Raw genomic sequence first — 57264 nt, 5'->3', positions numbered from 1 at the left:
CGTCGATCAGGGCGACGTGCTCGGCGACGAGCTTTGCCGGATCGTGACCCTTCAGATTGGACACGCTGACGCGGACCAGCCGGTCGGCCTGGCCGATCAGGTCGCACAGCGCCGTCGCCATGCGGCGATTGCCAGACGCGTGAGCCAGCGCGGAATGGAAGCCGCGGTTGTAGGCGATGAAGTCTTCGTGGTTGCCGGAGAAGCGGCGAAATTCATCGAGCGATTTCAGGACGCTGTCGGGAGCGCTCTCGATCGCCTCGGCGACGCAGGCCGGCTCCAGAGCAAGACGGAAGCGGAGGAGGTCGCGGGCGTCCGACAGCGAGATCGGCGTGACCCGGTAGCCCTGGCGCGGCTGCACCGTCACCAGGTGCTCGCGCTGCAGCCTCAAAAGCGCATCCCGAACCGGTTGGCGGCTCACCGAATAGCGTTCGGCCAGATCCTGCTCCCGCATTTCATCGCCCGGAGCGAAGCGGCAGGCTAAAATATCAGATCTGAGAAGATCGTAGATGTTTTCGCGCAAAAGCATGATTGTCAGGGACCTTGTTGGCCATAATCTGACAAGTCTGATATTTCACGTCAAGCGCCAAATGCTTGAATTCCCTGACAGTTGATTTATCAATCGGGGGCCTCCACGGCACGCGAACGGGTGTGATCCCGCCGACGAAGTTAAGGAAAGACCGGATATGGACAGGCTTCTTGCCAACGGGACCGTCAACGCCGCGCAATCGGGCGATGGGCCGGCGCTGCTTCTCTTCCACTCGCTGTTGTCGGACCGTGCGAGCTTCGATGCGATCGTGCCCGAGCTTGAGGGATCGTTTCGCACCATCGTGCCGGAGTTGCCGGGGTTCGGCCGCTCACGTGCGGTCGAGGGCGGGCTCGTCGTTGTCGCAGACAGAATGGCGGAGGCCGTGAAGGAGGCTGCGGGCGGTGCGCCGGCGATCGTGCTCGGCAACGGCTATGGCGGCTTCGTCGCCTTGCAGATGGCGATCCGGCACCCGGAGATCGCCAGCAAGCTCGTCCTCGCCGATTGCGGCGCGGCGTTCTCGGAGCCCGGCCGCGAGGCGTTTCGCAACATGGCGAGGGTCTCTCGGGAGAAGGGCCTCGAGGCGATTACTGACGTTGCGATGCGACGCTTGTTTGCGCCCGAATTTCAGGAGCGGCATCCCGAACTGATGCGGGATCGTCGTGAAGCTTTTCTGCAGACGGATCCCGATGTGTTTCGCAGCGCATGCGACGCGTTGGCAAGCCTCGATCTCCGCGCCGAACTTGCCGCGGTGAAAGTTCCTGTCCTCGTTCTGGTCGGTGAGCACGACGAAGCGACGCCTCCGCCAATGTCGCACGAGCTGGCTGCCGGTTTGCCGCGCGCCGAACTCAAGGTCATTCCGGGCTGCGCGCACGTGCCGCAGCTTCAGTCGCCGCGGCAGTTTCTCGGAGCTCTCAAGGGTTTCCTGCTTTGATCTGCGCCTTGCCGATGCCGACCCTGCGCTCGAAACGGCGATGCCTTCCGAACGGTTAATGGCGTCTGTGCGGCGGGAATTCACAAGCGGGGATAGTGCAGTCCTGCGCCTGTGTTGCCCGACGTGTCAAACGTCCTCGGGGGCTAGGATCGCGCCATGCCGGCGCGAAATTCTTCAATGATTTGTACTGTGCATGGGGTTGTTTTCGCATTTTTTATTGGAGCAGCCCCAGGCAGCGAGGACCAGAGCATGAGCCGCCCGCATTGAAGCGGGCCTCCTAAGAGTTTTTATACACAGTTCTGGCACGCTCCGCGCGTCAATATCCGCAACCTGCATCGTCGCCTCTTATTGCGCGCACGAAAAGACGGGACCCGCGGGCATCGAGGGGGCGTGAGCCATGACTGCAGTTGCTTCGGACGCTGGTCGCGCGAAGGGCGGGATCGTGCCGATCCTGCTATGCGTGGTGCCGTTCAGCCAGATTCCGCTCGATGCCTATACGCCGGGCCTGCCGCAGATGGTGGTGGACCTCGCAACCGATTCCGCGTCGATGCAGAACACCGTCACCGCCTACATGCTCGGCATGAGTCTGGCGCTGGTGCCCGTCGGCGTTGCCTCCGACACGCTCGGCCGCCGTAACGTTCTGCTTGCGGGGCTATCGGTTCTCATCGCGATAAGCATCGCCTGTGCGCTCGCCACCAGCGCATCGCTGCTGCTCGCGCTGCGCTTCCTGCAGGGCGTCGGCGGCTGCACCTGCCTCGTCGTCGCCTATGCGGTCGCGGCCGACTGCTTTCGCGGCCGCGAGCTCACGGCGATCTCGGGACTGCTTGGCGCCGCCTGGGGGCTTGCACCCGTGCTCGCACCGGCGGCCGGCGGCTTCATCGTCGAGCTGACGTCCTGGCGCGGGGTCTTCGTCATCATCGCCATCGCTGCGGCCATCGTCGCTGCGATCGTCGTGCTGCTTCTGCCCGAGACGCTGCCGGCCGAGCGACGCGCGCCGTTCGATCCGCGCCGCACGGCGAGCATTCTCCGCGAAGCGCTCGTCCGTCCGGGTTTCCTGGCCTTCGTGCTGGTGTTCGCCGCCGCGGCCAGCGCGCAACTGGCGTTCGGCGTCGTCGCGCCGTTTTTCTATCAGACCGGCCTCGGTTATTCCGCGGCCATCTACGGCCTCGTCGCGCTCGGTCTTGGCGGCGTCAATCTCGCCGGTGAGCTCGGCTGTGCGCATTTCGCGCGCTTCGTGCCGGCCCGCGTGATGGGCTTTGGCGCCTTCGCGCTGTTTCTCGCCGGCGCTGTAGTCTTGACCGCGACCGGCTTGGCCGTCGGTCTCGATTTCATGTCGATCACGATCGGCGGTGCACTGGTGCTCGGCGGTTGCGGCGTGCTGTGCCCGATGATGTACGGCATGGCGCTCGGCCTGTTCGAGCGCGACCACGGCCTGATCGGCGGCCTCATCAGCGCGCTCTGCTATCTCGCGGTCAGCGGCGCCATGGCGATCGCGGCGGTGTTGCCCGAAGCGACCCAGGCGCCGATCGGCTGGCTTTATCTCGGCCTCTGCGCCGTCGCAGGGACGCTGCTTGCGATCTCGTTGCCTGCGGCACGCCACGCCACACAGACTTAAGGAAGGAACCAATTCATGACCACCGTCGGTATTCGCGGCACGTTCTTCGACTTCGTCGACGACCCCTGGAAGCACATCGGCAACGAGCAGGCTGCCGCGCGCTTTCACCAGGACGGCCTCATGGTCGTCACGGACGGCGTCATCAAGGCGTTCGGTCCCCATGACAAGATTGCCGCCGCGCATCCGGGCGTCGAGATCACCCATATCAAGGACCGCATCATCGTCCCGGGTTTCATCGACGGCCACATCCATCTGCCGCAGACCCGCGTGCTCGGTGCCTATGGCGAGCAGCTGCTGCCGTGGCTCCAGAAGTCGATCTACCCCGAGGAGATCAAGTACAAGGATCGCAACTACGCGCGCGACGGCGTGAAGCGTTTTCTCGACGCACTGCTCGCCGCCGGCACCACCACCTGCCAGGCCTTCACCAGCTCCTCGCCGGTCGCGACCGAAGAGCTGTTCGAGGAGGCGGCGCGCCGCAACATGCGCGTGATCGCGGGCCTCACCGGGATCGACCGCAACGCGCCGGCCGAGTTCATCGACACGCCCGAAAACTTCTATCGCGACAGCAAGCGGCTGATCGCGCAGTACCACAACAAGGGCCGCAACCTCTACGCCATCACGCCGCGCTTCGCCTTCGGCGCTTCGCCGGAGCTGCTCAAGGCATGTCAGCGCCTCAAGCACGAGCATCCGGACTGCTGGGTCAACACCCACATCTCAGAGAACCCGGCCGAATGCAGCGGCGTGCTGGTCGAGCATCCGGACTGCGAGGACTATCTCGGCGTCTACGAGAAGTTCGACCTGGTCGGGCCAAAGTTCTCCGGCGGCCACGGTGTCTATCTCTCGAACAACGAGTTCCGCCGCATGTCCAAGAAGGGCGCCGCGGTGGTGTTCTGCCCGTGCTCGAACCTGTTCCTCGGCAGCGGTCTGTTCCGCCTCGGCCGTGCCACCGATCCCGAGCATCGGGTCAAGATGTCGTTCGGCACCGACGTCGGCGGTGGCAACCGCTTCTCGATGATCTCCGTGCTCGACGACGCCTACAAGGTCGGCATGTGCAACAACACGATGCTCGACGGCAGCATCGATCCGGCGCGCAAGGATCTTGCGGAAGCCGAGCGCAACAAGCTCTCGCCCTATCGCGGTTTCTGGTCGGTCACGCTCGGCGGCGCCGAAGGCCTCTATATCGACGACAAGCTCGGCAATTTCGAACCCGGCAAGGAAGCCGATTTCGTCGCGCTCGATCCGAATGGTGGCCAGCTGGCGCAACCCTGGCACCAGTCGCTGATCGCCGACGGTGCTGGTCCGCGCACGGTCGACGACGCCGCGAACATGCTGTTCGCCGTCATGATGGTCGGCGACGACCGGTGCGTCGACGAGACCTGGGTGATGGGCAAGCGTCTCTACAAGCAGAGCTGAAGCGGACGGTCGCGATGAGCGCATCTCCGGATCCGGCGGCCCAGGCGGTCGCCCTCGTCATCCAGCGCCGCATTGCCGACGACGGCTTTGCCGCGTTCGCGCGGTGGAACGGCGAGGTCGGCGAGGCGCTGAAGGCGTGGCCCGGCTTCCTCAGTCAGGAGGTCGTGCCGCCGCAGCCGCCGGCGCATGTGGACTGGGTGACCATCCTGCGTTTCGCGAACCCGGCCGCTGCCCGCGCCTGGCTTCAGAGCGATGTGCGGGCGCGGCTGATCGCGGACGTGCAGCGCTTCTTCGTCGGGTCGGAGGACGTCCATATCCTTCCCGACACCGGCGTTCAGCGCGACAGCGCGGTCTCCGCCGTCATCTCGTTCAAGGTGCCGGATGGACTCGAGGATGCGTTCCTCAAATGGCAACAGCGCATCCAGGCCGCGGAGGCCGAGTTCAAGGGGTTCCTGCGCCACAAGATCGAGCGGCCTATCCCGGGCCTGCACGACGAGTGGATCGTCATCCTGTCGTTCGACAGCGATGCCAACCTCAATGCATGGCTGGACTCGCCCTTGCGGCAGACGCTGCTTGAGGAAGGCGCGCGCTTCAACGCCGGCATGAACGTGAAGCGGGCAAGCTACGGCTTCAATTTCTGGTTCCCGGCCGGCAAGACGCGGGCTCCGGAGCAAGGATCTGGCTTGATCTGGAAGAGCAACCTCATCGTCCTGCTGGTGCTCTATCCCGTAGTCTATCTCTGGGGCTATTTCATCAGCGGGCCGCTGATCGACAGCCACGGCGTGCCGGTCTGGCTGTCGCTGTTCGTCGGCAATCTCGTGAGCACCCAGTTGCTCGGCTGGTTTCTCGTGCCGGCCGCCTTCAGGGCGCTCGACTGGTGGATCAAGCCAAAGGCAGCGCTCGGCCGCCAGATCGCGGGATATGCACTGCTTGCCGCGCTCTATGCGGGCTCGATGGGCCTGTACGCGCTGCTGCTCGCATGGCATTGGGGACGGTGAGGCCATCCACCGTGCGGACCGTTGCGGTGCTGTCGGGGAGATGCCCGTCTCTGGACGCTGACGACCATGTTCGCCCTGACATTTCTCGGCACCTCGGCAAGCGTTCCCTCAGTGGAGCGCAACCATCCGGCCCTCCTGGTGGAGGCCGCGGGCAAGCGCATCCTGGTTGATTGCGGCGAGGGCACGCAGCGCCAGTTGCTGCGCAGCGGCGCCGGCTTTCGCCGGCTCGACCGCATCCTGCTGACGCACGGGCATCTTGATCACGTGCTCGGCATCCCCGGTCTCTTCTCGACGCTGGGGTTGCGGCAGACCTCCGATGTGATGACCGTTCATGCGGGCCCGGGCACGCTCGACATCGTCGTTCGCATGCTCGCGGGCTTGTGGGGCGCGGGCAGGGCGCCGATCCCTGTGGCGTTCGCGCCGCTGAGCGAGGGGCAAGTCATCGATGCCGGTGACTTCACCATCGACTGCTTTCCGGTTCGCCACCGCGACACCGACAGCTTTGGCTTCTCTTTCCAAAGCCCCGCGCGCCGCCACCTTCTGCCCGAGCGGCTTGCGTCGCTCAGTGTCCCGGACGGGCCGATGCGCGGAGAGCTGGCCGCCGGACGACCGGTCGTGATCGCCGGCCGAACCATCGATCCGGAGGACGTCCTGGGCCCGCCGGGCGGCGGTACGAAGCTCGTCGTGGTCGGCGACACTGAAACCACTGATGGTCTATCCCGACATGTCGTCGACGCCGACATGCTGGTGATCGAGGCGACGTTCCTCGATCGTGACGCCGCGACCGCGCGGGACTACGGCCATCTCACAGCCACCGAAGCCGCTTCGTTTGCCGCCGCCAACAACGTCAAGCAGCTCGTGCTGGTCCACATGTCGGGACGGTACGAGGATGAAGAGATCTTGGCGGAGGCGACAAGGGTGTTTCCGAATACGCGGATCGCCGCCGACTTCGATCACATCGTGATCTAATCGCCATCACCGCACTCAGCTCGTCAATCCAGACTTGATCGTGAGATCCTGGACTTGGGCCGTCGCCTGCATCAGCCGCGGCAACGCCTGGTCGCGGAAGGCCGCCATGTCCATGCGCATCGCATCGACCGTGACGCTCAGGCCGCCGATCACAAAACCCTGAGCGTCGAAGATCGGCGTTGCCAGCGTGCGCAGGCCATAGGCATTCTCGCCGTCGGAGACGGCATGGCCTTTTTTCTTCACCTGATCGAGCCGGGCGAGCAGTGCATCGAGATCGGTCAGCGTTCGCTCCGACAGTTTGACGCGAGGACGCAACTCGAGCCGCTCGATCTGCTGGTCGCGTGGCAGATGCGCCAGCATGACATGACCGAGCGCGGCGCTGTAGGCGGGGATGCGCGTGCCCGGCCGGCGGTCCATCTTGTGACGGTCGAGGCCGGCACCGACGCGCGCGAGATAGACCACGTCGCCGCCATCGAGAATGCCGAGCGAGGCCGCATCGCCGACCGCTGGGACGAGGTCGCGCAGCAGCGGCTCGACGATCGGCCGCAACGAGCCGCGCGACAGCACGGTGTAGCCGAGGTCGAGACAGGCGACGCCGAGACGGAACCGGCGACTTTGCGGAACGGCCTGGAGATAGCCGAGTTCGGTCAGGGTCTGGATCAGGCGGAACGCCGTCCCGCGATCGAGATCAGCCCGTGCGGCAATCTCACTCAGGGTCAGCTCGAAGGTTTCGCTGGTGAAACTCTTGAGCACGGCAAAGGCCTTGCCGACGGAGGCGACATAATTCTTGGGATTTTTGGCGCTAGTTTCCGATACGCGCTTCGCTGCCTTCCCTGCGACCTTGGCCATGCTCGAATGCCCCACCATGACAGCCATGCCCTTGACGTCGGGCCGGGCTGATTTTACGACTGCACCAGTAAATAACAAATGTTCGCATTCCGAACAACATCGTTCTGACGATCGGAGGAAGTTTTGTCGACATCATCGCTGCACCCTCATGGCGTGTTCTCCGCCGCGTTGACGCCGCTCGACGCTGAGCTTGCTCCCGATCATGCGCGCTTCGTGGACCATTGTCGCTATCTGCTCGACGAAGGCTGCAACGGCATCGCGATGCTGGGCACGACGGGTGAGGCGAACTCCTTTTCGGTGGCCGAACGCACGGCGCTGCTCGAGGCGGTGGTGGCCGCCGGCATCGCGCCGCGGCGGCTTTTGCCCGGCACCGGCGTTGCCGCGCTCAGCGACACCATCGCGCTGACTCGCCACGCGCTCTCGGTCGGCGTCGACACCGTGGTGATGCTGCCGCCGTTCTACTACAAGAACGTCACTGATGACGGAATCTTCGCCTCCTACAGCGAGGTGGTGCAGCGCATCGGTGATGCGCGTCTGAAAGTCGTCCTCTATCACTACCCGCAGATGTCGGCGCAGCCGATCTCGCATGCGCTGATCGAGCGGCTGCGCAAGGCCTATCCGGCCACGTTCACGGGCATCAAGGATTCGTCCGGCGACTTCGCCAACATGACGGCGATGGTCGAACGGTTTCCGGGCTTCGCTGTCCTCGGCGGCGCCGATCCATTGATGCTGCCGCTGCTGCGCAAGGGCGGCGCGGGCTGCATCACCGCGACCTCCAATGTCGTCGCGCGCAGTCTTGCCCATGTCTTCAAGCACTTTGGCGACAGCGACGACGATCCGGCGCTCAAGGCGGCGCAGGCGCGCATCGTGAAGGCGCGCGAGCTGGTCTCGCAATTTCCGCAGATGGCCTCGCTGAAGGCGCTTGCTGCCGATCGCACCAAGCATGCCGGATGGCAGCGCCTGCGGCCGCCGCTGGAGTCCTTGCAGCCGGACCAGCTGAAAACGCTGCTGGCGAATGCTGCGGCATTCGCAGCCTCTGCCTGAGCTCGGTGCGGACGACGAGGCGATCTGATGTCCGACTCCTTCCAGGATGCATTGGCCGGGCTCGCCGCGATCGTCGGCGACAAGCACGTCATCACGTCCGGAGCCGACCAGGAGCCTTATGTGGTGGACTGGCGCGGGCGCTATCGCGGCCGCGCGGTCGCGGTGGTGAAGCCCGGCTCGACCGCCGAGGTCGCCTCCGTCGTCAGATACTGCGCCGACAAGCGCCTTGCGATCGTGCCGCAAGGCGGCAACACCGGCATGTGCGGAGCCGCAACGCCGGACGATCACGATGGCAATGTCGTGATCCGGCTTGACCGCATGCGCACCGTTCGCGACGTCAGCCCGCTCGCCAACACGATCACGGTCGAGGCCGGCTGCATCCTCGCTGAGGTCCAGAATGCGGCGCGTAGCGTCGATCGCTACTTTCCCTTGAGCCTGGGTGCCGAGGGTTCCTGCCAGATCGGCGGCAACATCTCGACCAATGCCGGCGGCACGGCCGTGCTGCGCTACGGCCCGACGCGCGATCTCGTGCTCGGGCTCGAAGCCGTGCTGCCCGACGGGCGTATCTTCAACGGCCTGCGCGCGCTGCGCAAGGACAACACGGGTTACGCGCTCAAGCAGCTCTTCATCGGGGCGGAAGGCACGCTCGGCATCGTCACCGCGGCGGTGCTGAAACTGTTCTCGCCGCCGCGCAGCTCGGCGCTGGCACTGGTGAAATTGCAGGGTGTCGCGCAGGCACTCGAGATCACGGCGCGCCTGCGCGGTGTGGTCGGCGACCGGCTCGGCAGCCTCGAAATCATGTCGCGCTCGCAGATCGAGGCGATCGCGGAGACCGTGCCGCACGTCACGATCCCGTTCGAGCTGACGACGCCGTGGTACCTGATCGTTGAGTTGACTGATACGCTCGCGGGCGTCGATCTCGACGAGCCGCTCGCCACGGCGTTGGCGGATGCGATGGAGGCCGGCATCGCCGAAGACGTCATCCTGGCCTCCAACCTCGCGCAGGCGAAAGCGATCTGGGCCGTCAGGCACAGCGTGTCCGAAGGCAACAAGCGCAGCGGCTATGTCGTCTCGCACGACAGCGTTGTGCCGCTGGAGCGCCAGGCGGACTTCGTCACCAATGTCGAGACGCGAATTATGGCCGCGGTACCGCATGCCCGCGTGGTGATGCATGGCCATATCGGCGACGGCAACATCCACGTGATCGCCCTGATCGACCGTGCGCATTGTCAGGAGCCGGCGACGACCGCCGCCCTGGTGGCGCAAATCAATGAGATCGTCGACGATGAGACCGCAGCGCAGGGCGGGGCGATCAGTGCCGAGCACGGCATCGGGATCACCAATCGCGTCCGGCTGGCCCGTGTCGCCGATCCGCTCGATATCGAGCTGATGCGCGGCATCAAGCGCTTGCTCGATCCGAACGGCCTGATGAACCCCGGCAAGATCTTTGGCGCGGGAGCAGCATGACGATGACGGTCGTGCGCCTGCTTGCCGACGATCTCACCGGCGCGCTCGACACCGCGGCGGAGTTCGTCGGCCTGTGCGGACCGTTCGACGTTACCTGGGCGGATTCGCCCGCGGCTCCGGGCGCGCAAAGCCTCGCGATCGACAGCGGCACCCGCGAGCGGTCGAAAGCCGACAGCGTCGAGATCGTCGGACGGCTGGCGCCGCAGCTTCAGGGTGGGACGATCGCCTACAAGAAGGTCGACAGCCTGCTCCGCGGTGCCTGGGCGGCCGAGCTCGGTGCCTGCCTGCGCGGCGGCCCTTGGGCGTCTTGCGTGGTCGCACCGGCCTTCGACTATCAGGGACGCCGTACCGTCGGCGGCCAGCAATTCGCGCGCACTGTACAGGGGGACTGGCATCGCGTCGGCGACAACCTGCTGGACCAATTGAAACTGGAAGGTATCGAGGCGCGGCAGGGCGGCCCTGACAAGCTCGCGCAAGGCGGCGTTCAGGTGTTCGATGCCGAGAGCGACATCGATCTCGATCGCGTCGTCGAAATGGCACGGCAGATGCCGGGGCCAGTGCTCTGGTGCGGAAGCGGCGGGCTGGCCGGCGCGCTCGCCCGCGCCCATCGCGCCGATGCGCCGAGCCGGCTGAAGCGGCCGGTGCTTGGGCTGTTCGGTTCCGACCAGGCCGCCACCGCCTCGCAGCTCGCAGCATGTGGCGAAGCCACCATCACGTTGGCCGAAGGTGAGGGGGGCGCAGGCGTTCAACGCAAGCTGGCTGACGATGGCGTGGCGCTGGTGAAATTCGCGCTCGCGGATGGCCTTTCGCGCACCGAGGCCGCCCAGCGGATCGCGCGCGAGCTCGCGACGCTGATTTCGGCGCTCGATCCGCCCGGAACCCTGATCGTCGCTGGCGGCGAGACCTTGAAGGCCGTATGCGTTGCGCTCGGCGCGCATGCGCTCCAGGTGACGGGGCGTATCGTGCCGGGATTGCCGCGCTCGGTGCTGCAAGGCGGCCGTTGGGCCGGCGTCGACGTCATCTCGAAATCCGGCGCGTTCGGCACCAGCGAGCTGTGGCGCGATCTGCTCCGGGACAATCATTTGCTGAATATGGGGAGCCCGACATGACCTCTCGTCATCTTGCCATTACCATGGGCGATCCGGCCGGGATCGGCCCGGAGATCATCGTCAAGGCCTGCGTCGGGCTGAAGGACCGGATCGCGACAGGCGATCTGCGCATCCTGATCATCGGCAGCGGCGCCGCGCTCGAGGGTGCCAAGGCCGCGCTCGGCGCTGCCGTTGCGATTCCGGAGGTGGGTGCTGACGATGCTGACTGGCCGAACCTCTGCTTCCTCCAGGCGGATGTCGAGGGCACCCCGATCAAGCCCGGCGTCTTGAGCGCCGACGGCGGCCGCTTTGCCTACAAGGCGATCGAGCAGGGCGTGCGCCTGACGCAGGCCGGGCGGACCTCCGCGATTGTCACCGCGCCGCTCAACAAGGAAGCACTCAACAAGGCCGGCTATCATTTCCCTGGACATACCGAGATGCTGGCGCACCTCACTGGTGTGCGCGGATCGGTGATGCTGCTCGCCCACGGCAACATGCGCGTCAGCCATGTCTCGACCCACGTGGCGCTGGAAGACGTGCCGAAGCGCCTGACGCCGGAGCGTCTGCGCATGGTGATCGATCTCACCAACGAGGCCCTGCTGCGGCTCGGTATCGCCAAGCCGAAGATTGCGATCGCCGCGCTCAATCCGCATGCGGGCGAGGGCGGTCTGTTCGGCCGGCAGGATATCGACGTTTCGGCACCGACGATTGCCAAGGCCGTCGCCGATGGCCTCGACGTCGTCGGCCCGGTGCCCGGCGACACCATCTTCGTCAAGCTGCGCGCCGGCCAGTACGATGCTGCGGTCGCGATGTATCACGACCAGGGGCACATCCCGGTCAAACTGCTGGGCTTCCAGGTCGATCCCGCGACCGGGCGCTGGCAGGAGCTCTCCGGCGTCAACATCACGCTGGGCCTGCCGATCATCCGCACCTCCGTCGATCACGGCACCGCCTTCGACATTGCCGGCAAGGGCATTGCCAACGAGCACAGCCTGATCGAGGCCATCGACTATGCCGAGCGGCTCTCCGCCGGCGTCTCCGCCTCCAAGTCATGAGATCTAGCGCACGATGACCAACGCCTTCACGCCCATCGAAATCCAACGTCCCACCATCCTGGAATTCGGCAACGGCACCATCACGGCTGCTGCGCGCTTCGCCGAGCGGATCGGCGCCAGGCGGCCGCTGGTGATTTCCGATCCGTTCAATGCGCGCCGCGTCGATGCGCTGGCGCTGCCGGGTGCAGTGAAAGTGTTTGGCGACGTCAAGCCTGAACCGGACCTGCCTAATCTGGAGAAGGCGGTGGCGATGGCGAAAGAGGTCGCGCCTGATCTCGTCGTGGGCTTCGGCGGCGGCAGCGCGATGGATCTCGCCAAGCTGGTCGCGGTGCTCTGCACCAGCGACGTGGCCTTTGCCGATATCGTTGGGCCGGAAAAAGTCGCCGGCCGCAGCGTGCCGCTGATGCAGATCCCGACCACGTCGGGCACCGGCAGCGAGGCCGGCACCCGCGCGCTCGTCACCGATCCCGTCAGCCAGAACAAGCAGGCGGTGCAGAGCCGCTTCATGCTTGCTGATATCGCCATCGTCGATCCTGATCTCACAATGACCGTTCCGAAGGAGGTCACTGCGGCCACCGGCGTCGATGCGCTGGCGCATTGCGTCGAGGCCTACACCAGCCGCAAGGCGCATCCGATGATCGACCTTTATGCGCTCGAGGGCGCGCGGCTGGTCGGGCAATATCTCAAGCGGGCGGTCGCTGACGGCGGAGATCGCGAGGCACGCGCGGGTCTCTCCCTGGCCTCGCTCTATGGCGGCTATTGCCTTGGACCAGTGAACACCACCGCCGGGCATGCCGTCGCTTATCCGCTGGGCACGCGCCATCATGTCGCGCATGGGCTCGCCTGTGCCGTGATCTTCCCGCATACGCTGGCCTTCAACATGCCGGCAGTCGAGGCGAAGACGGTCGCGGTGCTGGCGGCGCTCGGCCTGCCGGCACGGAACGATGCGAAGCTCGCATTCGACGCCACTTACGAGTACTGCAAGGACCTCGGCATCGAGATGCGTCTGTCCGCGCTCGGCGTGCCCAAGGGCGATCTCGGCGTCATGGCCGACGAGGCGCACGCCATTCGCCGCCTGCTTGACAACAATCCGCGCGACCTCGGCCGGGATGCGATCCTGAACATGTACGAGGTCGCGTTCTAGTCACCTCCGCCGCGCGCGGCACCCAATCAACAAAACAGTAACAGTAGAGGAAACTTCGATGAGATCGATGTGGCTTGGTCTTGTGTCAGCCGTGTTGCTGGCGACGTCGCCGGCAAAGGCGCAGGACGGCTTATCCGGCCAAGCAGGTGACGGTGATCGTGCCCTTCGCCGCCGGCGGCACCGCCGACATCTTCGCGCGCATGGTATCGAACCAGCTGCAAGTGAAGCTGGGCAAGCCGTTCGTGGTCGAGAATGTCGGCGGTGCCGGCTCGATCCTCGGCGTGACGCGGCTGGCGAAATCGGCGCCTGACGGCATCACGCTCGGCCTTGCCAGCACCTCCGCGCTCGCGATCAACCCCACGCTCTACGGTCCGAAGCTCAGCTACCAGCCGGACAGGGACCTGGTGCCGGTCGCCCAGATCAGCGTCGTGCCGAATGTGCTCGTGGTGAATCCGAACAAGATCAAGGTGCGCACCGTGCCGGAGCTGATCGCCTATCTGAAGGCGAACCCGGACAAGGTCTCGTTCGGCTCGGCCGGCGTCGGCACCTCGCAGCATCTTGCCGCTGAACTGTTTCAACAGATGACCGGCACCAAGATGGTACATGTGCCCTACAAGGGCTCCAGCCAGATGCTGACGGATCTGTTGAGCGGCCAGATCGATCTTGCCTTCGACAACGTGCCGCTGCTGCTGCCGCAGGTGAAGACCGGCCAGCTCGCGATGCTCGCCACGGCAACGCCCAAGCGCGCCGCCTTCGATCCGGAAATCCCGGCCGTCGCCGAATTCCTGCCGGGCTTCGAGGCCGTGGCCTGGCACGGCTTCTTCGTTCCCGCGGCCACGCCGAAGCCCATCGTCGAAAAGCTGTCGGGCGAGATCCGCGCCTTCATGCAGCAGCCGGAGACGGTGCAGAAGATGGCCGAGCTCGGCGCGGCCGCGGTTGCGGTCGATTCCGAACCTTTCAAGGCCTACATCGCCTCCGAGACGGAGCGGTGGAAGAAGGTGATCGAAGCGGCGAATATCAAGCTGGAATAGGGGTGGTAGCTTATCCGGAGATGACGATCGGGTCGCTGTCGGCTCGGCTTCCTCACGAGCCCCCGCCGCTTCAAGGACGTGTTTGACGGGTCGGCGTTTCTGGTGTCGATCGTTATCGGATGCGTGGCGGGGATCTCCGCGGGGCTTATGGTCGAGCCGAAGGAAATCGGCCGGCAATTTCTCCTGAGCGTCCTGGCGGCCGGGTACGCTGGCGCCGACTTCATCGACGCGTTCGTGAAGAAGAGCGTCCCCGACATCAACAAGGTTGCGGAAGCCTCCAAAGCCGTCGGCGGGCCGGAAAACTTGCCGGCCGTGAAGGCGCTTGGCGGTGAGGCCCCCGCCGTCGCTAACGCGATCCGCGCCAAGGCGGCAGCCGCGACTTGAAAGCCTGGTCGAAGGGGGAGGCGGCGATCGGGTGGTTTGTCGGGGCCTGATATCTGTCCGTCAGGTTGCGCTGATTTGATAGGCGAAAGGTCGGCGCCACAGGTCGGGACGCGGGGCGGACAAATTCGCAGCTTGGCAAAGGAGACGTGTCATGACTGTCCTGCTGAGAAACACCTTCAAGGCCTGGATCGACCGGGCGCCGGGCGCGCCGCCCAAGCTGGTCATGGTCGGCGACGTGAGGGTACCGACCGATGGCTGGCAGGCCCGGCTAACCAGGCGCTCGCCGCAAGGTATCAATCCGAAGATCCTGATCCTCGACGTCAAGACGCAGCAGCCGGGCGGCGAAGCGCAGGAAGCGATCACCACGATCCTGCTCCGTTACGAGGAGAGCCCGCCGCAGGACGAATACGGCCAGGTGATGATCGCGAACGGCAAGGCTGAGATCGTGGTCCGCGTCTGCGGCTCGAACTAGCCTTTCGATTGTTTGCCCGCGGAACCTTGTGATCTTCTGTGCCGCGTTGCATAACGAGGGTTGCATTCGGGGCTGTTCGCTCTCTCGTTGCTGCCGCTTTGTTCTGTCGATTTGGGGGATTTCCTGTGCGCCTCGGAAGCCGCATGCCGGACGTGATGCCTATCGTGGCCGCTTCTGTCGCTCTCTTCATCCTGCTCTGGCTCGCGTCCATCGCGCTCTATGCGATGCCTGAATCCGACGATTATTGCGTGACGAACCGCGTCAACAGCATGGGTCTCGTCGGAATGGTCAAATCCTATTATTTGCACCAGATGGGCCGACTGACCTCGCTTGTGGCGATCGCCGCCCCCGCCGTTGTCAGCAAGGTGACAGGCGTCGATTACGTGGTCGTCTATCCGGTCATACTCATTTGCGGCATGGCCATCTTCTTGGCAGTCAGTGTTTATTGGGCCGGTCGAATGTGGACCGGCCTGTCGTGGCCAGAGAGATTTTTGGCGGGTGCAATGCTCTGCGCGGCGAGCTTCGTTCTGGCGATCAGTCTGCGGGAGATGCTTTACTGGATCTCGGGCAGTGCGTCCTACATGGTTCCCGCCCTCTTCGTGATCATCATCCTCGTCGAGCTGGTGCGGTCCGCAGCGAACGAGACCGTGCTCTCGACCGGCCAAATCGTCGTTCTCTCCGCAATCGGCTTCCTGGGTGCTCTGGCCAACGAGTTCACGCCATTTTGGATCGTAGCCCTCGTCGCCGGTTCTGCCCTTTATCGCGCGTTCTACCATCCTCGCCCGCAACTGGCGGGCCATGCAGCGATGCTGACGGCGACCTTCATCGGACTTGCGATCCTGCTTTTGTCACCGGGGGAATGCGGTCCGGATGGCGGCATATCCGGAGGGGGGGAAGATCGCCGCTTCTTTCTCGATGGGGTTGTACTATCTGTGGCTCGAGCTGGTTCGGCACTACACCGAATCTGCGACGTGGGCCTGGCTCGGTTTCGTGGCGTTGTTTTCGGTCTTCGTGGTGCCTTCGCAACCGAGGCCGGCGGCGCGGCTGCTGGTCTTGATCGTCGGGCTCGTGGCGGCGGTGCTCGCTGGTCTCTACACCGCTTATGTCATTGCCTATTTTGCGACGGCGGAGGATCTCGCGACGCGAGGGCGGAATGAGGTGGTGGTTTTTCTTCTTGCCGGAGGGGGCTGCGTCGTCGCCCTGGCTGCCCGCTTCCTTCCCTCCCTGGGCCATCATGCCCATGTTCGCATGACGGCCCTGGTGGCCTGCGGGCTCCTTTCTTTTTTGCTCCTCGATAGCGTCGCGCTGGGATACGTCCGCGCCGAGGAGTCGCAATTCGCGACCTTTTGGAGCGAGAGTGTCCAGAGGCATCAATTTCTTCGGACGACGAAGGACCTGGATGTTGTCGTCCCCAAGAGATCGGTCAAGCCGTCCATGCTGATGGACGGTGAGCTAACCAAAAATCCGGGCCAGCTGCCGAATGATTGTGTCGGTGAATTCTATGGCAAGCGATCCGTGGTCTTGGGCGACTAGGTCAGCGGATCAGCCTGTAAACCCTCCCGCGCTTCGTTGGGGCGATCGCCGGCTGCGGCGTGCCGGCGTCGAGCGCGCGCATCATGCCTGGGTAAAGCCGACAGACCATGCCCATTGATCGACGTGAAGCGGCACGCCGGCGCGCCCGTTGATCGTGGCATGTGGACGTCGTCGAGGCAGGCGTGCCAGGTCTCCTGGTGCTGATTGCCGGAGCCGGCCGCGGGTGAGGGCGGACATGCCGCTACGGCACGAACGCAGCGAGAACAAGCTGCGATGCTTACAGAGGGGCTAGACCGCGAACGCCGGCGCGGCTATATGAGCGCCAGCGCGCCGCTGATTTGCAAAACTTTTGCTGCGGCTTGCAAAGCTTCCGAAGAAAGTCTTGTGATATCAAGCACTTCGGTGGGGAATGGTGTAACGGTAGCACAACAGACTCTGACTCTGTTTGTCTTGGTTCGAATCCAGGTTCCCCAGCCAGTTCCGGGCGATTTATCCAGATCATAAGCGGCTCTGAACCGGGCCCCCGGTGCGAGCCTGACGTGCCGTCGGCAGACCGCGCCTTTCGTCGTTCCGGCCTCGGCGCATTGGCCGGACTCATAGCGCCCGCGATGCGCTGCCCGGCGATGCAAGGCGAAATGATTAGCGGCGCTTTTTCCGGCCGGACTTGGCGGCACGCTTTTTCGGCGCCCGTCGCTGGCCGCGACCTGCATCTGCCGCGCCCCATGGAATTTTCGCGCTGACGCGCTTCTTGGCGCCGACGAGATTCGGCGTCTGGTTATATTTGAGGCGACGGAGTTTGGCCGTGACGAGCTCGCTCAGCTCCTGGAACGATGGATTGGCGCCGCGGTCTCGTTGTTCACGCAGCACCTTCGCCATGCAGAACGTGTAGGCGCCATACGACGTGACGCCGTCACGATATTCATAGGATAGCTCCTGCTCCTGGCAGGCCTCGAGGAGAATCGGCAGATAAGGACCGTGATGCCCGAGCTCGGCCCGCGTCTTGTTGTATTCCTTGTCGGGCTGGGTGCGGAGCGCCATGCTGCGCCCGAGCCGCTGCGTGGCGCCGTTGTCGCCGAGATAGTCGGCGCCGTTCTTGCTCTTGCTCAGGCTCTCGTTGAGGGGAGGGAACTCGCGCGGCACCCACATGCCTTCGCTTGCCTCCCACCGCAGCGCCCGGTGGCGGATATCGTCGGGCGGCGTCAGGCCGCGGATGCGCGGACCGCCGTCACGTGTCATGCCGCCGGAATGGCAGCAGTCGAGCATGGCGACGAAATAGCAGTCGTACGGAAGCTGTGAGTAGAGCTGGCTGAACTGGCGGTCGAGAATCGCGTGCTCGGGCGTCCAGTCGAAATCATAGGGAACGAGGCACTCGTCGACGCTATCCGGTGCGCCGCTCGGGCTGTATCTGGGAATCTGGGCGCCATGGCCCGAGTAGAACAGCATACGCTCGTCGCCGTCGCGGACGCCCTCGAGCAGCCAGTGAAGCCTTTCCATGATGCCCTGCGCCGTCGCCCGCTCATTGAGCACGACGCGTATTTCGTCCGGCTTGAAGCCGCTTTCCTGTAGCACCGAGCTCATGAGGAATACGTCGTTGACGCATCCTTCGAGCCTGTCCGCGGGTTTGGGATAGTCGTTGATGCCGATCAGCAGGGCGCGGCGGGTCGGCCGGGTGTCAATGCGGGCAATCCCCCGCGCGGCGCTGACGATGGAGCGGGACGTCGGCACCGGGACCACGTCGTGCCAGACGGTGGCGACGGTCTCGGGGCGCGACAGGTACCAGGTCGCGTTGTGATTCAGGAGATCGTTGGGGACATCGAACGGTGTCAGTACCTGCTGAAAATTGTCTGCGGCGATCTCGAGCGGATAGGTGAGAACGTGATCTTCCCGGTTGAACAGATGGTACCATTTCCGGCAGGGAAGGTCCTGAATGCGGCCTGCGAAGACGTCGCGCACCGCGGGATTGCCGATCTGCGAGCCGAACGTGACGAAGACCTTGTCCCTGATCGCAGCGGGGTTGCGCACGAACGTGTCGTAGCAGATCAGCGAGCCGAGACTGTGAGCCAGGACAACGTCGTAGTTGCCGCTCTTCAGCTTGTCGAGGACTGCGCCGCGCAGCGCGGCCTGCAACTGCTCATCCACCGACCACTGGGCGACCATGCCCGCGGTCCATCTGATCAGGGTCGGTACGTCATCGAGGCCGCGCGTGCCCGAGAGCAGATCACCGATCCCATGGACTGTCGCGCTCGCCAGCAGTTTCGCCAGCGCGATGCCATAGGTGACGAGGTTGGGCGGGCTCTTGTCGAACAGGTCGTCATACGAGAGGAAGTCGATGGCCGGGTTGAGGCTCTGATCGACGGACTGGACGGCGCGTATGATCGCCTCGGACCATGACTTTCGAAACTCGGCGTCGATCTCCGCGTGACCGACGCCGTGGACACAAAGCAATGACAGGCGGGTGCTCATGAAAGCTGCCTTCTCAACTGCAATCTGAAGTAGCCGATGTGCGAGCGCAAACGTCCGGGATGATGTCACGGCGCGGCGAGCTTCAAATGTGAAGTAGCGCACGAAATCCTCGCGACAGTTTGCCTCACCTTGCGGGTGGGATGACGAGTCGGATCGCCGTGCGCCGCTACGTCCTTGGGGCAGGCAACCCAAAGGAGATCCCGTGATGCCCTATGTCGATGGTTTCGTGCTGGCCGTGCCGAAGGACAAGATCGAGGCCTACAAGGCGCTGGCGCGAAACGCCTGCACCATATGGATGGAGCACGGCGCGCTCGATTACGTCGAGTGCATCGGCGACGACGTGCCCTATGGCGACTTGACCTCGTTTCCGCGCGCGGTGATCGCGAAGGAGGACGAGGTCGTGGTGTTCTCCTGGATCGTCTACCGTGACCGGGAGACCCGCGATGCCGTCAACAAGAAGGTGATGGCCGATGAGCGGCTCAAGGGCGCCGACATGCCCTTCGACGGCAAGCGCATGATCTATGGCGGCTTTACGACGCTGCTGCGGGCGAGCGACGTCGTCGGCTGACGGCGTTTCGCAGGGTGGGTTGGCGACGGCGTAACCCACCGGCTCTGCGTTCGCGGAAACACACAGGGGCGGGTTACGCCGGCGGACCGTGCTTGACGCAGTCGCAGTGTTAACCCACCCCTGCAGATGGCAATGACGTCCGCCGTTCGGGTTACCGCGTTCGCGCCGGACGACGCCGGATTTGAACGCCGCCCGCGCCGGCGCATTCGCTGCCTCTCCCATGCAGCATTGCGCAAGTCCGTTTCGTCTTGCCGGTGTCCGGCTGGCATGCCATCCTAGATCCACCAGGCATAAACAAACGGAAGCGGGCGCTTAGCCTGCAGCTTCCAAAATAGCTTGGTCGGGGAAACCCTTTGGGAGGTCTGATTTGATGAATTTCAAGCACGTCACCGGGCTGTTTTGCGCAGCCGCGATGTTCCTTACGCTGGGCTCCGGCGCGCAGGCCCAGGACAAGGTCATCAAGATCGGCGTCATCATGCCGATGTCCGGCGGCACCGCCTCGATCGGTGCGCACGCCAAGGCGGCGCTCGAAGTCGCCATGGACATCATCAACAATGCCCATCCTGAGCTTGGCAATCTGCCGCTGGCGAAGAACGCCGGCCTTGCCGGCCTCGGCGGCGCCAAGATCGAGGCTGTGTTCGCCGACAACCAGGGCAACCCGGCGACGGGCCAGAATCAGGCGCTGCGCCTGATCACGGAAGAGAAGGTGGCGGCCGTGTTCGGCTCCTACCAGTCCGGCGTCACGCTGACGTCGAGCGCGATCGCCGAGAAATACGGCGTTCCCTTCCTGAACTCGGAATCGGTCGCCGCCAATCTCACCGAGCGCGGCTTCAAATGGTTCTTCCGCACCACGCCGATCGCGACCGATTTCGCCAAGATCTATGTCGACTTCCTCGCCGACATCAAGGCGCAGGGTGCCAAGACCGACAGCGTCGCGGTGGTCCATGACAACACCGAATACGGCACCTCGGTCGCCAACACGATCGCCGGCGCCTTCAAGGAAAAGGGCCAGCCGATCGCGCTCGACATCGCCTATCCCGTCAATGCGACCGACTTGCAGGGCCAGGTGCTCCAGCTCAAGGACAAGAAGCCCGACGTCGTCATCATGATCAGCTACACGTCGGATGCGATCCTGTTCGCCAAGACCATGCAGTCGCTCGACTACAAGCCGGCCGTGCTGCTGGCCGACGATGCCGGCTACTCCGATCCGTCCTTCACCAAGGCGGTCGGCAAGATCTCGCAAGGCGTCTTCAACCGCTCGTCCTGGGTCGTGGGACCGCCGGGCTCGGCGTCCGCCATCATCGCCGACATGTACAAGAAGAAGAGCGGCGAGGAGATGGACGACACGGTCGCCCGGCAGATGCAGGGCTTCTTCGTGCTGGCCGATGCCATCGACCGCGCCGGCTCGACCGAGCCTGCAAAGATCCAGGCCGCGCTGAAGGCGACGGACCTGAAGCCCGAGCAGCTCATGATCGGCTACAAGGGCGTGAAGTTCGACGACAAGGGCCAGAACATCCTGGCTTCCGGCGCTATCATCCAGCTCCAGGATGGCGAGAACTACGTCGCGGTATGGCCGAAGGCCAATGCCGAGAAGGCGCCGGTGCTGCCCTACAAGGGCTGGTAAGATTGCCTGAAGGCGGGACCGCGCGTCCCGCCTTTCCCAGAATGTTTTGATCAGAGCAACGCAGCTCATGTCCTTCGTACTCGTGCAGGTGATTGTCGGCGGGCTTCTGCTTGGCGCCGTCTACGCCCTGTTTTCCTCTGGCCTCACGCTGGTGTGGGGCATGATGAACATCGTCAATTTCGCGCATGGCGACTTCGTCATGCTCGGCATGTACGTCGCCTATGTCGTCTATACGCTGATGGGGGGAGGGCCCATCCTCGGTGCGCCGCTGGCGACACTGGTGCTCGCGACCGTCGGGGTCGTGGTCTATTTCGCCCTGATCCGCGACATCATGAAGGGGCCGATGCTGGCGCAGATCCTCGGCACGTTCGGGCTCGCGCTGCTGCTGCGCTATTCCGTGTTCTGGTGGTTCGGCGCCAACTTCCTGTCGATGCCGTCGAATATCGTCGGCGGCACCTATGCGTTTGCGGGCCTGCGGATCGAAGCCTCGCGGCTGCTTGCCGGTGTCGTCGCGCTGCTGGTGACATTCGGCCTCCACCTGCTTCTGACGCGCACATCGCTTGGTTCAAAAATGCTGGCCGTGGCGGAGGATCAGACCGCGGCTCAGCTTATGGGCATCAGGCCCGATACCATGCAGGCGATTGCCTGGGCCATCGCGGCCGGCGCCACCGGCCTTGCCGGCGCGCTGATCGCGAACTTCTTCTACATCGTGCCGACGGTCGGCGAGACGCTCGGCATCGTCGCCTTCGTCACGGTATCCCTTGGCGGCTTCGGCAGCGTGCCAGGCGCGCTCGTCGCGGGCCTGTTGATCGGCGTCATCGAGTCGCTCTCCGGCTATCTGATCGGTGCGGTCTACAAGGACATCGTCGTCTATGTCCTGTTCCTGTTCTTCCTCTGGTTCCGGCCGCAAGGCCTGATGGGCAAGCTCTGATGAGAAAGCTGCAATGCGGCGCTTGATCTGGCTCTCAATCGTCGCAGCACTGGCGATTGCCTATCCGTTGCTGCTGTCCTCGCCGTTCCAGCAGCGCTTGGGCGCACTGGTGCTGCTCTATGCCATCGCCGCGTCGGCCTGGAACATCGTCGGCGGCTATGCCGGCCAGGTCTCGGTCGGCCATGTCGTGTTCTTCGGCTGCGGCGCCTATGCCGCGATGGGGAGCTACGCCAAGTTCGGGCTGTCGCCGCTGTTCGGCATCCCCGGCGGGATCGTGCTGGCGGTGGGGCTCGCTGCGATCATCGGCGTGCCGACGCTACGGCTGTCGGGTCACTATTTCAGCATGGCGACGATCGCGGTCGCCGAGACCGTGCGGCTGATCGTCACCAACACCGACTGGCTCGGCGCGGCCGTGGGTCTTTCCGGTCCAACGGTCCCCCGCAACATCTTCGATCTCTCGTTCCTGTCGTCGCTGCCGTACTACTACCTCTTCCTGGTCGTCCTCGTGATCACGCTGTTCATCACCTGGTGGATGACCAACAGCCGCATGGGATTCTATCTGCGCGCGATCAAGGATTCCGAGAGGGCCGCACGTTCCCTGGGCGCACCCGCGAGCCGGACCAAGCTCTACGCCTACATGCTGAGCGCGGCGCTGACGAGCGTTGCCGGCGCGCTCTATGCGATGATGTTCGGCTTCGTCGATCCCGAGTCCGGGCTCGGCATCCTGATCTCGGTCAAGATCCTGATCATGGCGGCGCTGGGCGGGGCGGGGTTGCTGTTCGGTCCGCTGGTGGGAGCCGCGATCCTCGTGCCGCTGGAGGAGATCTCCAACAGCTGGCTTGGCGGCAAGGGGGCCGGCCTCACCTTCGTCCTGTATGGCGCGATCATCGTGCTGATCGCGCGCTTCCAGCCCGGCGGCCTGCTCAGCCTGTTCATGGGACGACGCAAGCCCGGCGCAGATAAGGGAGCCGGCCATGCTCCTTGAGGCGCGCGGGATCACAAAGGCGTTCGGCAGCTTCAAGGCGGTGGACGATGCGTCCGTCACGCTGGAGCAGGGCGATATTCTCGGCCTGATCGGCCCGAACGGCGCCGGCAAATCCACCTTCTTCAATTGCCTCACCGGCGACCTCAAGACCACCTCGGGCCGCGTGCTGTTCGAGGGGACCGACATCACCGACTTCGCGCCGGAGCAGCGCGCCGGGCTCGGCCTTGCCCGCACCTTCCAGGTGCCGCAGACCTTTGAAGGCATGACGGTGCTCGAGAACGTCATGATCGGTGCCTTCCTGCGCACCTCGCATCGCCACGAGGCCGAGACCAGGGCGCGCGCGGTGCTGGAGCGCGTCGGCATGAGCAGGCTTGCGGATGCGCCGGCGCGTTCGCTGGGCACACCCGGCCGCAAGCGGCTGGAGATCGCCCGCGCACTGGCGACCGAGCCGAAGGTGCTGCTGCTCGATGAGGCCATGGCCGGGCTCAACGCCCACGAGGTGAGGCTCGCCATCGATCTCGTGCGCGACATCCACCGCTCCGGCATCACGCTCGTCATCGTCGAGCACATCATGGAAGTGATCATGTCGCTCGCGAGCCGCGTGATGGTGTTTCACCAGGGCAAGGAGATCGCCCGCGGCTCGCCGCGCGAGGTCACCTCGAACCCGGCGGTGATCGAAGCCTATCTCGGCAAACGCGCGGCGAAGGCCGCGGCCGGCCATACGCCGGTCGAGCTGATGGGCGGGCGGGACCTATGAGCGGCGCGCTTCTTCGGATCGAGCACCTCGAGGTGCGCTACGGCGACCTCATCGGTGTCTCCGACGTCTCGCTGGAGGTGCCGGAGGGCAGCGTCGTCGCGCTGCTCGGCTCCAATGGCGGCGGCAAGACCACGACGCTGAACGCGATCGCGGGTCTCATTCCCGTGCATTCCGGATCGATCAGCTTTCGCGGCGAGGACATCGCCGGCCAAAAGGCCTTTGCGATCGTGCGCAAGGGGCTTGCGCTGTCGCCGGAAGGCTGGCGGCTGTTCGTGCAGCAGAGCGTCGAGAACAACCTCATGCTCGGCGCGACGCCGCTGCACGACAAGTCGCGCCAGGCCAATTTGCTTGAGCGCGTCTACGAGATCTTCCCGCGCCTGAAGGAACGCCGCAACCAGCGCGCCGGCACCATGTCCGGCGGCGAGCGGCAGATGCTCGCGGTCGGCCGCGCGCTGATGAGCGATCCGAAGCTATTGATGCTGGACGAACCGTCGCTCGGCCTCGCGCCGGCGGTGGTCGAATCCATGTACGAGACCTTCGGCCGCCTGCATCGCGAGGGCCTGACCATCCTGCTTGCCGAGCAGTCGATCGAGCTGGCGCTGGAAGTCTCGGACTTCGCGACCGTTCTCCAGGTCGGCAAGAGCGTGCTGTCCGGCACGGCCGCTGCGCTCGCCGAGGATCCGCAGGTGCAGAAGGCCTATCTCGGCGTCGACTGATTGATCTCCGCCTGGAGCAACAGCAACAGGCAACCGGCCAGCCGCGTCTCCATCTCTTTTGATCCAAGCGACAGCGGCCCGGGATCGTTGAGGATCGCGTTCACCAGCGTGCCCAGCACGACCTGGAAGCCGAAGGCGATCGTGCGGGTCTTGGCGGCCTTGCGTCCCTTGTCCATGGCCGGGAGCAGGAGAGGGGTGGCGCTCATCGTGGTGGCCTTCGCGAGGGCCTTGAACGGCGTCCATTTGTCCGGACGGGTGTCGTTATGCTGAAGCGCGGCGCGCAGCACGCCCTCGTGGTTGCGCATCCAGGCGATGATCCCGCTGACGATGATGTGGCAGAGCTTGTCGAGGTCCGCGTCCGGCGATGGGCGTCTCATGTCGCCGAGCCGCTGTTCGCCGTCGCGCGCGGCCAGCGCCATCAGTGCGTTGAAATAGGCCTCCTTGCTCTCGAAGCGGCTGTAGAAGGCGCCGACGGTGGCGCCGACCTCGGTGCAGAGCGCCTCGATCGACAGCTCGGCCAGGCTGCGCGTGCGCAGCATGCCGGCGCCGGCGCGCAGCAGCGCCAGCGTCGTCTCGCGGCTGCGCTTCTGCCGCGACGGGGCGACGCCGGGCAGGTCGAAATCGAGTTCATCCGAGCTTGGCCGCATCCGCGCTTGCATCCGGTAAAAATCATAATAATAATTCGGGTTATAATTTAGACGTGGCCGAGCCGCGGGTCAACCGCAGCCGCCGGGCAACCAGCAGGGAGAAGCAGATGAGCGCAGGCAGCGGCACGCCGTTCTGCGGCACCGTCGGCAAGACGGTCGCGGAGTCAAAACCCTGGTGGCCTGATGCGCCGAAGCCGCCCGAGGGGGCGCCGAACATCCTGGTCGTGCTGTTCGACGACGTCGGCTTCTCCGATTTCGGCTGCTATGGCTCGACAATCAAGACGCCGACCATCGACCGGCTCGCTGCGGAGGGGCTGCGCTACTCCGGATTCCACACCACGGCGATGTGCTCGACGACGCGCGCCGCGCTGCTGACAGGGCGCAATCATCACTCGGTCGGCGTCGGCTGCCTTGCCAATTTCGATTCCGGCTATCCCGGGTACCGCGGCAAGATCGCGCGCGAGGCGGGGACGCTGGCCGAGATGCTGCGCCTACATGGCTATCGCAACTACATGGTCGGCAAATGGCATGTCACGCCGCTGACCGAAAGCGGAGCCACCGGCCCGTTCGACGGCTGGCCGCTCGGCCGTGGCTTCGACCGCTTCTACGGCTTCCTCGATGCCGAGACCGACCAGTACGCGCCCGAGCTCGTCTCCGACAACACGCATATCGATCCACCGGGCACGTATGCGGACGGCTATCATCTGACCGAAGATCTGATCGATCAGTCGATCCGCTTCATCGGCGACCATGTCGCCGACCGTCCTGACGTTCCCTGGCTCACCTGGGTCGCACTTGGCGCCTGCCACGCGCCGCATCAGGCCCCGGCCGACATCATCGGGAGCTACGACGCCGAATTCGCGCACGGCTGGGACGTCGAGCGCGAACGGCGTCTGGCACGCCAGAAGGCGATGGGGCTGGTGGCTGAGGGAACGCGGATGCCCGCGCGCAACGACGGTGTGAAGCCGTGGGAGGAGCACTCGGCCGACGAGCGCCGCGTCTTCACCCGCCTGCAGGCGGCTTTCGCCGGCATGCTTGATCATTCCGATCGACATCTTGCACGGCTTGTCGCGTTCCTGGAGACGGCCGGCATTCGCGACAACACCGTGATCATCGTGATGTCCGACAACGGCGCGAGCCAGGAGGGCGGGCCGCTCGGCTTCGTCAACGCGATGGGACCGTTCAACTTCAAGCCGGAGCCGATCGCGGAGAAGCTCGCGCGTCTCGACGATATCGGCGGGCCCGACACCCACAGCAATTTCCCGCATGGCTGGGCGATGGCGTCGAACACGCCGCTGCGGCGCTACAAGCAGAACACCCATGGCGGCGGCATCCGCGATCCCTTCGTCATCAACTGGCCCAAGCGGATCGCAGGCAAAGGCGAGCTGCGGCACCAGTTCGTCCACGCCTGCGATCTCACACCAACGTTGCTCGAGCTGATCGGCGTCGAGTCGCCCAGCACGATCGCGGGCTGCCCGCAGATGCCGCTGGAAGGCGAGAGCTTTGCGCGCTCGATCACGGATGCGTCCGCGTCCTCAAAAAGCTCGCCGCAATATTTCGAGATGTTCGGCCATCGCGGCCTCTGGCAGGGCGGCTGGAAGGCGGTCGCCTTCCATCCCTCGGGCACGCCGTTCGAGAACGACAAATGGGAGCTGTTTCATCTCGACGAGGATTTCTCCGAGACCGACGATCTCGCCGCAAAGGAGCCGGAGCGTCTGGCAGCAATGATCGCGACCTGGTGGGCGGAGGCCGAGAAGCACAAGGTGCTGCCGCTCGACGACCGTTTCGGGCCGCGTTTTGCCGAGAACGCGGCGCGCTTCCACGGTGCACGCCACCATTTCGTCTTCCACGCCGGCATGGGCCACGTGCCGACCGATGTCGCGCCTGACGTGCGCAGCCGCAGCTACACGATCGAGGCGCATGTCGAGATCGACGGGCAGGGCGCCGATGGCGTGCTGATCTCGCATGGCGATGCGACGTCAGGCTACAGCCTCTACGTCAGGGATGGCCATCTCGTGCACGACCTCAACATCGGCGGCAGCCACCAGATCGTGCGGTCGGACCGCAAGGTGCCGTCAGGCGCGCGGCGGCTCGGCGTGTATGTCGAGCGGCTCGTGCGCAAGGAGCCGCCGGCCAAGGGGGCGCGCACCGGCGTCACCGAATATACGCTGCTGATCGACGGCGAGCCGGCGGGGTCGCTCCAGACCCAGCTCGGCTTCCACACGCTGATCTCGTGGTCCGGTCTCGACATCGGCCGCGACCGTGGCAGCCCCGTGTCGCATTACGAGGCGCCGTTCGAGTTCGAGGGGCGATTGCTGCGCGTCACCGTCACCATGCACAACGACCAGAAGCTCGACGGCGATGCCGTCGGCAATGCGCAGATGGCGCGGCAGTAGGGACGGGAGGTTGGGCGGCGAGCACCGGTGTCATGTCCCGCCTAGTGCGCAATCGCGCACGGGGGCAGGGCATCCAGTACGCCGCGGCCTATCGATTGAACCATAACCGTCTCGGAGTACTGGATCGCCCGCCCCAGTGCGCAATTGCGCACAAGACGGGCGATGACAGTGTGGGCCTTACTTGATCTTGTCGTAGGCCGCCGCGAAATCGCCCAGCGGCATCGGGATCGCGATCGCCTCCTTGGCCATGTTCTGGAAGGAGACCTTCAGCTGCTTGCCCGACCGTAAGGCGGCGAGCAGGTCCGCCGCGATCGGCGTCGAGGCGTAGCAGCCGCGGTTCTCGCAGGTCTGGATCTGGAGGTCGAATGTCTTGCCCTCGTCGACCTGGAGCTTGGCCCCGACGGGCAGGTTGAGGCCGAGCGGCAATTGCAGCAGCGCCACCGGCGTGCGGGTGTCGGGCGCGATGCGGATGTTGATCAGGACGATGGTCTGGCCGGTCTTGGTCAGCACCGCGTTCTGCTCCATCGCGCATTCGAGCGGCGCATCGCGGCTGACGCTGGTGCAGCGCACGACCCATCCGGCTTGCTGCGCACCGTCAGCCGGCGGCTGGGTCGGAGCTGGCGCGGGCTGTGCGGCCGGTGCAGGGGAAGCGGCGTTCTTTTTGGCGCTCTGCTGGGCATACGCGCCGCCTGTCGACAGCAGAAGGGCGGCAGCGAGGGCGACAAGTCTGGATTGCATGGACATGGCGAAACCGCGTTGGCGTGAACCGAGGGCCTCGCTGTAGCGTCGCGGAAGCCGCGGTGCAAGCTTACTCGGCGGCCTGCTTGACGGTGCTGTGCTCGGGCGCCTCGTGACCTTTGCCGTCACCCGAACGGCCCCAGCCCGAGAACCAGTTGTTGAGCTCGTCGAGATAGAGATAGACCACCGGGGTGGTGAACAGCGTCAGCGCCTGGCTGACGATCAGGCCGCCGACCATGGCGTAGCCGAGCGGCTGGCGGATCTCGGCGCCGGTGCCGTGGCCGAGCATCAGCGGCACGCCGCCGAGCAGGGCGGCCATCGTCGTCATCATGATCGGCCGGAAGCGCAGCAGCGCGGCCTGACGGATCGATTCCTCCGGCGTCTTGTGCTCGTCGCGCTCGGCCGCGATGGCGAAGTCGACCATCATGATGCCGTTCTTCTTCACGATGCCGATCAGGAGAATGATTCCGATCAATGCAATGAGGCTGAAGTCGAAGCCGGCCGCCATCAGGATCAGGAGCGCGCCGACGCCGGCCGAGGGCAGGGTCGACAGAATCGTGATCGGGTGGATGTAGCTCTCGTAGAGAATGCCGAGGATCAAATAGACCACGACGAGGGCTGCGAGGATCAGCAGCGGCACGGTGCCGAGCGACTGCTGGAACGCCTGCGCGGTGCCCTGGAAGCTCGAATTCAGGGTCGGGGGTGCGCCGAGATCGGCCATCGCCTTCTGCACGGCCTCGGTGGCCTGGCCGAGCGCGACGCCCTGGGCGAGGTTGAAGCTGATCGTGATCGCCGGGAACTGGCCCTGGTGGCTGATCGAGAGCGGGCGGACCGGATCGGTGGTCCAGGTCGCAAAGGTCGACAACGGCACCTGGTCGCCGGTCAGCGGCGATTTCAGGTAGAGCTTGTTCAGGCTGTCGAGACTGCCCTGCATCTCCGGCAGGATCTCGAGGATCACCTTGTAGGTGTTGAGCTGGGTGAAATACTGCGTGACCTGGCGCTGTCCGAAGGCGTCATACAGCGTGTCGTCGATCAGCTGGGGCTGGATGCCGTAGCGCGATGCGGTGTCGCGGTTGATCTTGAGCTGGACCGTGGTGCCCTGCGTCTGCTGGTCGGTCGCGACGTCGCGCAGTTGCGGCAGCGTCTGCATCTTGGCGAGGATTTTCGGCGCCCAGTCGTTGAGCTCGGTGAGATCGGCATCCTGTAGCGTGAATTCAAACTGCGTGCGCGTCGGCCGGCCGCCGAGCCGGACGTCCTGGGCCGCCTGCATGTAGAGGCGGGCGCCCGACACCTTCTCGAGCTTGGGACGCAGCCGGGCAATGATCTCCTGCGCCGACGCGTTGCGCTCGTTACGCGGCTTCAGCGTGATGAACAAATTGCCGTTGTTGCCGGCGCGGCCGCTGCCGCCGATGTTCATCGCGATCGTGGCGACGTCGGGATCGTCCATCACGATCTTGCCGAGCTCGACCTGGCGGCGCTGCATCTCGGCGAAGGAGATGTCCTGGGACGCTTCGGATGTCGCGGTGATCAGGCCGACGTCCTGCTGCGGGAAGAAGCCCTTCGGGATTAGGATGAACAAATAGATCGACAGGCCGAGCGTGGCGAAGAAGATCAGGAGCGTGGTGCGGCGCCAGGCCAGGGCATGATCGAGAACGTACTCGTAGCCGCGCAGCATGCCGTCGAAGGCGCGTTCGCTCCACTGGTAGAACTTGCCGTGGGTCACCTCGCCATGGGCGCGCAGGAAGCGCGAGGCCATCATCGGCGTCAGCGTTAGCGACACGAACATCGAGACGAAGATGGTCATCGCCAGCACGACGGCGAACTCGCGGAACAGGCGTCCTATGATGCCGCCCATCAGCAGCAGCGGGATCAGCACCGCGACCAGCGAGATGCTGATCGAGACGATGGTGAAGCCGATTTCCTTGGAGCCCTTGAAGGCGGCCGCCATGGGCGATTCGCCTTCCTCGATGTAGCGCGTGATATTCTCGAGCATCACGATGGCGTCGTCGACGACGAATCCGACCGCGATGGTGAGCGCCATCAGCGACAGATTGTCGAGCGAATAGCCAACCACCCACATCAGGGCGCACGCGCCCAGTAGCGCCAGCGGAACCGTGATGGTGGGAATGACCGTCGCCCAGAAGCTGCGCAGGAAGACGAAGATGACCATGACCACGAGGGCAATGGTTAGCAGCAGCGTGAACTGGACGTCCTCGACCGCGGCGCGGATGGTCGTGGTGCGGTCGCTGATCAACTCGATCTTGATCGCGGGCGGAATCGCCGCGACGAGGCGGGGCAGGGTGGCCTTGATCCGGTCGACGGTCTCGATGACGTTGGCGCCCGGCTGCTTGAACACCACCAGGAACACGCCACGCTTGCCGTTGGCCCAGGCTGCCTGCTTGGCGTCCTCGGCGCCGCTCACCGCCTGTCCGATGTCGCGGATTCGAAGCGGACCGCCATTGCGATAGGCGATGACGACGTCGTTCCAGTCCTTGGACTGGGTGAGCTGGTCGTTGGCGTAGATCGTGTAGGCGCGCTTCGGCCCGTCGATATTGCCCTTGGGGCTGTCGACCGTGGTGATCGCGATCTGGCTGCGCACGTCCTCCAGCGACAGGCCCTTGGCGACGAGTTTCGCCGGGTCGATCTGAATGCGGATGGAGGGCTTCTGCTGGCCGCCGATGAAGACCTGCGCGACGCCCGAGAGCTGGCTGATCTGCTGGGCAAGCTGGGCGTCGACGGCATCGCTGACGGTGGTCAGCGGCAGCGTATCGGATGTTGCCGAGAGCAGCAGGATCGGCGCGTCGGCCGGGTTGACCTTGCGGTAGGTCGGCGGCGAGGGCAGGTTCTTCGGCAGCTGGCCGCTTGCAGCGTTGATGGCGCCCTGCACATCGTTGGCGGCGCCGTCGATGCTGCGGTTGAGGTCGAACTGGATGGTGATCGAGGCGGTGCCGAGATAACTCGTCGAGGTCATCTGGGCGATGCCGGGGATCTGGGCGAATTGCCGCTCGAGCGGCTGGGCCACCGACGAGGCCATCGTCTCGGGGCTGCCGCCCGGCAAATTGGCCGTGATCTGGATGGTCGGGAAGTCCACCTGCGGCAGCGGTGCGACCGGCAGCAGGGGATAGGCGACGAGACCGACGAACAGAATGCCGGCCATCAGCAGCGAGGTGCCGATGGGATAACGGATGAAAGGTGCCGAAATCCCGCCCTCGGTCATTCCTGTCGTACCTTGTTCTGGCTCGGATCCGAGCTTGCTACGGCCGTCGAGACCAGGCTCCCGGGCTGGACCTTGAACTGGCCGCCGGTGATCACCTGTTGACCCGGGCTCAAGCCTTCGTCGACGACCGAACGGCCGTCGATGGCGTAGCTGACCTTGATCTTGTGCACTTCCGCCTTGTTGTCCTGATTGACGGTATAGGCGTAGAGGCCGTTGGTCGAATGCTGAACCGCGTCATCCGGAACCACGGTCGCGTCCTTCAGGGTGCGTACCAGAAGGCGCGTCGAAACCGACTGGCCCGGCCACAGCGTGTGTTCCTTGTTGTCGAACACCGCCTTGAGCCGAATAGTCCCGCTGGTCGTGTCGACCTGGTTGTTGATGACCGCGAGCTTGCCCTCGGCCAGCGTTTTCTTGCCGTCGGTGGTGAACGCGATCACCTTGAGCGCACCGGCCTTCTGGCCTTCGCTGATATAGGGCAGCTGATCTTCCGGCGCGGTGAAGATCACCGAGATCGGCTCGACCTGCGAGATCGTCACGATTCCCGTCTGCGTGGAGGCGTTGACGATGTTGCCGACGTCGACCAGGCGCAGCCCGGCCACGCCGGTGAACGGCGCCTTGATCTGGGTGTAGTCGAGCTGGGTCTGGGCGTTGGAGATGGCGGCTTCGTCGGCGGCGATCTGGGCGGTCAGCTGCGCGACGGTGGAACGCTGGGTGTCGACCCGCTGCGCGGTTGCGAACTCGCCAAGCTTCATGGCGCGCTGGAGCTCGAGGTTGGCGTTGGCGAGATTCGCCTCGTCCTGCGCCTTCTTGGCCTTGGCCTGGTCGAGCGTGGCTTGATAGGGCCGGGGATCGATCGAGACCAGAAGCTCGTCCTGCTTGACCATCTGGCCTTCGCTGAAGGCGATCTTGTCGATCTGGCCGTCAACCCGGCTCCGGACCTGTACCGTATTGAAGCCCTGAACCGTGCCGAGACCGGTCAGGTAAACCGGAAAGTCGGCCTTCTGGACCGGCGAAACGCTGACGGGGATGGCGGGCGGACGCGCCGGACCCTTCTGAGCCGTCTGGGTTTTTCCGGCCTCGGGCGAGCCGAATTTCTGCCAGCCATAGTAACCCGCGGAGGCCACGGCCGCGATGATCAGAATCCAGAGGATCGGCCGTGTTTTTTTCATGTCGGCTCGTTGGCTCTTACGCCCAAAACTACGAATTGTGGAGCAATCATAGGGTTCCAGCGCGCTTGTATAATACACGCCAAGTTCCAGTGTAAACAGCACTATCGGTTCGGAATCCTAAACAATTGGAAAGCTTTGCACTGTCTAGGCAGCTCCGCGACACTACGGTGTGCAGTGCTGCATTTTCCCGGCGCGAACGATCCGCGCGCAAATCTTGGGCAATGCCCGGAGCCGGTGTGGGCGGCCTGCAGAGCTGTCCGCAAGGGCGCCCCGGCAGCGCTGCGAAGTGAGCCGGAAACAACTCCCGTGAGAACGGTTCTAATTCGCCTGCACGGCGTTTCGGTTGTCAGGAAATCCGGCATCGGTCATATCGGCCCCGCCACAACGGGAGCGCAGGATGGACGAACTGAACGGCAAGCTGATCGCGTGCCAGATTCTGATCACGGGACTGATCGCGCGCGTCGCCAACGAGCAGCGCGATCCCTTGCGATTTCTGACCGACTTCCGCGACGAGATCAAAGCCGTCGTTAGCGGCGTCAACATCGCCGGCATGGACAACTCCGATCGTGTGCGTGCCGTCGCACAGAAAACCGTCGACGAATTGTTCTCGCTGATGAAGCCGCCGAGCAGCGATTGAGAGCGGCGCCGCTGCTCGCGCCTGCGCAGCTCTCGCATGCGCCCATGTTTCCAGATTGAAATCTGCACCGAGTCCGATCTGGATGAATTCAAATGTGCAGGCAGATCAATCGCATTGACCTGCTTTTCTCCGACCGATAGCACCGCCCCATCGTTCGCGTTTCTGCATCGACGAAGCGCATCAGCTCGAAGGTTGATGCGGTACGACGAGATCGCAGCGATCAATGTCCAGATTAGAACGGTTCAAGTTTAGAACCATTTAAAACTGCGGCGCACTCAACCGAGTTTAGAATTGCTTTGAAATGGTCGGATTCAAACGGAGTGTTGCAGAGATCGCGTTGACCCCCATGAACACGCCCGATAGCACCAATGCGTCGCGTTGTCGCAACGCGACCAATGGAAGCATAAGCACTGTGGGGCGTGTGATGGGCATGATGAAGACACCGCGATCGTTGCGTTCGGTCGCGGATCGGAAATCCTTCGGCAACAATTTCGACACTGCGACCGGCAAGACTGTGTCCACGGTCGCCAGTCTGATCGCGGTCGCGACGGTCTCGACCGGCGCACAGGCGCAGCAGACCAATCTGCCCCCCGTGAACGTCGATGCGCCTCAGCAGCGTCCGCGTCCGACCGCTTCGAAGCCCACCGCCGATCAGATTCGCGCGCGCAACGCGCTGCGGCGCGCGGCGCAGCGGCAGCAGGCCGCACAAGCGCCTGTCGCCAATCCGAGCCCTGGTCCTGCCGATCGTGATCCGTACGCAAATCCCGCCGCGCCTTATATGGCCACCCGAGTGCAAGCGTCGGGTAAATTCCCTGAGCCAATCCTCAACACGCCAAAATCGATCACCGTGCTTACAAAGGATGTGCTCGCGGACAAGAACGCCACGACGCTGAAGCAGGCGATCCTGAGCACGGCAGGCGTGACGCTCGGAACGGGTGAGGGCGGCAATGCCTTCGGTGACCGCTTCTTCATTCGCGGCTTCGATGCCCGCAACGACATCTTCATCGACGGCGTGCGCGACGCGGGCGTCAGCGTCCGTGAAAACTTCTTCACCGAGCAGGTCGAAATTCTGCGTGGTCCGGGCTCAACTTTCGCGGGCCGCGGTGTCGCCGGTGGTGCGATCAACATCGTCACCAAGCAGGCGACGACGCAGAACAGTTTCTACAACATGGACACGACGTTTGGCACCGACCAGACCAAGCGTGTGGTGCTCGACGTCAACCAGGTGATCAACCCGACGCTGGCCGTTCGTGCCGGCGGTCTGTTCCAGGACGCCGATGTCGCCGGTCGCGATTTCGTCAAGGATAATCGCAACGGCGCGTTCGTCGCCACGACCTGGAAGCCGACCGACACGATCAGGGTGACCGGGGGTTACATCCACACCGAGTTGACCGGCGTGCCGGACTTCGGCGTGCCCTACTACCGGCCGAGCACGGCGACGACCGCCGGTGGGCCGTTCCCGGACTTCGGCTCCAACCGCAACAACTGGTATGGCCAGATCAACCGCGACTTCTACCGGACCGGCCAGGACATCGGCTCGTTAAACGCGGAAGTGCAGATCACGCCCGACTTGATGGTCAGCAACAAGTTCCGCGTATCTCGTTCGACCCAGAACTATGTCGGAACGCTGCCTGAGCAGCCGGTGATCGCCAACCCGCTTTCGAATTCGACGCTCACGATGAATCCGCAGAGCCGTCTCCAGATCACTGACGTGCTCGCCAACCAGACGGAAGCGACCTACAAGTTCCAGGACTGGGCCGGCCTCAAGCACACCGCGCTGGCCGGGATCGAAGTCGATCGCGAGCGGTCGTCGATCGACAAGTATCTCGGGCTCACCTCGGAAGGGAACGGAGTTCCGATCACTCCAGGCGGCTCGCCGACAGGTGTCAGCGTCTTCTTCCCTCAGGACACGTTCTTGCCCGGGAAGGCGCTCGCACTGGCCGGTCTGCCGGCCAAGATCGGCATCGACACTGTCAGCGGCTACGTCATGGACAGTGCGAACTATCGTGACCTCCTGATCCTCAATGGCGGCTTCCGCTACGACAACTACAACCTCGATACGTCTGCATACGGGGCGGGCAACGCTCTCAAGCAGCAATCGGCAAACTTCCTAATTCCCAACTTCAATCTCGGTTTGACCTTGAAACCGGCGCCAAACGGCAGCGTGTACGTGGCCTACGCGACCTCAGCGAACCCGGTGGGCGCCGAGTTCGACGGCACCAGCACCGCGTATGGCGGCGTCAATCCCGCTCTGGCCGGCGGCAACAATCAGATCTTCGGGCCGGAGAAGAACACGGCCATCGAACTCGGCACCAAGTGGGAGCTGTTCGACCGCCACCTGCTCCTGACGGCTGCGCTGTTTCAGACCACCAAGGACAATGCGCGCGAGGCACAGAACGTCAATAGTGTGGCCACGGCGTCCGCGTTGGGATGCGTCTATCCCGCCGGCACGACCGGCAACATATCGTGTATCACCGCAGGTTCCGCTTATCGTATTCGCGGCATCGATCTCGGCGTGAGCGGCAAGATCACCGACAAATGGAGTGTGTTCGGCGGCCTCGTCCTGATGCAGTCGGAGGTTACGGCGTCCAACGTGAAGCCCGCGAACATGCCCGCGCCGCTTCTCTACACCACCAATGTCGGGCTTCCTCTGGCCAACGTTGCCCATCAGTCGTTCAGCATGCTGTCGAAGTACCAGTTCAACGATATCTGGGAACTGGGCGGGCAGGCCGTCTACCGCTCGAAGATCTACGGTGGCTCGTTGCTTGCGGCCAACGCAGGCACGTCGCTTCCGAGCTACTGGCGCTTCGATGTGTTCGCGGAAGCCAAGATCAACAAGAACTGGCAGTTGAAGCTGTTCGTGAACAACATCTTCGACAAACGCTACTATGACGCGCTGTACCAGAGCGCCGCGCCCTTCGTGCTGGAAGCACCGGGACGCGCCGCCTATCTGGTGATCTCGGCGCGCTACTGATGGAGTAACGACGAGGTGCCATGCTGACATGCATAGAAGGCGTCCTGAGCAAGGATGATGTGGCGGAATTCCGCCGCATCATGGACGCCAGCGAATGGGAAGACGGCCGTTCCACCGCGGGCGCGCAGTCAGCAATGGTCAAGCGCAATGAGCAGTTGCCGCCTGACAGCGAGGTCGCGCGCAAGCTCGGCAACCGCATCATCTCGGCGTTGACGTCGAACCCGCGGTTCCTGGCAGCGGCGATCCCACTGCAGATCTTCCCGCCGCTGTTCAACCGCTATGCGGCGAACAGCGGCCATCATTTCGGGCTGCATGTCGACAATGCGATCCGCGGCGACCGCCTGACCGGCCTTCGCATCCGCACAGACCTGTCGGTCACGCTGTTCCTGGCTGAGCCGGAAGAGTATGACGGTGGCGAACTTGTGATCGAGGACACCTACGGTTCGCACGAAGTGAAGTTGCAAGCCGGGGACTGCGTGCTCTATCCCTCGACCAGCCTCCATCTCGTCACGCCGGTGACGAGGGGGACGCGGGTTGCGTCTTTCTTCTGGCTTCAGAGCATGATACGGGACGATCAAGCCCGGAGCATGATCTTTGACCTCGACACCGCGATACAGGCGCTGGTGGAACGGCTCGGGCGTGACGATCCCGAAACGGTCAAATTGACGGGTATCTATCACAACCTCATTCGCTACTGGGCCGAAGTATGAAGATCATGTCCTTCCAAGCAAGCCTTGCCGCCGCCTTGATGCTGGCGGCCGCCTGGCTCGTATCCCCTGTTTCTGCCCAGACACAGACCCCGCCGGCGGCACAGGCGACGGCTCAGCCGGCCACCGCCAGCCCGGCTCCGGCTGCCGCTCCGGCGGTGGTGGCGCCCGTGGCGAAGCCCGACGCGGCCGCGATCGCGCCGGCCATGAAGGAGCTGTCCCCCTGGGTGATGTTCATGTCGGCGGACGTCATCGTGAAGGCGGTGATGATCGGGCTTGCCTTCGCATCGCTGATGACCTGGACCGTCCTGATCGCCAAGTCGATCGAGCTGTCGGTCGCGTCCGGCAAGCTTCGTTCGGCACTGAAGAAGATCTCGGAGGCGCGCTCGCTCGCGGAAGCGCAGATGGCGCTCGGCGCCAAGCAGGGCATTCTGCCGTCCTTCCTGGCGGCGGCGCTGCGTGAGGCGCGGATGTCGGCCGGCCTGTCCAGCGATACCGGCATCAAGGAGCGTGCGGCCTCGAGCTTTTCCGAAATCGTGCGCGCGGAGGCGCGGCGCATCCGCATCGGCATGGGCGTGCTGGCGACCATCGGCTCGACATCACCCTTCGTCGGCCTGTTCGGCACGGTCTGGGGCATCATGAACAGCTTCATCGGCATCTCGAAGTCGCAGACCACGAACCTCGCCGTGGTCGCGCCCGGCATCGCCGAGGCGCTGCTCGCGACCGCGATCGGCCTCGTCGCCGCCATTCCCGCCGTCATCATCTACAACCACTTCTCGCGCATGACGAAAAGCTATCTCGAGCTCGTCAGCCGTGCCTCGGGCGCGGCGGCGCGGCTGCTCTCGCGCGATCTCGACCGCAGCCACGGCAGCGCGCATTCGCGCGCGGCGGAGTGAACCATGGGCGTTTCGCTCGCAGACAATGATGACGACGACGATTTCGGCGAGACGCATGACATCAACGTCACGCCGTTCATCGACGTCATCCTGGTGCTGCTGATCATCTTCATGGTCGCAGCTCCGCTCTCCACGGTCGACCTGCCGATCGATCTGCCGACCTCGAGCGCGACCCCGCAGAAGAAGCCGGACAAGCCGACCTATCTCAGCATCAAGCCCGATCTGACGCTTGCGATCGGCGAAAACCCGGTCCACCGCGCCGAGTTGATCGGGACCCTCGACGGCCTGTCCGACATGAGCAAGGACAAGTATGTCTTCCTGCGCGCCGATCGCTCGGTGCCGTATGGCGAATTGATGAGTGTCATGGAGCTCTTGCGCTCAGGCGGCTATTCCCGGGTGAAGCTGGTCGCGCTGGAGGGCGCTCCCGGAGCGCCTGCGGCAGGCGCCGGTCAGCCTTAGAGGCGCACGATGTCGGACGAAGCCAGACCATCCCGGAAGCTCTGGATTTTGGCGGCGGTGGCGGCGCTCGCGCTCCATCTGGGCGGTGCCGCGCTCGCCCTGGCCCATCTGCGGACCGATGACGACGACGATGGCCTGGGCGCGTCCGGCGCGGAGTTCGCCGTCGAGATGGCCTCGCCCAAGGCGCCCGAGACCGACCTTCCGCCGGGACCGGACAGCGAAGCGATGCAGGAGCAGCAGGCGCTTCCCGAGCAAAAGGCCGAGACCAAGGAAACCGAGCTTCCAAAGGACCAGTCGCAACAGGTCGACGATCCCGATCGGGTCGTCACCGAAAACATCTCGAAGAAGCCGCAGGACGAGGATCCCAAGATCGCGGCGGTCGAGACACCCGCTGCCGAGGCTTCGCCGCAGTCGGTTGCAACGGCGCGGCAGACACTCGACGAGGACGCGCGCGAGGCCGAGAAGGCCCTGGCGCCGGTGCTTGGCCTCGGCAAAGACATCCTCAGGATCACGACCGACTGGAATCGCAAGATCAGCGCGCACCTCACGGCCCATAAGGTCAACCCTGAGGGCAAGCAGCCCAATAATCAGAAGGTGAAGGTCAGCTTCGCGATCAACCGCAGGGGCAATGTGCTGTCCGTCGACGTCGTGGAGTCATCGGGGGATGTGGCCTACGATGCGGCCGCGCTCTCGATTGTCCGCAAGTCCGATCCCATCCCGCAGCCCCCGGCCGGACTGACCGAAGACCGGTTCGAGCGGACCGTCGACATCATCTTCACGCCGCCGGACGAGAAGAAAAAGAAGAAATCGGCTCAGCGCCAGTAGAGCCGGATCCCGACATAGACCACGACCAGGCAGACGAAGATCAGCGCCACCGGGAGCGGCCGTTTCTGGGCTCCGCTAAACGCCGCCGTGAAGGAGGCCGTCTTCGTCGGTTTCGGAGGCGGGCGGCGGAAAGCGGTAACATTGTCCGCCGCCGGCTCGGGCGGACGGGTGCGGACGTCGGGCGGAGTTCCCGCGCCGCCCATCTCGGCATAGTAGGCCTTGTAGATCGCGCCGATCGTGGCCTCGGTGGCCTCGCCCTCGCTCATCCGCGCCAGTAGGTTCTTGTAGCTGACCAGGAACTCCTGCGCCTCGGCAGGCAGCGCGGAGGCCCCGTTGAGCTTGGCCATCATCTTCCAGGTGGCAAAATCGGCGCGGGCGCGGGTGTCCGCGCGTCGCGCGATCAGCATATCGGCAGCTTTGACCAAGTCGGCCTCGAGCCCTTCGGCTTATGTTCGGGTGTTCTGTTGAACTACGCGTTGCCGGTCAGGAAGAGAACAGCCTGAATCACATAACCGGTCAACGTTCGCAGTATTCCTGAAATAACATCAAGATTTAGACCGAACTGCGAGCCCGCGAGCGGCAGCAGGATCAGAAGACCAATCAGGATCAGCATCCCGAATGGCTCGAGCCGGGCCAGCGGCATGGCGAGGGCCCGAGGCAACAGCCCGACCGCGACGCGCCCGCCGTCGAGCGGCGGGATCGGCATCATGTTGAACACCGCCAGCACCGCGTTGATCACCAGCGCATTCTTGAGGTTGTCGAAGATCCACTGGGCCGAGGCCGCCGGTGCTAGGGGCAGGGCATGCAGGGCAAGAGCCGCCGCGAGCGCCAGCAGGATGTTGGTGGCGGGTCCGGCAAGGGCCACCCAGACCATGTCGAGCCTGGGATGGTTGAGCTTGCGGAAATTGACGGGAACCGGCTTGGCATAGCCGAATAGGAACGGCGAGTGCGCGAACAGCAGCATCGCCGGCAGGATCAGGGTGCCGAACGGATCGATATGCTTGATAGGGTTGAAGCTGACGCGGCCGAGCTGCCAGGCCGTGTTGTCACCGAGACGGTACGCGACGAAAGCGTGCGCGGCCTCGTGGAAGGTGATGGCGAGCAGCAGCGGTAGCACCCATACAGAAAGCTCATAGAGGGAAATGTTCACGGCTCGTCCGTCCCGGTTTGTGCCTCGTGGCCTTGCAGCCAACCCGGCCGATCCGGTGATGGGGCAACGCGTCAGGTCAGGATATGGGACGCGGGTTCCGAAATCCCAAGCCGTAAATGATCCGCCAGCGTCGCCGCCGGCTGCGACAGGTTGCGCGCGCGGTGCAGGCGGATGTCGGCAGCCGGCAGCGGCGGCAGGCCGTTCGACAGGGCGCGCAGGCGGGAGGGCAGGGTGCCGGCCTTCACGACCGTGATCGCAAGGCCCTCCGCCGCGATCGCTTCCACCGCCGCAAGGGTCCGACTGACGAAGGGAAGGCGCCAGGGCCGGCCGGCGGCATCGAGGGCGTCCGCGGCCCATTGCCGGAACAGGCAGCCCGGCGGGTAGAGCGCGACGGGCAGCGTGTCCTGTGCTTCGGCTCGATACGTCCTGGCCGCAGCCCAGACCGCCTGCTCGCGTCGGAGCAGTTCGCCATCGCCGCGTCCTTCCGGATGCATGGCGATGACGAGGTCATAGGCCTCGCCGAGCCGGGCCGGCATCGTCGCGGTCAGGCCGGTCTCGATCTCGACCCGGATCTCCGGATGGTTTTGGGCAAAGCGCGCCAGCAAGGGCGGAATGACGATCGTGCCGTAATCGTCCATCACGCCGAGGCGGACCACGGCGTCGCGCTTGCGTGCGCGGAGCACATCGATCGCCTCTGCATTGAGGTCGAGAAGCCGCCTCGCATAAACGAGGAGCTCATCGCCCGCCGCGGTCAGCGCGACGCCGGCCCTGGTGCGCTGAAACAGCTTGGTGCCGATCCGCTCTTCCAGGCGCCTGATCTGGACGCTGACCGCCGACTGGGTCCGGTTGAGCAATTGGGCTGCGCGCGTGAACGAGCGATGCTCGGCGACGGCGAGAAATGCCTTCAGCAGATCGGGGTCGAGAACAGGCGTGGTCATGACGAAAACTTATCCCAGCATGACGGAAACTCCATTCCCTGTTTCGGCGCGCCTCGTATGCTGCGTTCAGGGCTCGTCAAGGGAGGGCGTGTGGGCGAAATCTCCGGCGTTCTGGCTGCGGTGCTGTCGAGTGGGCTCGGCGGCACCTCGATCGGTGCCACGCGCTATCTGGTGGGCAGCCTCGATCCGCTCGCGATCGGCTCGTTCCGGTTCGGCATCGGCTTCCTGCTGCTGTTACCCCTGACGCTGCTCCGCGGTGACCGCTGGCCGGGTCGAGGGGACTGGGCCGCCGCGACCGGGCTCGGCATCCTGTTCTTTGCCCTGTTTCCGATCCTGTTCAACGCGTCGCTGATCTTCACGACCGCCGCGCGCGGCGCGCTCGCCTTGTCGACACTTCCGCTGTTGTCGCTCGTGATCGGCGCCGCGCTCGGCGCCGAGGCCCTGAGCTGGCGCAAATCGATCGGTGTCGTGATCGCGACGTTTGGCGTTGCCGTCGCGCTGCTCTCCGACCTCACCTCGGCACCATCCGGCGCATGGCGCGGCGATCTCCTGATGATGGCGGCCGCGCTGTGCATGGCGCTGTACGGCATCTGGTCGAAGCCGCTGATCCGGCGCTCCAGCCCGATCGCCTTCACCACGATGAGCATGGCGGCCGGTGCGGCCTGCCTCATCCTGCTCTCTTATAACCGCGGCAGTTTTGCGCCGGTCGCCGGCTTCGGTGCGCCGCAATGGCTGGCGGCTTTCTATCTCGGCGCCTTCGGCGCAGCGCTGACCTTCTATCTCTGGGCCTTCGCGCTTGAGCGGACCACGCCGACGCGCGTCGCGATCTCGGTGACGGTCAACCCGATCACGGCCTCCCTGGTCGGCGCCTGGCTGCTGAACGAGCCGCTGCGCTGGAATCTGGCGGCCGGCATCGTCGCGGTGTTTGCCGGGATCTGGATCGCGACGACGACGGGACGGCGCGCTCAGGCGGCGAGAGTGCCTGCGTCAGGGCAAGCCTGACGTCACGCCGGGATGGTGCCCTGATATTGCGTCAGGCCGTCGTCGAGCTTCAGCCATGCGACCTTCTCCGAGACCCAGATGTGCTCGGTCGGCGCGAAGGCGTTGCGATCGTCGAAGGTCGTGAGCGAGACGCCCGCCAGCGTGCCGTTGCGCCGCCAGGAGAACAGGCGCGTGCCGCAGCGCTTGCAGAAGACGCGGTCGATGTTCTCTGACGAGGCATAGCGCTCAATGTCGCCCTCGACGGTCAGCGCGCGCTGGTCGAATTGCGCGCGAGCAAAATAGGGCGAGCCCATCGCCTTCTGGCACATGCGGCAATGGCAGATGCGGACGTTGAGCGGCTCACCCTCCGCCTTGAACCGCACCGCGCCGCACAGGCATCCACCTTCCCGGATCATGGCTCAGGCCACCCGCCATTCGCCGACCTGGCGCGCCATGCTCCAGTTGAGATTGTCGAGATCGCCATCCATGTTGGAATTCCCGCGTCTGGTGTTGGTGAAGGCGGCCCAGCAGAAGCCGCCATGGGTGCGCACGGCAATCGTGCTCGTGCCCGGCAGGCTGCCATTGTGCCACCAATTGTCGAATTTGTTGACACAGAAGCCCTTGGCGTAGTTCGGGCTGTAACTGGGCGCGGTGGTCATGACCTCTATGGTGCGCGGCCGCAGGATGTCCGCGGGCCTCGTGTAGCCGTCGACATGCATCAGGAACTGAACCAGATCCGTTGGCGTCGCGATCCAGCCACCATGGGAATCCATCCGCCGGACATTCATGCTGTAGGGATTTTCGGCCTGACCGTAATAGACGACTTCGCCGGCCTGGCGCTGCTCGCGCGTGTTGCTGGCGACGTTCATGTCAGTGACGCCGCAGCGCGCCAGCACCTCGGTGCGGACGTGCTCGGCATAGGCCTGGCCGGTGAGCTTCTCGATCACGCGGCCCAGAACGCAATAGCCGAAATTGGAATAGGCGTAGTGCTGGCCCGGCGGCCGGTCCAGCGGCCGGTTGGCGAGCGTCCAGGCGATCAGCTCGGCATGATCCATCCGCGGATGCGTGAACATGGGATCGCGGTTGTCATTGCTCCAGCCACCGGCAGTGTGCGTCAGCAGATGCTCGAGCGTGATCTGGTCGATGCCGGCAGAGTAGGGCGGTGACCCGTAATCGGTGTCGAGCAGCGCACCGGGGCCGAACACGCGATCCGTGAGCTTGAGGCGGTTCTCCTCGATCAGTCGGAAGGTCGTGACCGAGGTGATCATCTTGCTGACGCTGGCGATCCGGAACAGATGCCGCGGCGTCACGGTCTCGTTCCGCTCGCGATCGGCAAGACCGAAGGCGTCCTCGTGGACAACAGTACCGGCATAGCCGATCGCAAAGGAGAGCGCCGGCACGTCGTATTTGTCCATGAAGCTGCGCGCGAGCCGCGCCATGGCGCCGCGCTCGGCCGGCGAGGGCGGGCGGATGCTCGGCGGGCTGGGCGCCAGTTGCGCGGGTGCAACGCGCGACAGCAGCGGCAGCGCGCCTGCGCCCGCTGCGAGCTTCACGAAATCCCGACGCCCAAAACCCCGACGTCCAAGCCGCATGGTCCGCCCCTTCCAGGGGCGGCCACTGTCTCAGTAGGTCGCCCGTCCGCCGGAAATATCAAACACCGCGCCGGTGGAGAAGGCACAATCTTGGGATGCGAGCCAGCTCACCATCGCGGCGAGCTCTTCCACCAGCACGAAGCGCGCCTTCGGGATTTTCGACAGCATGAAGTCGATATGCTGCTGCGTCATCTGGTCGAAGATCGCGGTCTTCGCCGCGGCCGGCGTCACCGCATTCACGAGGATGTCATGTGCCGCCAATTCCTTGCCGAGCGATTTCGTCAGCGCGATCAGTCCGGCCTTGGAGGCCGAATAATGCGAGGCGTTGGGATTGCCTTCCTTGCCGGCGATCGAGGCGATGTTCACGATCCGCCCGTATTTCTGCTTGAGCATCGTCGGCACAATCGCCTTGCAGACGATGAAAGGGCCGTCGAGATTGATGCGCAGGACCTTGCGCCACTCCTCGAGATCGGTCTCCCAGACCGGCTTGTTGACGCCGGCGATGCCGGCATTGTTGACGAGGATGTCGATCTTGCCGAAGGCGGCAAGCGTCGCATCGCGCGCCTGCTCGACGGCGGCGGGGTCGGTGACGTCGACCTTGAAGACTTTTGTCTCGCCGCCGACTTCATTCGCGGTCTTCTCGGCGAGAGCCGAGTCAAAATCCCAGATCGCGACCTTGGCGCCGGAGTCGATGAAACGCCGGGTGATGGCACGGCCAAAGCCCTGCGCGCCGCCGGTGACGACGGCAATGCGGCCGTTGAGATCGATCTTGTTCATCGAGAACTCCCTTGTCTATCCCTCATGGTGAGGAGCGCGCACTTGCGCGCGTCTCGAACCATAAGCCCGTGGCCCATCCTCGAGACGGCGCTGTCGCGCCTCCTCAGGATGAGGAGCGATCAGAGCATGTAGCCGCCGTCGACGACAAGGTCGACGCCGGTGGTGAATGCGCTTTCGTCGCTGCCGAGATAGACCGCCATGGATGCGATTTCGTCGGCGGTGCCGAGCCGGCCCATCTTCTGGCGGGAGACGAACATCTCCTTGCCCTGCGGACCCTGCGCGGCGGCGCGGTCGAGCATCGAGGGCGTCTCGACGGTGCCGGGGCAGATGCTGTTGCAGCGGATGCCCTTGGTGATGAAGTCGAGCGCGACCGCGCGCGTCAGCAGCGACACCGCGGCCTTCGACGCGCTGTAGACGTAGCGGTTGGCCGGCGGCCGCAGCGCCGCGCAGGACGAGATGTTGACGATGCTGCCGCCGCCGCCCGCCAGCATCTCGGGCAGGAACGCCCGGATGGTCCGGTGCATCGACTTGACGTTGAGGTCGAACGAGAAGTCAAAATCCTCTTCCGAGCACTCCAGGATGGTGCCGTGATGCACGAAGCCCGCCGCGTTGAGCAGGATGTCGACCTTGCCGATGCGCTTGGCGAAGGCGTTGACGTCGGCGGTGTTGCGGACGTCGAGCTTTGCGACCTCGGCGATGCCTTCCTTGGTCAGGCCCGCGATGCCGGCCTCGTTGATGTCGGTGGCGATGACGGTTGCGCCTTCACGTGCGAATGCGATGGCGCATGCGCGCCCGATGCCTGCCGCTGCAGCCGTGACGACGGCGCGCTTTCCCTTGAGGCGGTCTGCCATGTTGTTTTTCTCCTTGGCTTGAATTTGTCTATCGGCTCGTCATTGCGAGGAGCTCGTGACAAAATTGCGCAGCAATTTTGCACTGTTGCGACGAAGCAATCCAGACTGTCTCCTTGGAGATATCTCTGGATTGCTTCGCTTCGCTCGCAATGACGACGTGGCTGTTAGTGGTTGTCTCTGGCGACACCAAACGTGCCGGCGACGTTCTGGTAGCGTGTGGCGAGCTCCATGCATGCGCCGGTCGATTGCTGGCCGACCGTGTTGCGGTAGATCTCCTGCCACGGCGTCTGGTTCGCCGGATACTTGAAGCCGCCATTGGCCATCAGCTCGGCGTGGCGCTTCTTCACCTCGTCGTCCGAAATGAGAATATTGGCGCTGCCCTTGTTGAGGTCGATGCGTACCTTGTCGCCGGTCTTGAGGATCGCGAGCCCGCCATTGGCGGCAGCTTCCGGCGAGGCGTTCAGGATCGACGGCGAGCCCGAGGTGCCGGACTGGCGGCCGTCGCCGATGCAGGGCAGGGCGAGAATGCCGCGTTTGATCAGCGCAGCCGGCGGCTGCATGTTCACGACCTCGGCGCCACCGGGGTAGCCGATCGGGCCGGTGCCGCGGACGAACAGCATGCAATTCTCGTCGATGTCGAGAGAAGGATCGTCGATCCGCTCGTGATAATCCTCCGGGCCCTCGAACACGATGGCGCGGCCCTCGAAGGCGCCAGGGTCCTTCGGGTTGCTGAGATAGCGGTCGCGGAATTCCTTGGAGATCACGCTGGTCTTCATGATCGCGGAATCGAACAGATTGCCCTTCAGGACCAGGAAGCCGGCGTCCTTCACCAGCGGCTTGTCGTAGGCCCGGATCACGTCATTGTCGGGCGCGGGCGCATTGGCGCAGTTCTCGCCGATGCCGCGGCCGTTCACGGTGACCGCGTCCTCGTGGATGCGCTTGTGCTTCATCAGCTCGCGCACCACGGCCGGCACGCCGCCGGCGCGGTGGAATTCCTCGCCGAGATAGAAGCCGGCCGGCTGCATGTTGACCAGCAGCGGCACGTCGTGGCCGAATTTCTGCCAGTCGTCGATCGACAGCTCGACGCCGATGTGGCGGGCCAGCGCGTTGATGTGGATCGGCGCGTTGGTCGAGCCGCCGATCGCCGAGTTGATCACGATGCAGTTCTCGAACGCCTTGCGCGTCAGGATGTCCGACGGCTTGAGGTCTTCCCAGACCATCTCGACGGCGCGCTTGCCGGTCTCGTAGGCGATCTGGCCGCGCTCGCGATAGGGGGCGGGGATCGCCGCGCAGCCCGGCAGCGAGAAGCCGAGCGCTTCGGCAAGCCCGTTCATGGTCGAGGCGGTGCCCATGGTGTTGCAATGGCCGACCGACGGCGCCGAGGACGCCACGATCTCCATGAATTCTTCATAGTCGATCTCGCCGGCGGCGAGCCGTTCGCGCGACTTCCAGACGATGGTGCCGGAGCCGGTGCGCTCGCCGGCATGCCAACCGTTCAGCATCGGGCCGCCCGACAGCACGATCGCGGGCAGGTTCACGGTCGCCGCCGCCATCATGCAGGCAGGCGTGGTCTTGTCGCAGCCGGTGGTCAGCACCACGCCGTCGAGCGGATAGCCGTAGAGGATCTCGACGAGGCCGAGATAGGCGAGGTTGCGGTCGAGCGCCGCGGTCGGGCGCTTGCCGGTCTCCTGGATCGGATGGGTCGGGAATTCCATCGCAATGCCGCCGGCCTCGCGGATGCCTTCGCGGACGCGGTGCGCCAGCTCGATATGGTGGCGGTTGCAGGGGGAAAGGTCGTTGCCGGTCTGGGCGATGCCGATGATCGGCTTGCCGGACTGAAGCTCGGCCCGGGTGAGGCCGTAATTCAGGTAGCGCTCCATATAGAGCGCCGTCATGCCCGGATTATGCGGATTGTTGAACCATTCCTGCGAGCGGAGGTGGCGGCGAGCGCCGTTGCTGGCGGGCGCATGCCCATTGGTTGGTTTTTTTGTCATTGGTTTCTCCTGCAATGCAAACGCACTGGCGTCGGGAGCTCAGCTTCGGCTGGTGCGATGCCCAACGGCGCGATCCATGGTTCAAAGGCCCGTTGGCGGGTCATTCCCTCACAAGCGCGATACTAGTCTTGGCCACTTGGTAACGCTATCATTTTGTTCGCGGCGCCCGCGCCTGATGCGGCAGGCCTGTCGTCCGACCGCCGCGACGACGAGCTTTGCCGCTCGATCACCTTGAAGCCGAGATCGAGCACCGGCTGCTCAGGGCGGTGTCCGTCGATCGCTTCGATCAGCATGGTGGCGGCCGTGTTGCCCATCTCGTAGCGGTTGGTGCGCACGCTGGTGAGGGTGGGCACCGCGGAGGCCATGAATTCGAGGTCGTTGAATCCGACGATCGCGATCTGCTCGGGGACCGCGATCTCCCGGCGCCGGCATTCGAACAGCACGCCGAGCGCGAGGTCGTCATTGGCGCAGAACACCGAGTCGATATCGGGCTCGCGCGCCAAAAGATCGGTGAACAGGGTGCCGCCGAGCGTCACCGAGGTCGGTGTCGCCGTCGTCACGACGAGGCGCTGCTCGAACAGCGCGGCGTCCTTCATGGCCGAGACATATCCGTCCAGCCGCCGCTGCACCCGCGGATCCATGCGCGCGCCGACGAAGCCGATCTTGCGATGGCCCTGCGCAAACAGGTGGGCGATCGCCGCGCGGGCCGCATCATAGTGCGAAAAGCCGATCATCATGTCGACCGGATTGGGCCCGATCTCCATGATCTGCACGATCGGGCAGTCGGCGGCCTCCAGCATCGCGCGCGATTCCGCGGTCTGGTCGATGCCGGTGACGATCAGTCCGGCCGGCTTCTGCGCGAGAAACAGGCGCAGCAGCTTCTCCTCCTGGAGAATACTGTAGCGTGTGTTGGACAACTGGATCGAGTACCGGCTGCCTTCGGAGGCGTCGTAGATGCCGCGCAGCACGTCGGAAAACACGTTGTTGGTCAGTGACGGGATCAAGACGCCGATCACTTCGGTGCGCTGCGAGGCCAGCGCCCGCGCCGCCAGGTTCGGCACATAGCCGAGCTCGTTGGCCGCGCTCTCGACCCGCGTCCGCTTGGCGACCGACAGGGCCTCCGGATTGCGGAAGAACCGGGACGCCGTGATCGGGCTGACGCCGGCAAGCTCGGCAACTTCCGCCAGCCGGATTTTACCTGACTTGGTGCGTTTTCGACCCATTAGTTGCTCTTATCACAGTCAGTCCGGCAAACAAAGGAACGTTGACAGCGCTACCAGCAACGACTAACCAAAGACAAATTGCCAAAACCGCACAAACTGCCGACAATGTCGCTCGCTAAGATCGGGCTTCGTTCGGTGAAGTCTGAAAAACAAGACGGTCGCGGCGCGTGAGGCGTCGTGGACTTTCGAGGAGGGAGCTAGATGTCGTCTGTGCAAATCCGCGACGTGCGGAAATCGTTCGGCAATTTTGAAGTCCTGCACGGCGTTTCGATTCCGATCGAGGACGGACAGTTCGTCGTCCTGGTTGGCCCCTCCGGCTGCGGCAAGTCGACGCTTCTGCGCATGCTTGCAGGCCTCGAGAACATCACCTCCGGCACGATCTCGATCGGCGACCGCGTCGTCAACAATATCCAGCCCAAGGAGCGGGATATTGCGATGGTGTTCCAGAACTACGCGCTCTATCCGCACATGACCGTCGGCGAGAACATGGGCTTCTCGCTGAAGCTGCGGAACGCGAGCTCCGACGAGATCAACAAGCGCGTCAAGCGCGCCGCCGAAATTCTCGCGCTGTCGCCGCTGCTCGAGCGCTATCCGCGCCAGCTCTCCGGCGGCCAGCGCCAGCGCGTCGCGATGGGCCGCGCCATCGTGCGCGATCCGCAGGTGTTCCTGTTCGACGAGCCCTTGTCGAACCTCGACGCCAAGCTGCGCGTCGCCATGCGCACCGAGATCAAGGAGCTGCACCAGCGGCTGAAGACGACGACCGTCTACGTCACCCACGACCAGATCGAGGCCATGACCATGGCCGACAAGATCGTCGTCATGCATGACGGCATCGTCGAGCAGATGGGCACCCCGCTGGAGCTCTACGACAAGCCCGACAACCAGTTCGTCGCCGGCTTCATCGGCTCGCCGGCCATGAACTTCCTGAAAGGCCATGTGCGCGTCAACGGCGTTGCGACCTTCGAGGGGCCGAACGGCGTCAAGCTGCCGCTCAAGAACGCGCCGGCGGCGTCCGACGGTCGTCCTGTCGTCTACGGTGTGCGACCCGAGCATTTCACCATCGCGGACGACGGCGCCGATGCCGAGATCATCGTGGTCGAGCCGACCGGCTCGGAGACGCAGGTGTTCGCGAAGGTGGGGGGCGAGCAGGTCGTCGCGGTCTTCCGCGAGCGTCACCAGTTCAATCCGGGCGACAAGGTCAAGCTGAAGCCTGACCCGTCACTGGTTCACCTGTTCGACGAGGCGACGGGCAAACGCATGTAGCCGCGCCGAAGGATTGCCCAACGACTGTTCAAGAACGACCCAATACAAATATAAAATTCAGGGAGAGAACGATGAGCAATTTCGACAGGCGAAGTGTGCTTAAGGCCGGCCTGGGCGGCGCAGCGTTGCTGGCCGGCCCGGGCATCGTGCCGGTCCGCGCCGCGGAGTGGACCAACACGCCCGAACCGAACGCGTCCATCCGCGTCTTGCGCTGGAAGCAGTTCATCCAGGCCGAGTTCGACAAGTTCGCCGAGCAGACCAAGAAGTTCTCCGAGAAGACCGGCGTCAAGATCAAGCTCGAGGCCGAGAGCTGGGAAGACATCCGCCCCAAGGCCGCGGTGGCCGCCAATGTCGGCGCCGGCCCCGACCTCATCATCGGCACGCTCGACGATCCCCACAAATTCCCGGAAAAGCTGATCGATATGACTGATGTCGCCGACTATCTCGGCGCGCAGTATGGCGGCTGGTATCCGGTTGCCGAACGTTACGGCAAGAAGGGCAACAGCTGGATCGCCATTCCGCAGGGCGCGACCGGCGGCTGCCTGAACTACCGCATCAGCCACGTGAAGGCTGCGGGCTTCGAGGAATTCCCCAAGGACACCGCCGGCTTCCTCAAGCTCTGCCAGGCGTTGAAGAAGAACAACACGCCGGCCGGCTTCGCGCTCGGCCATGCCACGGGCGATGCCAATGGCTGGTGCCAGTGGGCGCTCTGGGCGTTCGGCGGCAAGGTCGTCAACGACAAGAACGAGGTCGTGATCGACTCGCCGGAGACGATCGCCGCGCTCGAATACGTCAAGCAGCTCTACGAGACCTTCATCCCGGGCGTGCTGTCGTGGAATGACTCGAACAACAACAAGGCGTTCCTGAACGGCGAACTCAGCCTGACGCTGAACGGCATCTCAATCTGGACCGTCGGCAAGAACTCCACCGATGCGAAGCAGCAGGAGATCGCCAAGGACATGAACCACGCGCCGATGCCGATCGGCCCCGTGGGCGTGTCGACCGAGCAGCAGAACGTGCTGGTCTACTACGGCTACAAGCACTCGAAGTATCCCAAGGCGGTCAAGGAATTCATCAAGTTCATGATGGACAAGGAGAATTACGACGCCTGGGAGGTCGCTTCCAACGGCTACGTGTCGCCGCCGCTGCCGGCCTACAACGACAATCCGGTGTGGACGTCGGATCCGAAGATCACCCCGTACCGCGACTGCCTGAAGCGCTGCCGCGACAACGGCTTTGCCGGCGATCTCGGCTATGCCTCCGCCGCGGTGATGGGCGACTTCGTCGTCGTCGACATGTTCGCGGAAGCAGCCTCCGGCTCGGCGACGCCGAAGCAGGCGGCGGCGCGCGCCGCCGAGCGCGCCAAGCGCTACTATCAGGTCTGATCAACGCCAATCTGCGCGGCGTCCGGTTCGCCGGACGCCGTGACTTTTCTCCCGAGGGGAATCCGACATGGCAGTCATGGCCGAGTCCGCTGTCGCGCAGGTCAAGCGCGCCAGCCTCTGGACCAGAGCATTCGAGAGCCGGAATTGGCTCGGCGCGATGTTCATGGTGCCGGCGATCGCGATCCTCATCCTGTTTCTGGCTTATCCGCTGGCGCTGGGCTTCTGGCTCGGCATGACCGACACCAAGATCGGCGGGGCCGGGCGCTATATCGGCTTTGCGAACTTCGTCTCGCTCTCCAAGGATTCGGTGTTCTGGCTCTCGGTCTTCAACACCATCTTCTATACGTTCACCGCGAGCATCGTGAAATTCGCCATCGGCCTTTACCTCGCGCTGCTGCTCAACGAGCGGCTGCCGTTCAAGTCGATGATCCGCGCCATCGTGCTGCTGCCCTTCGTGGTACCGACGGTGCTGTCCGCGATCGCGTTCTGGTGGATCTATGACAGCCAGTTCTCGATCATCTCCTGGGTACTGATCAAGGCCGGCCTGATCACGCGCTACATCGACTTCCTCGGCGATCCCTGGAATGCGCGCTTGTCGGTCGTCGCCGCCAATATCTGGCGCGGCGTGCCCTTCGTGGCGATCACGCTGCTGGCGGGATTGCAGACGATTTCGCCCTCGCTCTACGAGGCCGCCAATCTCGATGGCGCCACCAACATGCAGCGCTTCCGCCACATCACGCTGCCGATGCTGTCGCCGATCATCGCGGTCGTGATGACATTCTCGGTGCTGATGACGTTCACCGACTTCCAGCTGATCTACACCATCACGCGGGGCGGGCCGATCAATGCCACGCATCTGATGGCGACGCTGTCGTTCCAGCGCGCCATCACCGGCGGCAATCTCGGGGAGGGCGCGGCGATCTCGAACGCGATGATCCCGTTCCTGGTCGCAGCGATCCTGCTCAGCTTCTTCGGGCTTCAGCGCTCCCGCTGGCAGCAGGGCGGGAGGGACTGACCATGAGCACCGCAGACGACCAAAGCGTCGGAATGGATTATCTCGAGAGCTTCCCGCGGAAGTTCTTGCGGGTCTACTTTCCGCTCGGCCTGATCATCTTCTTCCTGCTGTTCCCGTTCTATTGGATGGCGGTCGCGACGTTCAAGCCGGACGCGGAGATGTACGATTACGAGAAGTACAATCCGTTCTGGATCGTGAATCCGACCATTGAGCACATCAAGAAGCTGTTGGTCGAAACCGACTATCCGCTCTGGATGTGGAACACCGTGATCGTCTCGGTGTCCTCCACCTTCATCTCGCTGTTCGCCAGCGTCTGCGCCGCCTACGCGATCGAACGTCTCCGCTACAAGGGCTCGCGCTATGTCGGCCTTGCGATCTTCCTCGGCTATCTCGTGCCGCCCTCGATCCTGTTCATTCCGCTGGCGGCGATCGTGTTCCAGCTCGGCCTGTTCGATGGCAATCTGGCGCTGATCCTGACCTATCCGACCTTCCTGATCCCGTTCTGCACCTGGCTCCTGATGGGCTATTTCCGCACCATTCCCTACGAGCTCGAGGAATGCGCGCTGATCGACGGTGCGACGCGGCTCCAGATCCTGGTCAAGATCACGCTGCCGCTGTCGCTCCCGGGGGTGATCTCGGCCGGCATCTTCGCCTTCACGTTGTCCTGGAATGAGTTCATCTACGCGCTGACCTTCATCTCCTCGTCGGAGAACAAGACGATTCCCGTCGGCGCCATCACCGAGCTCGTCAGCGGCGACGTCTACCATTGGGGCGCGCTGATGGCGGCGGCCCTGATCGGCTCGGTCCCCGTAGTTATCCTTTATTCCTTCTTCGTGGAGTACTATGTGTCGGCGATGACCGGCGCCGTGAAGGAATGATCGCGGGGCCTGCCTTGAGAGCGTGCCAGGAGAACGTGTCAGGAGCGGCGCGCTCCGGCCAATAAGAAGGAGTAGGCTCTTGCACATTCTGGTTCTGGGCGCCGCCGGCATGGTCGGCCGTAAATTGTGTGAACGGCTGTTGCGCGACGGCCGGCTCGGCAAGAGCGACATCACCAAGCTGACCATGCACGACGTGGTCGAGCCCAAGAAGCCGGAAAAGGCCGGTTTCCCCGTCGAGACCGTGTCAGGCGATTTCGCCGTGCCGGGCGCAGCCGAAAAGCTGATCGCCGGCCGACCCGACGTGATCTTCCATCTCGCCGCGATCGTCTCCGGCGAAGCCGAGCTCGATTTCGACAAGGGCTATCGCATCAATCTCGACGGCACGCGGATGCTGCTCGATGCCGTCAGGCTCGTCGGCGGCGGCTACAAGCCGCGCGTGGTCTTCACCTCGTCAATCGCGGTGTTCGGCGCGCCGTTCCCGGATGCGATCGGCGACGAGTTCTTCCACACCCCGTTGCTCAGCTACGGCACCCAGAAGGCGATCGGTGAATTGCTGCTCGCCGACTATTCGCGCCGTGGCTTCCTCGACGGCATCGGCATTCGGCTGCCGACCATCTGCATCCGGCCCGGCCTGCCCAATAAGGCGGCATCGGGCTTCTTCTCCAACATCCTGCGCGAGCCGCTGGCCGGCAAGGAAGCGATCCTCCCGGTCTCCGAGGATGTCCGCCACTGGCACGCCACGCCGCGCTCGGCTGTCGGCTTCCTGCTCCATGCCGGCACCATGGATCTCGCCAAGGTCGGCCCGCGCCGCAACCTGACGATGCCCGGCTTCTCGGCCACGGTCGGCGAACAGATCGCTGCGCTCAAGCGGGTGGCCGGCGACAAGGTCGCCGCGCGCATCAAGCACGAGCTGGATCCGTTCATCGTCGGCATCGTCGGCGGCTGGCCGCGCAATTTCGAGGCGAAGCGGGCGCGCGAGCTCGGCTTCACCACCGAAGAAAAGACTTTTGACGACATCATCCGCATTCACATCGAAGACGAGCTCGGCGGCAACTTCGTCGCCTGATCTAACCGATGAACAGCGTGGATATGACGATGGCGAGCGTTGCTTGCATCGGTGAATGCATGGTCGAGCTCCGGCAGGCCCAGGGTGGACAGTCCGCTGGACAGTCCAGCGGGCATGGCCAGGGCGGCGGCCTGTATTCGCGCGGCTTCGGTGGCGACACCCTCAACACGGCGGTGTACCTGGCGCGGCTCGAGGTCAAGGTCGATTATCTCACCGCGCTCGGCGACGATGCCCTGAGCGACGAGATGATCGCGGCCTGGAATGCGGAGGGCGTCGGGACCCGCCGCGTCTCCCGGCTGCCGGGCAAGCTGCCCGGCCTCTACATGATCCAGACGGATGCGAAGGGCGAGCGGCAGTTCTTCCACTGGCGCGACAGTGCGGCGGCGCGCCAGTTGATGAGCCTGCCCGAGACGGACGAGCTGCTCAACTCGCTGATGAGCTACGACATCGTCTATCTCTCCGCGATCACGCTCTCGATCTACGATGCGGCCGGGCGCGAGCGCCTGTTCGCGGCGATCAAGCGGGCGCGCCTGCTCGGCACCCGCTTCGTGTTCGACACCAATTTCCGCGCGCGGGGATGGCCGGACCGCGACGTCGCCCGCGAGGTCTTTGCCACGGCGTTTGCGACCGCCGACATCGTGCTGACCTCGACCGAGGATCTGCTCGCGCTCTATCCCGGCGAAAGCCACGAGCAGTTGATGGCACGCATCCCGAGCCCCGAGCTGGTGTTCCGTCTCGCCGAGCCCGTCAGCCTGCTGCGCTTTCCCGGCGGCACCAGCGAGGTCCGCGCCGAGCCCATGACCAAGCCGGTCGTTGACACCACAGCGGCGGGCGACAGCTTTGCCGCGGCCTATATCGCGGCCCGGCTCGGCGGCTCCGATCCGGTCGAGGCAGCCCAGGCCGGGCACCGCCTCGCCAGCCTCGTGATCTGCTATGCCGGCGCCATCATTCCGGGCTATGCCATGCCGCCGAAGAAGCGGCACCGGCCGGCGACCACGCGTCAAGCGACCAAGTGAAACGAAAGCCAAGATGACCACGACCGCCCAACAGAACCATCTCGTCGCGCTGTTCAAGGCCGCGACCGTCATTCCCGTCCTCACCATCGAGCGGATCCAGGATGCCGTGCCGCTGGCGAAAGCGCTGGTGGCCGGCGGCGTCCGCACGCTGGAGGTGACCATGCGCACCCCCGTTGCGATCGAGGCGGCGAGGGCGATGATGGCCGAGGTGCCCGAGGCGGTCGTCGGCATCGGCACGATCCTCAAGCCGGCCGATTTCGTCCGTGTCGAGAAGTTGGGCGTCGCGTTCGGCATCAGCCCGGGTCTGACCCCCGATCTCCTGAAGGTCGCCGCGGACAGCTCCTTGCCGTTCGCGCCGGGCATTGCCACCGCGTCCGAGCTGATGCTGGCGCTGTCCTACGGCCTCGACGTCGCAAAATTCTTCCCGGCCGAGCAGGCCGGCGGCATCAAGGGCCTGCGCGCGCTGGGCGGGCCGTTCCCGAATGTGCGGTTCTGCCCGACCGGCGGTGTGGGCGAGGCCAATGCGGCGACCTGGCTCGCCGAGCCCAACGTGGTCGCGGTCGGCGGTTCCTGGCTATGCCCGACGGCGGAGATCAAGGCCGGGAACTGGGCCGGCATAACTGCCATCTGCCAGCGCACCCTCAAGGCCCTGAAAGCCACGTGAAGTCTTGCGGTTGGTGGGCTAAGACTTAGGTCAGTAAGAGACCCCAGGGAGATGACCATGACCGCCAGCATCGTCGGATGGGCGCATACGCCGTTCGGCAAGTTCGACACCGAGACCGTCGAAAGCCTCGTCACCCGCGTGGCCAACGAGGCGATGGCCGATGCCGGCATTTCCGCGTCCGACGTCGACGAGATCGTGCTCGGCCATTTCAACGCCGGCTTCTCGCCGCAGGATTTTACCGCCTCGCTGGTGCTCCAGGCCGACCCGAAGCTGCGCTTCAAGCCGACGACCCGCGTCGAGAACGCCTGCGCCACCGGCTCCGCCGCGGTCCATCAGGGCCTGCGTGCGATCGACGCAGGCGCGGCCAGGATCGTGCTCGTCGTCGGCGTCGAGCAGATGACCCGCACCCCGGGTCCGGAGATCGGCAAGAACCTGCTCAAGGCGTCCTATCTGCCGGAGGACGGGGACACCGTCGGCGGCTTCGCCGGCGTGTTCGGCAAGATCGCCAGCTCCTATTTCCAGAAATACGGTGACCAGTCCGATGCGCTGGCGCTGATCGCGGCCAAGAACCACAAGAACGGCGTCGCCAATCCCTTCGCCCAGATGCGCAAGGACTTTGGCTTCGAGTTCTGCCGCGCCGAGAGCGAGAAGAACCCCTACGTCGCGGGTCCCCTGAAGCGTACCGACTGCTCGCTGGTCTCCGACGGCGCCGCGGCGCTGGTGCTGGCCGATGCCGAGACCGCCAAGGGCATGAGCAAGTCGATCGGCTTCCGCGCCACCGCGCACGCCCAGGACTTCCTGCCGATGTCCAAGCGCGACATCCTCCAGTTCGAGGGCTGCACGGTCGCCTGGCAGCGCGCGTTGGAGAAGGCGGGCGTCGCGCTCACCGATCTCTCCTTCGTCGAGACCCATGACTGCTTCACGGTCGCCGAGCTGATTGAGTACGAAGCGATGGGCCTGACGCCGAAGGGGCAGGGCGCCCGCGCCATCAAGGAAGGCTGGACGCTCAAGGACGGCAAGCTGCCGGTCAATCCGTCCGGCGGGTTGAAGGCCAAGGGCCATCCGATCGGCGCCACCGGCGTCTCCATGCACGTGATGACTGCGATGCAGCTCGCCGGCCAGGCGCCCGAGGGCATGCAGCTCAAGAACGCCAAGCTTGGCGGCATCTTCAACATGGGCGGCGCAGCGGTCGCGAATTACGTTTCCGTGCTGGAGCCGCTGAAGTAAGTTCTCGTAGGGTGGG

At 64.6% G+C, this 57264-nt stretch carries 53 protein-coding genes and 1 tRNA gene (1 of these 54 only partly in view); 38 read left to right on the top strand and 16 right to left on the bottom strand.

Annotated features, from left to right (window positions below):
- A protein-coding gene (locus CT676_RS08515; protein WP_167767993.1) for a GntR family transcriptional regulator crosses the window boundary here: on the bottom strand, positions 1–526 show its 5' portion. It extends 125 nt beyond the left edge of the window; only the first 526 of its 651 coding nucleotides appear in the window; the start codon lies at positions 524–526; its stop codon lies beyond the left edge, outside the window.
- 157 nt (positions 527–683) lie between these two features.
- On the opposite strand from CT676_RS08515, the gene CT676_RS08510 reads away from it, so the two are divergent.
- The 5 genes from CT676_RS08510 to rnz all read left to right on the top strand — a co-directional run bounded on the left by CT676_RS08510 (position 684) and on the right by rnz (position 6452).
- Positions 684–1457: an alpha/beta fold hydrolase gene (locus CT676_RS08510; protein ID WP_135214379.1), complete on the top strand. Its 774-nt coding sequence runs from the start codon at positions 684–686 to the stop codon at positions 1455–1457.
- A gap of 397 nt (positions 1458–1854) precedes the next feature.
- Positions 1855–3072: a multidrug effflux MFS transporter gene (locus CT676_RS08505; RefSeq protein ID WP_135214378.1), complete on the top strand. Its 1218-nt coding sequence runs from the start codon at positions 1855–1857 to the stop codon at positions 3070–3072.
- Between the two features lie 15 nt (positions 3073–3087).
- Positions 3088–4485 (top strand): guanine deaminase, encoded by a 1398-nt coding sequence (gene guaD / locus CT676_RS08500; RefSeq protein ID WP_135214377.1) that lies wholly within the window; start codon positions 3088–3090, stop codon positions 4483–4485.
- Positions 4486–4499: 14 nt separating this feature from the next.
- Positions 4500–5483: an antibiotic biosynthesis monooxygenase gene (locus tag CT676_RS08495; protein ID WP_135214376.1), complete on the top strand. Its 984-nt coding sequence runs from the start codon at positions 4500–4502 to the stop codon at positions 5481–5483.
- A gap of 66 nt (positions 5484–5549) precedes the next feature.
- Positions 5550–6452 (top strand): ribonuclease Z, encoded by a 903-nt coding sequence (rnz, locus tag CT676_RS08490; RefSeq protein WP_135214375.1) that lies wholly within the window; start codon positions 5550–5552, stop codon positions 6450–6452.
- A gap of 15 nt (positions 6453–6467) precedes the next feature.
- Here rnz and CT676_RS08485 read toward each other — a convergent pair whose 3' ends face one another.
- The gene (locus tag CT676_RS08485; protein ID WP_135214374.1) at positions 6468–7301 is read right to left on the bottom strand and encodes an IclR family transcriptional regulator C-terminal domain-containing protein; all 834 of its coding nucleotides are present in this window, start codon (positions 7299–7301) and stop codon (positions 6468–6470) included.
- A gap of 123 nt (positions 7302–7424) precedes the next feature.
- On the opposite strand from CT676_RS08485, the gene CT676_RS08480 reads away from it, so the two are divergent.
- The 11 genes from CT676_RS08480 (at position 7425) to CT676_RS08430 (ending at position 16996) form a co-directional block, all read left to right on the top strand.
- Positions 7425–8345 (top strand): dihydrodipicolinate synthase family protein, encoded by a 921-nt coding sequence (locus tag CT676_RS08480; RefSeq protein ID WP_167767992.1) that lies wholly within the window; start codon positions 7425–7427, stop codon positions 8343–8345.
- Positions 8346–8372: 27 nt separating this feature from the next.
- Entirely contained in the window at positions 8373–9812 is a 1440-nt protein-coding gene (locus CT676_RS08475) for an FAD-binding oxidoreductase (protein WP_135214373.1), read from the top strand.
- Positions 9813–9814: 2 nt separating this feature from the next.
- Positions 9815–10921, top strand: a complete 1107-nt coding sequence (locus tag CT676_RS08470; protein WP_135214429.1) for a four-carbon acid sugar kinase family protein — start codon at positions 9815–9817, stop codon at positions 10919–10921.
- A complete protein-coding gene (gene pdxA, locus CT676_RS08465) occupies positions 10918–11955 on the top strand; it encodes a 4-hydroxythreonine-4-phosphate dehydrogenase PdxA (RefSeq protein WP_135214372.1) in 1038 nt (345 codons plus the stop codon). The genes CT676_RS08470 and pdxA overlap by 4 nt, the downstream gene beginning before the upstream one ends.
- A gap of 13 nt (positions 11956–11968) precedes the next feature.
- The gene (locus CT676_RS08460) at positions 11969–13099 is read left to right on the top strand and encodes an iron-containing alcohol dehydrogenase (RefSeq protein ID WP_135214371.1); all 1131 of its coding nucleotides are present in this window, start codon (positions 11969–11971) and stop codon (positions 13097–13099) included.
- Between the two features lie 152 nt (positions 13100–13251).
- Positions 13252–14130, top strand: coding sequence for a tripartite tricarboxylate transporter substrate binding protein (locus CT676_RS08455; RefSeq protein WP_244623114.1), 879 nt, complete (start codon positions 13252–13254; stop codon positions 14128–14130).
- 102 nt (positions 14131–14232) lie between these two features.
- Positions 14233–14514, top strand: a complete 282-nt coding sequence (locus CT676_RS08450) for a hypothetical protein (RefSeq protein WP_135214370.1) — start codon at positions 14233–14235, stop codon at positions 14512–14514.
- A gap of 151 nt (positions 14515–14665) precedes the next feature.
- Positions 14666–14986, top strand: coding sequence for a hypothetical protein (locus CT676_RS08445; RefSeq protein ID WP_135214369.1), 321 nt, complete (start codon positions 14666–14668; stop codon positions 14984–14986).
- 143 nt (positions 14987–15129) lie between these two features.
- A complete protein-coding gene (locus CT676_RS08440; RefSeq protein ID WP_135214368.1) occupies positions 15130–16143 on the top strand; it encodes a hypothetical protein in 1014 nt (337 codons plus the stop codon).
- A 4-nt stretch (positions 16144–16147) separates the two neighbouring features.
- Complete coding sequence (locus CT676_RS08435) at positions 16148–16519, top strand: hypothetical protein (RefSeq protein ID WP_167767991.1); 372 nt, start codon at positions 16148–16150, stop codon at positions 16517–16519.
- Between the two features lie 403 nt (positions 16520–16922).
- Positions 16923–16996, top strand: a tRNA-Gln gene (locus CT676_RS08430).
- Between the two features lie 162 nt (positions 16997–17158).
- On the opposite strand, the gene CT676_RS08425 is transcribed toward CT676_RS08430, so the two are convergent.
- Entirely contained in the window at positions 17159–18982 is a 1824-nt protein-coding gene (locus CT676_RS08425) for a caspase family protein (RefSeq protein ID WP_135214366.1), read from the bottom strand.
- Between the two features lie 205 nt (positions 18983–19187).
- Between CT676_RS08425 and CT676_RS08420 the strand changes: the two genes are divergently transcribed.
- From CT676_RS08420 to CT676_RS08395, 6 genes are all read left to right on the top strand, one after another.
- Positions 19188–19550, top strand: coding sequence for a DUF1428 family protein (locus tag CT676_RS08420; protein ID WP_167767990.1), 363 nt, complete (start codon positions 19188–19190; stop codon positions 19548–19550).
- Positions 19551–19920: 370 nt separating this feature from the next.
- Positions 19921–21174 carry an ABC transporter substrate-binding protein gene (locus tag CT676_RS08415; RefSeq protein WP_135214364.1) on the top strand — a complete coding sequence of 418 codons (1254 nt, stop codon included), beginning with the start codon at positions 19921–19923 and terminating at the stop codon, positions 21172–21174.
- A 67-nt stretch (positions 21175–21241) separates the two neighbouring features.
- Complete coding sequence (locus CT676_RS08410; protein WP_071914968.1) at positions 21242–22105, top strand: branched-chain amino acid ABC transporter permease; 864 nt, start codon at positions 21242–21244, stop codon at positions 22103–22105.
- Positions 22106–22118: 13 nt separating this feature from the next.
- Positions 22119–23090, top strand: a complete 972-nt coding sequence (locus tag CT676_RS08405) for a branched-chain amino acid ABC transporter permease (RefSeq protein WP_063983868.1) — start codon at positions 22119–22121, stop codon at positions 23088–23090.
- A complete protein-coding gene (locus tag CT676_RS08400; RefSeq protein WP_071914964.1) occupies positions 23080–23847 on the top strand; it encodes an ABC transporter ATP-binding protein in 768 nt (255 codons plus the stop codon). Before CT676_RS08405 ends, CT676_RS08400 begins: the two co-directional genes overlap by 11 nt.
- Positions 23844–24563: an ABC transporter ATP-binding protein gene (locus CT676_RS08395; RefSeq protein WP_135214363.1), complete on the top strand. Its 720-nt coding sequence runs from the start codon at positions 23844–23846 to the stop codon at positions 24561–24563. Before CT676_RS08400 ends, CT676_RS08395 begins: the two co-directional genes overlap by 4 nt.
- On the opposite strand, the gene CT676_RS08390 is transcribed toward CT676_RS08395, so the two are convergent.
- On the bottom strand, positions 24545–25210 hold the full coding sequence (locus CT676_RS08390) for a TetR/AcrR family transcriptional regulator (RefSeq protein ID WP_167767989.1): 666 nt from the start codon (positions 25208–25210) through the stop codon (positions 24545–24547). The genes CT676_RS08395 and CT676_RS08390 overlap by 19 nt on opposite strands.
- A gap of 107 nt (positions 25211–25317) precedes the next feature.
- Between CT676_RS08390 and CT676_RS08385 the strand changes: the two genes are divergently transcribed.
- Entirely contained in the window at positions 25318–27606 is a 2289-nt protein-coding gene (locus CT676_RS08385) for an arylsulfatase (RefSeq protein WP_135214361.1), read from the top strand.
- A 177-nt stretch (positions 27607–27783) separates the two neighbouring features.
- Here the strand turns inward: CT676_RS08385 and CT676_RS08380 are convergent, their stop codons facing one another.
- From CT676_RS08380 to CT676_RS08370, 3 genes are all read right to left on the bottom strand, one after another.
- Positions 27784–28350, bottom strand: a complete 567-nt coding sequence (locus CT676_RS08380; protein ID WP_167767988.1) for an invasion associated locus B family protein — start codon at positions 28348–28350, stop codon at positions 27784–27786.
- A gap of 64 nt (positions 28351–28414) precedes the next feature.
- Positions 28415–31561 (bottom strand): multidrug efflux RND transporter permease subunit, encoded by a 3147-nt coding sequence (locus CT676_RS08375; RefSeq protein WP_071914959.1) that lies wholly within the window; start codon positions 31559–31561, stop codon positions 28415–28417.
- Positions 31558–32730: an efflux RND transporter periplasmic adaptor subunit gene (locus CT676_RS08370; protein WP_071914957.1), complete on the bottom strand. Its 1173-nt coding sequence runs from the start codon at positions 32728–32730 to the stop codon at positions 31558–31560. Before CT676_RS08370 ends, CT676_RS08375 begins: the two co-directional genes overlap by 4 nt.
- A gap of 397 nt (positions 32731–33127) precedes the next feature.
- Here CT676_RS08370 and CT676_RS08365 point away from each other — a divergent pair, with 397 nt between their 5' ends.
- The 6 genes from CT676_RS08365 to CT676_RS08340 all read left to right on the top strand — a co-directional run bounded on the left by CT676_RS08365 (position 33128) and on the right by CT676_RS08340 (position 39228).
- Positions 33128–33367 (top strand): hypothetical protein, encoded by a 240-nt coding sequence (locus CT676_RS08365; protein WP_071914955.1) that lies wholly within the window; start codon positions 33128–33130, stop codon positions 33365–33367.
- Positions 33368–33791: 424 nt separating this feature from the next.
- Complete coding sequence (locus CT676_RS08360) at positions 33792–36341, top strand: TonB-dependent receptor (protein WP_135214360.1); 2550 nt, start codon at positions 33792–33794, stop codon at positions 36339–36341.
- Between the two features lie 20 nt (positions 36342–36361).
- On the top strand, positions 36362–37051 hold the full coding sequence (locus CT676_RS08355; protein WP_041957735.1) for a Fe2+-dependent dioxygenase: 690 nt from the start codon (positions 36362–36364) through the stop codon (positions 37049–37051).
- Entirely contained in the window at positions 37048–37944 is an 897-nt protein-coding gene (gene exbB / locus CT676_RS08350; protein ID WP_135214359.1) for a tonB-system energizer ExbB, read from the top strand. The genes CT676_RS08355 and exbB overlap by 4 nt, the downstream gene beginning before the upstream one ends.
- Before the next feature lie 3 nt (positions 37945–37947).
- Positions 37948–38403, top strand: a complete 456-nt coding sequence (gene exbD / locus CT676_RS08345) for a TonB system transport protein ExbD (protein WP_014495997.1) — start codon at positions 37948–37950, stop codon at positions 38401–38403.
- Positions 38404–38412: 9 nt separating this feature from the next.
- Positions 38413–39228: an energy transducer TonB gene (locus CT676_RS08340; protein ID WP_071914947.1), complete on the top strand. Its 816-nt coding sequence runs from the start codon at positions 38413–38415 to the stop codon at positions 39226–39228.
- Here the strand turns inward: CT676_RS08340 and CT676_RS08335 are convergent.
- The 3 genes from CT676_RS08335 to CT676_RS08325 form a co-directional block, all read right to left on the bottom strand.
- Entirely contained in the window at positions 39216–39635 is a 420-nt protein-coding gene (locus CT676_RS08335; protein ID WP_028146575.1) for a hypothetical protein, read from the bottom strand. The genes CT676_RS08340 and CT676_RS08335 overlap by 13 nt on opposite strands.
- A gap of 62 nt (positions 39636–39697) precedes the next feature.
- The gene (locus tag CT676_RS08330) at positions 39698–40378 is read right to left on the bottom strand and encodes a site-2 protease family protein (RefSeq protein WP_063983857.1); all 681 of its coding nucleotides are present in this window, start codon (positions 40376–40378) and stop codon (positions 39698–39700) included.
- A gap of 71 nt (positions 40379–40449) precedes the next feature.
- Positions 40450–41316, bottom strand: coding sequence for a LysR family transcriptional regulator (locus CT676_RS08325; RefSeq protein ID WP_135214358.1), 867 nt, complete (start codon positions 41314–41316; stop codon positions 40450–40452).
- Between the two features lie 90 nt (positions 41317–41406).
- Between CT676_RS08325 and CT676_RS08320 the strand changes: the two genes are divergently transcribed.
- Positions 41407–42318 carry a DMT family transporter gene (locus CT676_RS08320; RefSeq protein WP_135214357.1) on the top strand — a complete coding sequence of 304 codons (912 nt, stop codon included), beginning with the start codon at positions 41407–41409 and terminating at the stop codon, positions 42316–42318.
- Positions 42319–42320: 2 nt separating this feature from the next.
- Here the strand turns inward: CT676_RS08320 and CT676_RS08315 are convergent, their stop codons facing one another.
- The 6 genes from CT676_RS08315 to CT676_RS08290 form a co-directional block, all read right to left on the bottom strand.
- Entirely contained in the window at positions 42321–42713 is a 393-nt protein-coding gene (locus CT676_RS08315; RefSeq protein ID WP_135214356.1) for a GFA family protein, read from the bottom strand.
- A gap of 3 nt (positions 42714–42716) precedes the next feature.
- Positions 42717–43850 (bottom strand): serine hydrolase domain-containing protein, encoded by a 1134-nt coding sequence (locus CT676_RS08310; protein WP_244623112.1) that lies wholly within the window; start codon positions 43848–43850, stop codon positions 42717–42719.
- Between the two features lie 69 nt (positions 43851–43919).
- Positions 43920–44666: an SDR family NAD(P)-dependent oxidoreductase gene (locus tag CT676_RS08305; protein WP_014495989.1), complete on the bottom strand. Its 747-nt coding sequence runs from the start codon at positions 44664–44666 to the stop codon at positions 43920–43922.
- A gap of 119 nt (positions 44667–44785) precedes the next feature.
- The gene (locus CT676_RS08300) at positions 44786–45517 is read right to left on the bottom strand and encodes an SDR family oxidoreductase (protein ID WP_135214354.1); all 732 of its coding nucleotides are present in this window, start codon (positions 45515–45517) and stop codon (positions 44786–44788) included.
- Positions 45518–45681: 164 nt separating this feature from the next.
- Positions 45682–47511 (bottom strand): IlvD/Edd family dehydratase, encoded by a 1830-nt coding sequence (locus CT676_RS08295; protein ID WP_135214353.1) that lies wholly within the window; start codon positions 47509–47511, stop codon positions 45682–45684.
- Positions 47512–47633: 122 nt separating this feature from the next.
- A complete protein-coding gene (locus tag CT676_RS08290) occupies positions 47634–48734 on the bottom strand; it encodes a LacI family DNA-binding transcriptional regulator (RefSeq protein WP_071914937.1) in 1101 nt (366 codons plus the stop codon).
- Between the two features lie 201 nt (positions 48735–48935).
- Here CT676_RS08290 and ugpC point away from each other — a divergent pair, with 201 nt between their 5' ends.
- The 8 genes from ugpC to CT676_RS08250 all read left to right on the top strand — a co-directional run bounded on the left by ugpC (position 48936) and on the right by CT676_RS08250 (position 57248).
- Positions 48936–49997 (top strand): sn-glycerol-3-phosphate ABC transporter ATP-binding protein UgpC, encoded by a 1062-nt coding sequence (gene ugpC / locus CT676_RS08285; RefSeq protein WP_063983849.1) that lies wholly within the window; start codon positions 48936–48938, stop codon positions 49995–49997.
- 71 nt (positions 49998–50068) lie between these two features.
- The gene (locus tag CT676_RS08280) at positions 50069–51382 is read left to right on the top strand and encodes an ABC transporter substrate-binding protein (protein WP_071914934.1); all 1314 of its coding nucleotides are present in this window, start codon (positions 50069–50071) and stop codon (positions 51380–51382) included.
- Positions 51383–51449: 67 nt separating this feature from the next.
- On the top strand, positions 51450–52397 hold the full coding sequence (locus CT676_RS08275) for a sugar ABC transporter permease (RefSeq protein ID WP_063983847.1): 948 nt from the start codon (positions 51450–51452) through the stop codon (positions 52395–52397).
- Between the two features lie 2 nt (positions 52398–52399).
- Positions 52400–53275 (top strand): carbohydrate ABC transporter permease, encoded by an 876-nt coding sequence (locus CT676_RS08270; protein WP_014495982.1) that lies wholly within the window; start codon positions 52400–52402, stop codon positions 53273–53275.
- A gap of 79 nt (positions 53276–53354) precedes the next feature.
- On the top strand, positions 53355–54341 hold the full coding sequence (gene denD / locus CT676_RS08265; protein WP_071914932.1) for a D-erythronate dehydrogenase: 987 nt from the start codon (positions 53355–53357) through the stop codon (positions 54339–54341).
- A 29-nt stretch (positions 54342–54370) separates the two neighbouring features.
- The gene (locus CT676_RS08260) at positions 54371–55357 is read left to right on the top strand and encodes a sugar kinase (RefSeq protein WP_167767987.1); all 987 of its coding nucleotides are present in this window, start codon (positions 54371–54373) and stop codon (positions 55355–55357) included.
- A gap of 13 nt (positions 55358–55370) precedes the next feature.
- Positions 55371–56021, top strand: coding sequence for a bifunctional 4-hydroxy-2-oxoglutarate aldolase/2-dehydro-3-deoxy-phosphogluconate aldolase (eda, locus tag CT676_RS08255; protein WP_028146563.1), 651 nt, complete (start codon positions 55371–55373; stop codon positions 56019–56021).
- 57 nt (positions 56022–56078) lie between these two features.
- Positions 56079–57248, top strand: a complete 1170-nt coding sequence (locus CT676_RS08250; protein ID WP_063983845.1) for an acetyl-CoA acetyltransferase — start codon at positions 56079–56081, stop codon at positions 57246–57248.
- Positions 57249–57264: the final 16 nt, after the last annotated feature.

The organism is Bradyrhizobium sp. MOS001 (assembly GCF_004634465.1).
In the GTDB taxonomy this organism is placed as follows: Bacteria; Pseudomonadota; Alphaproteobacteria; order Rhizobiales; family Xanthobacteraceae; genus Bradyrhizobium; species Bradyrhizobium barranii.
This window is presented reverse-complemented; position numbering and strand designations above follow the sequence as displayed.

Bases quoted from the DNA above. Each gene is read 5' to 3' on its own strand.
- CT676_RS08510 (WP_135214379.1), top strand. From the start codon at position 684: ATGGACAGGCTTCTTGCCAACGGGACCGTCAACGCCGCGCAATCGGGC.
- CT676_RS08505 (WP_135214378.1), top strand. From the start codon at position 1,855: ATGACTGCAGTTGCTTCGGACGCTGGTCGCGCGAAGGGCGGGATCGTG.
- guaD (WP_135214377.1), top strand. From the start codon at position 3,088: ATGACCACCGTCGGTATTCGCGGCACGTTCTTCGACTTCGTCGACGAC.
- CT676_RS08495 (WP_135214376.1), top strand. From the start codon at position 4,500: ATGAGCGCATCTCCGGATCCGGCGGCCCAGGCGGTCGCCCTCGTCATC.
- rnz (WP_135214375.1), top strand. From the start codon at position 5,550: ATGTTCGCCCTGACATTTCTCGGCACCTCGGCAAGCGTTCCCTCAGTG.
- CT676_RS08485 (WP_135214374.1), bottom strand. From the start codon at position 7,301: ATGGCCAAGGTCGCAGGGAAGGCAGCGAAGCGCGTATCGGAAACTAGC.
- CT676_RS08475 (WP_135214373.1), top strand. From the start codon at position 8,373: ATGTCCGACTCCTTCCAGGATGCATTGGCCGGGCTCGCCGCGATCGTC.
- CT676_RS08470 (WP_135214429.1), top strand. From the start codon at position 9,815: ATGACGGTCGTGCGCCTGCTTGCCGACGATCTCACCGGCGCGCTCGAC.
- pdxA (WP_135214372.1), top strand. From the start codon at position 10,918: ATGACCTCTCGTCATCTTGCCATTACCATGGGCGATCCGGCCGGGATC.
- CT676_RS08460 (WP_135214371.1), top strand. From the start codon at position 11,969: ATGACCAACGCCTTCACGCCCATCGAAATCCAACGTCCCACCATCCTG.
- CT676_RS08445 (WP_135214369.1), top strand. From the start codon at position 14,666: ATGACTGTCCTGCTGAGAAACACCTTCAAGGCCTGGATCGACCGGGCG.
- CT676_RS08440 (WP_135214368.1), top strand. From the start codon at position 15,130: ATGCCGGACGTGATGCCTATCGTGGCCGCTTCTGTCGCTCTCTTCATC.
- CT676_RS08425 (WP_135214366.1), bottom strand. From the start codon at position 18,982: ATGAGCACCCGCCTGTCATTGCTTTGTGTCCACGGCGTCGGTCACGCG.
- CT676_RS08420 (WP_167767990.1), top strand. From the start codon at position 19,188: ATGCCCTATGTCGATGGTTTCGTGCTGGCCGTGCCGAAGGACAAGATC.
- CT676_RS08415 (WP_135214364.1), top strand. From the start codon at position 19,921: ATGAATTTCAAGCACGTCACCGGGCTGTTTTGCGCAGCCGCGATGTTC.
- CT676_RS08410 (WP_071914968.1), top strand. From the start codon at position 21,242: ATGTCCTTCGTACTCGTGCAGGTGATTGTCGGCGGGCTTCTGCTTGGC.
- CT676_RS08405 (WP_063983868.1), top strand. From the start codon at position 22,119: ATGCGGCGCTTGATCTGGCTCTCAATCGTCGCAGCACTGGCGATTGCC.
- CT676_RS08400 (WP_071914964.1), top strand. From the start codon at position 23,080: ATGCTCCTTGAGGCGCGCGGGATCACAAAGGCGTTCGGCAGCTTCAAG.
- CT676_RS08395 (WP_135214363.1), top strand. From the start codon at position 23,844: ATGAGCGGCGCGCTTCTTCGGATCGAGCACCTCGAGGTGCGCTACGGC.
- CT676_RS08390 (WP_167767989.1), bottom strand. From the start codon at position 25,210: ATGCGGCCAAGCTCGGATGAACTCGATTTCGACCTGCCCGGCGTCGCC.
- CT676_RS08385 (WP_135214361.1), top strand. From the start codon at position 25,318: ATGAGCGCAGGCAGCGGCACGCCGTTCTGCGGCACCGTCGGCAAGACG.
- CT676_RS08380 (WP_167767988.1), bottom strand. From the start codon at position 28,350: ATGTCCATGCAATCCAGACTTGTCGCCCTCGCTGCCGCCCTTCTGCTG.
- CT676_RS08375 (WP_071914959.1), bottom strand. From the start codon at position 31,561: ATGACCGAGGGCGGGATTTCGGCACCTTTCATCCGTTATCCCATCGGC.
- CT676_RS08370 (WP_071914957.1), bottom strand. From the start codon at position 32,730: ATGAAAAAAACACGGCCGATCCTCTGGATTCTGATCATCGCGGCCGTG.
- CT676_RS08365 (WP_071914955.1), top strand. From the start codon at position 33,128: ATGGACGAACTGAACGGCAAGCTGATCGCGTGCCAGATTCTGATCACG.
- CT676_RS08360 (WP_135214360.1), top strand. From the start codon at position 33,792: ATGGGCATGATGAAGACACCGCGATCGTTGCGTTCGGTCGCGGATCGG.
- CT676_RS08355 (WP_041957735.1), top strand. From the start codon at position 36,362: ATGCTGACATGCATAGAAGGCGTCCTGAGCAAGGATGATGTGGCGGAA.
- exbB (WP_135214359.1), top strand. From the start codon at position 37,048: ATGAAGATCATGTCCTTCCAAGCAAGCCTTGCCGCCGCCTTGATGCTG.
- exbD (WP_014495997.1), top strand. From the start codon at position 37,948: ATGGGCGTTTCGCTCGCAGACAATGATGACGACGACGATTTCGGCGAG.
- CT676_RS08340 (WP_071914947.1), top strand. From the start codon at position 38,413: ATGTCGGACGAAGCCAGACCATCCCGGAAGCTCTGGATTTTGGCGGCG.
- CT676_RS08335 (WP_028146575.1), bottom strand. From the start codon at position 39,635: ATGCTGATCGCGCGACGCGCGGACACCCGCGCCCGCGCCGATTTTGCC.
- CT676_RS08325 (WP_135214358.1), bottom strand. From the start codon at position 41,316: ATGACCACGCCTGTTCTCGACCCCGATCTGCTGAAGGCATTTCTCGCC.
- CT676_RS08315 (WP_135214356.1), bottom strand. From the start codon at position 42,713: ATGATCCGGGAAGGTGGATGCCTGTGCGGCGCGGTGCGGTTCAAGGCG.
- CT676_RS08305 (WP_014495989.1), bottom strand. From the start codon at position 44,666: ATGAACAAGATCGATCTCAACGGCCGCATTGCCGTCGTCACCGGCGGC.
- CT676_RS08300 (WP_135214354.1), bottom strand. From the start codon at position 45,517: ATGGCAGACCGCCTCAAGGGAAAGCGCGCCGTCGTCACGGCTGCAGCG.
- CT676_RS08295 (WP_135214353.1), bottom strand. From the start codon at position 47,511: ATGACAAAAAAACCAACCAATGGGCATGCGCCCGCCAGCAACGGCGCT.
- CT676_RS08290 (WP_071914937.1), bottom strand. From the start codon at position 48,734: ATGGGTCGAAAACGCACCAAGTCAGGTAAAATCCGGCTGGCGGAAGTT.
- ugpC (WP_063983849.1), top strand. From the start codon at position 48,936: ATGTCGTCTGTGCAAATCCGCGACGTGCGGAAATCGTTCGGCAATTTT.
- CT676_RS08280 (WP_071914934.1), top strand. From the start codon at position 50,069: ATGAGCAATTTCGACAGGCGAAGTGTGCTTAAGGCCGGCCTGGGCGGC.
- CT676_RS08275 (WP_063983847.1), top strand. From the start codon at position 51,450: ATGGCAGTCATGGCCGAGTCCGCTGTCGCGCAGGTCAAGCGCGCCAGC.
- CT676_RS08270 (WP_014495982.1), top strand. From the start codon at position 52,400: ATGAGCACCGCAGACGACCAAAGCGTCGGAATGGATTATCTCGAGAGC.
- CT676_RS08260 (WP_167767987.1), top strand. From the start codon at position 54,371: ATGGCGAGCGTTGCTTGCATCGGTGAATGCATGGTCGAGCTCCGGCAG.
- eda (WP_028146563.1), top strand. From the start codon at position 55,371: ATGACCACGACCGCCCAACAGAACCATCTCGTCGCGCTGTTCAAGGCC.
- CT676_RS08250 (WP_063983845.1), top strand. From the start codon at position 56,079: ATGACCGCCAGCATCGTCGGATGGGCGCATACGCCGTTCGGCAAGTTC.